Here is a 45,540-nt window from a genome sequence, read left to right as displayed (position 1 = left end):
ATTCAACCAGCGTTGGGGGCTGAAGCTATGGCGCGCCGCGTTCCTGTCCCCTCCGCGGACTGAGCCGATTGAAGGCAATGACGCGATCTGGAACCGTGGGCGTGAGCTTGTTGAAGGGGCTACCCATTGCGCGGCTTGTCACACCGGGCGCAACTTCGTCGGTGCCCGCAAGTCGGATACCGAACACTTCAAGGGAAGCTCAGCTCTTCCCGGAGGGGGCAAAGCCCCGGCGATCGACCATGAAACCCTGCAGATGCGCGGTTGGACCGTTAACAGTCTTGCCTACGCCTTGCGCACGGGTGTCAAACCCGACGGCGATGCCTTCGGGGGCTCGATGGGCGAGGTGGTCATGTATGGGACCGGCTTTCTGACCGAAGAAGATCGCCGCGCCATGGCGACCTATTTGATGGATGATCACAGTGGTGGATAACATCACAAGATTGACGCTGGAGAGGGGCTTTGTCCCTCTCCGACAAAAGGATTTGGAATGACACAGACCCGACGAGACGTTCTGCGTATGGGAGCAGCCCTTGGTATAGGAACGCTGACGCCAAACATACTTGGTGCAACGACTAGCACTCCGACTTTGCTAACCGCCAAGCGGACGAATATCCAGCTGGCGCCGAGCGACTATCCGCAGACCGAAATCTGGGGCTATGATGGACAGACACCCGGAACGATGATCCGAGTGCGGCAAGGCGACCGCATCACCCGGAGGTTTGTTAATGAGCTTCCGCAGGCAAGTTCGGTCCACTGGCACGGGTTGCGGATCGACAACGCCATGGATGGAGTGGCCGGGCTGACCCAAGAGGCGGTGCCTCCGGGTGAGACGTTTGACTATGATTTTGTAGCGCAGGATGCGGGCACCTATTGGTATCATGCACATAATAAATCCGTGGAGCAGGTTGCGCGCGGTCTCTACGGCCCCCTCATTGTGGACGAACCAGAACCCGTTGATGTCGATCGGGACGAAGTCTTGATACTCGATGACTGGCTCTTGAATCCTGAAACGGCACAGTTGGATCCCAATTACAGTTCTCGGCATGATCAAAGCCATGCGGGACGGCGGGGGAACTATATCACGACAAATGGCACAGCAAACGCAGAGCTGACTGTCCGAGCAAGCGAACGGCTACGTCTACGTCTGATCAATGCAGCCAATGCGCGGATATTTCCGCTTGCCCTGTCGGGGTTGGACGGGTGGATCATGGCCTATGACGGGATGCCTCTGGAGCGTCCCGAAAAGCTTGATGGCCGCTTTCTCTTAGCTCCGGGGCAACGCATCGATCTGTTTGTAGATATTACGGCGGAAGCCGGAGAAACAGCGAATCTGATCCGGTTTGATGATGGAGAAGGCTATTCGCAGGTTGCCTTTTCTGTCGGCGACTCTGCGGCGTCAAAGTCACGACGAGGAACACCATCCGCATTGCCACCCAATCCAAATATGGATGTTTCAGATGTAGCGACGGCGCGGACCTTCGATCTGCATATGGAAGGTGGGGCAATGGGGGGGCTTCGAAACGCAGAGTTCGACGGAAAGGTGATGAGCTTTCGGCAACTTGCAGCGGCCAACCAGTTTTGGTCTTTCAATGGTGTTGTCGGAATGACGGATACTCCGCTTGCAGAACTGACCTCAGGAGAAACTGCCCGGGTCAGAATGCAGAACGACACGGTCTTTCCTCACGCCATGCACCTGCATGGCATGCACTTCCGAGATGTTTTTGAGGATGGAACGCTGGGACCGTTGAGGGACACGCTGTTGATGTTCGGGGATGAAACGCGAGAAATCGCATTTGTTGCGGGGCGCCCGGGCAAGTGGATTTTCCATTGTCACATGCTGGGTCACACCGCGTCAGGCATGGCGACCTGGATCAATGTGACCTGAGACTGAATGGAATTGGGAGAATGTAATGAAAATCAAACACGCGATTGCGGTCATTGCCAGCGCTGTTGTGTTGCCCTGGGGCGCATTGGCGGATGGTCTCGACGAAAGCAGGGTGAAAGAGCTTGTTCTCGAAGCCATTCGAGAAAACCCGGAAATTGTCATGGAGGCGGTCTCAATTCTGGAGCAAAGACAGGCTGAAGTGGCTGAACTGGCGCGCGCTGATACTCTTTCCAACCAACGTAACCTTCTGGAACAGGATCCGAATGCTCCGGTTTTGGGGAACCCAGATGGCGACGTAACCGTGGTTGAGTTCTTTGATTACAACTGCCCGTATTGCCGCCGCGCGATGGATGAGGTTCAAGGATTGTTGGATGATGATCCGAATGTCCGTCTTGTTTATCGCGAATGGCCAATTCTTGGGGAAGGGTCCGTTTTCGCAGCAAGAGCAGCGTTGGCCTCCCGCAATCAGGGGAAGTACGAGGAATTCCATTGGGCCATGATGGGTATGAAAGGGCGCGCTGGCGAAGCAAGTGTCCTGCGAATTGCCGAAGATATTGGACTGGATGTGGATCAGTTGCAAAAAGACATGCAGGCCCCTGAAATTGATGAACATATTGCCACTTCGATGAATCTATCAAAGTCCCTTGGCTTCAATGGCACACCATCTTTTGTAATTGGCAAAGCGCTTGTGCCGGGTTTCGTAGAGAAAAACAAATTGGTGGAAATCATTGATGCCACCCGAGAAGAACGCGAATGAGTTATCTTGATGGGCATTGTCCTATGTAAACTCTGATCAATGGGAGAAATCAAATGTCCCGAATTCAAACTCTGACAGCGCTCGGCGCGTTTGCCCTGATCGTTGCAGGTGTAATGCTGTTTCTGAATCTGAATGAAGCTCAGGCTGGGCCTCAAAAACAGCCTGAAGGATCTGATCCAGCTTCAGGTGCGGTGTTGTATGCAGAAAACTGCGCGAGCTGCCATGGGGACAACTTGCAGGGTGAACCCAATTGGCGCAGTCAGAAAGAAGACGGCACGCTTCCAGCTCCGCCTCACGATAAAACGGGTCATACATGGCACCACGGCGACGCCCTGTTGTTCTCTTACACAAAACTGGGGGGGCAGGCCGCGCTCGAGGCAAGTGGGGTCAGTGGTTTTAACAGCGGTATGCCGGGGTTCGCAGAGGTTCTGAACGATCAGGAAATCTGGGACATTCTGGCGTACATCAAGTCTACCTGGCCTGATCGTATGCGTGAAACCCAGCAGGTCCGCACACAAGGGGAACAGATGAAAGGGGGCTCCTGACTGAGAGGGGGCCCTGACAAAGCTGATCCTGAAACTCCCACCATGTAGGAGGGCGCCCCTGTAACGGCGAGAAAGCCGCGGCAATTTGCACAAAGAAATTCGATCCGGCAAGTATGTCTTTGTACTGTGCCAAGCAGTCCAGATTGTTGCGCGCATCTCCAGGTTTCGAACCTGCTGGGAATGTACCGCTTTGGGGTAAAACCCCATCTTACCGCGTTTCATGATTGTTAATTTGAGCTCTCGAATTCGATCTCGGAAGCAAAAGAAGCGGTGGTACTAACTGGAATTCAAACCTAAAAATACATTACTTTCCTGTCTCAAATGTATGAGATGGGTTTGTTGTAAACTGAAAGGTATAATGGCGGAGAGACAGGGATTCGAACCCTGGGTGGGCTTGCACCCACAACGGTTTTCGAGACCGCCCCGTTCGACCACTCCGGCACCTCTCCGCGGGGGGTGAGGGGGATTTAGATCGACAAGGCGGGATGTGCAACCCCCATTTCCCACAAAATTGAGCTTCACTCGTAAAAATCTCCAGATTTCTGCCCCTTCCGCTTGTTCGGTCCGTTCCGGCAGTCTAGGCTTTTTGCAATTCGCCTGTAATCTCGGAGTTAAAGGCATGGTATTTCGCGTAATTTTCACTCTGTTTATTGCTGTTGTCTCGTCAGGTATCGTGCATAGCAGTGCGGCAAATGCACAGGGGGCCGATCAAGAGAAGATCCGCGAGTTTTTGACGGTGACCGGATTTGACGTGGCGATTGAATCGATCCAGCAGGGGGCGTTGGCAGGACCAGCATTGACAGGCAGCGCGCCCGACCAATTTGGGCGCCAGTGGACGCGGCTGGCCAAGCAGGTATTTGCGCCAGAAAACATGATCAAAGACGCAATCAACATGATCGAAGCCGTGATGCCCGAAGAGCTTCTTGATCACGGAATTTCTTTTTACGGTAGCGCCCTTGGACAGGAAGTCGTTGCCATCGAAAATGAAAGCCATATGGCGGATGACGCAATCCGTCAGGTTGAAGGGGAGAAGCTGGTAAGGGATCTGATCGATACGCAAAGCCCGCGCCTTGACGTGTTTCGGGCAATGACTAATGCGGTCAGCAGCGTGGATGTTGCGATCCGGTCAATTGTTGAAATTCAGGTGCGTTATCTGATGGCTGCATCGGCGGCAGGCGCAGCTGATCTTGAGTTTGACGAAGAAGACCTGCGTGCGATGTTACTAGAGCAACAGGGGGAAATGCGCAGGAATATTGAAGCCTCCGGCCTGATATCCAATGCTTATACCTACCGAATGCTCAGTGATCAGGCTTTGATTGACTATCTGTCCGCACTTCAGGATCCCGAAATGCAAAAAGTCTACGAAGTTTTGAATGCTATACAGTATGAAATCATGGCAGATCGTTATGAAGCACTGGCCGCACAATTGGCTGGCTTGCAGCCCGAGACCGACCTATGAGGCAATTTGACGGAATGAATATACGTTTGTTTACGGTCTGGAATTGGCTCGGAGCGGTCGCGTTGACCGTCTGGCTGATGGCACCTAACCCACTAAACGCGCAAACGGTGCAGATGGATCGCCTCTGGACCGCGCTGAGGATGGATGAAACCATCGATATCATTCGTGAAGAAGGGATGGACCATGCAATCGGCGCTGCATTGGATCTGACCGGTCGTCCCGCCGATGAAGGTTGGCGAAATCAGGTTGCGTCCATTTATGACCCGCAGCAGATGTCTCGGCAGGTGCGGGAGGGAATGTCTTTGGCACTTGCAGACAGGGATATCTCAAAAGTGCTTGGTTATTATGAAAGCAAAATCGGGCAGAAGGTGATTGATCTCGAAATCTCTGCCCGGCGGTCTTATCTAAGCCCCGGTATTGATGAAATGGCCCGCGAAATCTGGGATTGGGGGGCAAAAGATTCTCCGCATGCAGAATTAATCCGACGATATGTTGAAGATGCTGATCTGATCGAACGAAATGTAGCAGGTGCCCTGAACAGCAACCTTGCCTTCCTGCAGGCCTTTTCTGATGAAACGCCGGAGGAAGAGTTCCGGATGGATGAGCAGATGATTTTGAATGAGGTTTTGAAAGAAGAAGCGCAGTTGCGGCTAGACACGACTGAGTGGCTTTATGGCTATCTTTCGATGGCTTACGCGCCGCTTTCGGTGGCCGAATTGCAGGAGCTTGTCGAGATATCTGTCTCGCCGCAGGGGCAATTGCTCAACTCGGTCCTCTTCAAGGGGTTCGATCCAATGTTTATCGAAGTCGCGCGGGCGTTGGGGCATGCCGCTGGCCGGACCCAGTGGCAATTGGATCTTTGAAGTAAGCGATAATGTGATGAAATTCTGCGGCAAATTGACAATAGATTGGGTTCACACTTTTCTGGGCCTGCCGTTCGTATTATTTGCTTGGGAGTATTGACGCGCTGGGGTAGCGGGCTGGACGGTGACAGCTGACAGCGCTTTTTAGGTATGATCAAGGTGGTGATCACAAGAAATAACCTCGCCACCCTCAAGGAGCTGAGATGTTAGATAATCAGAGCAGAAAAGCCCCTTATTTTCCGCCCCCAAAACCGATCGCACCCAAATCAGGGCTGTTTCAGCGGACACCTCCGGCCGTGTTTCCTCCGATATTCGGTCTGATGGGACTTGGATTGGCCTGGCGGCGCGCCGGAGAAAGCTTCGCGTTGCCGCAGGATATTGGAGAGTTGATGCTTGGTGCGGTCTCGCTGCTGTTTCTCTTTTCTGTCGCAGCCTATCTGATCAAACTGATGCGTCGCCCAGCTGTGTTTGTTGAAGACCTTCGAGTGCTTCCCGGGCGTGCAGGACTGGCTGCGATGGGGCTGACCGGGTATCTGCTTGCTGCGGTTCTGATCATCTATTCTCCAACCTGGGCAATCGTGACTTTGTGCCTGTCTGGTATGTGGCATTTGGCAGTGGTCATTGCGGTGATCCGAATCCTGATTGCCTCAGCTCCAGAAGCACGGGTGGTTACGCCGGTCTGGCATCTGACATTTGTAGGCTTCATCATTGGGCCTATAGCGGCTTTGCCACTGGGTTTTCACCTCTATTCCTACGTGATTTTCTGGATCACCCTTGTCATTGCGGTGGGTATCTATGCGGCGAGTGCACTGGCCTTTGCGAAGAAATCAGTGCCAGCACCATTGCGCCCGCTTTTGGCGATTCACTTAGCTCCTACAAGCCTTCTAGGTACTGTGGCGTACCTTATGGGGGACGTTCAGATGGGGATTGCGTTCGCCTATATTTCGGTGCTGATTTTCGCGATTCTTGTCCTATCTGCACTTTGGCTCACCAAAGATGGATTCAGCCCGCTCTGGGGCGCCTTTACCTTCCCGTTGGTGGCTTTTTCCACTTTGATGCAGATCGCCTATCTGGCAGGCGAAGGAAGCATGTTCCGCATCCTTGGCGGCGGGTCCCTGATCATCGCGACTCTGATCATCCCCCCGATTGCGGTGAAGATCTTCAAGCTTTGGGCAAAGGGCGTGCTTGCAGTGAAAACCAATGCGGCTCAGGCGTAGGGCTGATTATCAGGTCTCGAAAAGCGGGAAAGAGATGGGGGGATAATCCATACGGAGGAGAGGGGTTACTTCCGCTCATATTTGGGTCATTCGGATTACAGTTTTTTTAATCTACGCCCTGCGTTTGATCTCATATGAGGCCAAGATCCTGCGCCGCGGCCCGTCCTCGCCAGTGCCAATTGGATCGCGCACCCAAGACTTGTGGAAGTACGGCACCGGGCTGGTTGTCGTAGATCTCGGTGGCCATGATGCGCAACAGGAGGAACTCCAAACTTGCTCTTGAAACAAAACCTTGCTACCAACCCCATATGAAACGGACGAGCATCATCATTATTTGCTGCATTACCTGCTGACATCGTCAGGCGGGTCGTTTCTTCATTTCCAAATCAGCATGAAGTCGCTAAACCCGCCACAATCGTGGTGTGTCCAGACGTATACAATACTCCGTCCAACAGGTGGCGGGACAAGAGGCCGAAATGACCGAGATTAAAATCTACAACACCAAGGCTCGCGCCAAAGAGGTGTTTGAACCGATTGATCCCAAAAATGTGCGCCTCTATGTCTGCGGTCCCACCGTTTATGACCGCGCCCATCTGGGCAACGCACGCCCCGTTGTGGTGTTTGACGTGCTGCAACGCCTGCTGCGTCATGTCTATGGTGCCGAGCACGTAACCTATGTACGCAATTTCACCGACGTGGATGACAAGATCAACGCCACGGCCTTGGCGCGCAAAGAGGCCGGGGTTGCGGGCACGCTAGAAGAACTGGTGCATGAACGCTCCAACGAAACCATCGACTGGTACCTGCATGACATGGGCGCCTTGGGTGCGGAAGAGCCGGACGAGATGCCCCGCGCCACCGAATATATCGCGCCTATGATCTCTATGATCGAGGAACTGATCGCCAAGGGCCATGCCTATGAGGCGGAAGGCCACGTGCTGTTCGCGGTGGAAAGCTACAAGGAATACGGTGCTCTGTCGGGGAGGTCCGTCGACGACATGATCGCCGGTGCCCGAGTGGAAGTGGCCCCCTATAAGCGCAACCCGTTGGATTTTGTGCTGTGGAAACCCTCCAGTGATGAGTTGCCCGGATGGGATAGCCCATTTGGGAAAGCACCGGGCAGGGGTCGCCCCGGCTGGCATATCGAATGCTCGGCCATGTCGCTGGAGCTTCTGGGTGCGTCATTCGACATCCATGGTGGCGGCAATGATCTGCAATTCCCGCATCATGAAAATGAAATCGCACAGTCTAAATGCGCCCACCCGGAAGGCAGTTTTGCCCGCTATTGGATGCACAACGAGATGTTGCAGGTTGAAGGCAAGAAAATGTCCAAGTCTTTGGGCAATTTCTTCACTGTGCATGATCTTTTGGAACAGGGCGTCCCCGGCGAAGTGATCCGCTTTGTCTTCCTCCGCACCCATTATCGCAAACCGATGAACTGGACTGAGAAGAAGCGGGAGGAAGCTGAAAAGACGCTTCGTAAGTGGAGGCAATTCGCTGGAGGGATCGTGGCCATGGGTGGGCCTGATGCCCAGGTAGTTGCCGCGCTGTCTGACGACCTCAACACCCACGCTGCGATTACTAGGTTGGAGGAGCTGTATAAGAGTGCTGATGCACACGTATTTCGGAAATCAGCTGAGTTGTTGGGGCTTCTTACTCCGGAATTAGGCCAATGGTTCGATGGTAACTCAGCGCCGGAGGCTGATGAACTTGTGGAATATGCAATTTCGCTCAGAACTGAGGCCAAACTGGCGAAAGACTTTGCGAGAGCAGATGCAATGCGTGATCTTTTGTTGTCGGCCGGGGTCATTGTGAAGGATACACCAGAGGGTGTGACTTGGGAAAAAACAAGCAACTTCGACGCATCAAAACTCGAAGGGATCTGAAGAAAGACCTGCGGGCGTGTCCCGCTTCGCGCCCGGCCGGCCCCCAGGGCAGGCGCGAATTCGCACCCACCCTCGGGTCGGGCGCAAGGCTGGGGCGGAACGAAAGATAACTAAGGTAGACCCAGAATGAGCAAGGAACGCCTCTATCTCTATGACACCACTCTGCGTGACGGGCAGCAGACGCAGGGTGTGCAATTCTCGTTCTCGGAAAAGACCCAGATCGCCGAAGCATTGGACGGGCTGGGCATCGACTATATCGAGGGCGGCTGGCCCGGGGCCAACCCGACGGATAGCGAGTTTTTTGACAAAGCGCCCAAGACCCGCGCCACCTTCACCGCCTTTGGCATGACCAAACGGGCAGGGCGATCGGCCGAGAATGATGACGTGCTGGCGGGTGTGATGAATGCGGGCACATCAGCGGTTTGTCTGGTGGGCAAAAGTCATGATTTCCACGTCACCACCGCGCTTGGCATTACGCTTGAGGAAAATGTCGAAAATATCCGCGCCTCGATGGCTTATATGGTCAGCCAGGGGCGTGAGGCGCTTTATGACGCTGAACATTTCTTTGACGGCTACAAGGCCAATCCCGGCTATGCGGTTGAGTGTTTGAAGGCCGCCCGTGACGCAGGCGCGCGATGGATTGTGCTTTGTGACACCAATGGTGGCACGCTGCCCCACGAGGTGCATGAGATCACCAAGGCGGTGATCGAGGCAGGTATTCCGGGCGACCACCTTGGCATCCACACCCATGATGACACAGGCAATGCAGTGGCCTGTACGCTTGCAGCGATTGATGCGGGCGCGCGGCAGGTTCAGGGCACGCTGAACGGTTTGGGCGAACGCTGTGGTAACGCCAACCTGACAACGCTCATTCCGACGCTTCTGCTCAAGGAACCCTATGCCAGCCAGTATGACATCGGGGTCAGACGTGAGGCGCTGGCGGGACTTACACGTCTGTCGCGGCAGCTGGATGACATCCTCAATCGTGTGCCCAACAAGGCCGCGCCTTTCGTGGGGGCTTCGGCTTTCGCGCATAAGGCAGGGCTGCACGCAAGTGCGATCCTGAAAGATCCCACCACCTATGAACACATCCCGCCGGAAACCGTGGGCAACACACGCATCGTGCCGATGTCGAACCAGGCTGGGCAGTCGAACCTGCGCGCGCGCCTTGCAGATGCCGGGATCAACGTGGAAAAAGGCGACCCCCGTCTGGCCGAGATCCTGAACCGCGTGAAAGAGCGCGAGGAACAGGGCTATGCCTATGATAGCGCGCAGGCGTCGTTTGAGCTGGTGGCACGCGACGTGCTGGGACAACTGCCCGATTTCTTCGAGGTGAAGCGCTATAAGGTCACGGTGGAACGTCGTAAGAACAAACGCAACCGGATGGTCAGCCTGTCCGAGGCGATTGTAGTTGTGAAAATCGGTGGCGAGAAAAAGCTGTCGGTCTCGGAAAGCATGGATGAACGCGGCACGGATCGCGGCCCGGTGAACGCGCTGGCAAAGGCTCTTGGCAAGGATCTGGGACCGTATCAGTCGATCATTGACGATCTGAGGTTGGTTGATTTCAAGGTGCGTATCACGCAAGGCGGGACCGAAGCGCAAACCCGCGTGATTATCGACAGCGAAGACGGGGCCGGGCATCGCTGGTCCACTGTCGGTGTCAGCCCAAACATCGTGGATGCTTCGTTTGAAGCGCTGCTGGATGCGATCACCTGGAAGCTTCTGCGTGACGGAGCCAAGCCCGTATGAGCGCAGCTGAGATGAGCCATGATGCTTTGAACGCCTGTGCCGAGCTGGTTGCGAAGGGCGACCCGGATCGGTTTCTGGCCGCCATGACCGGCACGCCGGAGGAGCGAAAGTTGCTGTTTCCGCTATACGCGTTCAACTTGGAAATCGCCCGTGCGCCTTTCATGTCCAATGAGCCGATGGTGGGATTGGTGCGGCTGCAATTTTGGCGCGATGTGATTGAAGGTAAGACCGTGGCCACGCATGAGGTTGCTGGCCCGTTGCGGGAACTTCTTGCCTCCGGGGAGCTGGATGCCATGCTGCTTGCACGCATGATTGATATGCGTGAACGAGACGTGGACGGGATTGGACGCGTGTCGGCCAGCTCGATCATCGAATATGCCGAAGGAACGTCTGGTGCCTTGATCGCCGCAAGTGTTCATGGGGACCCAAAAGCGCTGAACGATCTTGGAACCGCGTCAGGGATCGCCAATTGGCTTTTGTCGCTGCCCGAGCTTTCACGCGCAGGGCGTGGCCATGTACAACCAACTGAAGATCTGGTGACGGAGTTGGCCGCGGAAGGATTGCGGCGCTTGGCCATCGCACGCCGGACATTGCCGCGACAAGGGTCGGCGGCCCTGCGGAGCGCTTGGCGGGCAGGGGGAGTTCTGACCCGCGCCAAATCTGCCCCACATCTTGCCAATGAAGGTGCTTTGGGCGGGTCGGAGTTTGCTCGGCGAGGGCGTCTGTTGTGGCTCTCCACGACAGGCCGATGGTAGGATCAAATGCCCGTTTGAAATCCTTGGGGCCAAACTCTTGATTGCAGTTTGGTCTTCAGGCGAGCTGTGACGCTTCTCGTGCAAGTGCTGTAATTCCGTCCCAATCTCCGGCGTCGACCAAGTCTTGTGGCGCCACCCAAGAGCCCCCGACACAGAGAGTGTTGGGCAACGACAGGTAGTCTCTTGCATTTGACAGGCTCACGCCGCCTGTAGGGCAAAATCGGATTTGCGGCAGAGGAGAACTCAGGGATTTCAAGAACTTGGCCCCACCTGCGGCTTCGGCAGGAAAGAACTTCTGAACCGTATATCCTCGCTCGAGCAGGCGCATGGCTTCCGAAGCTGAGCTGACACCCGGCAAGAGCGGCAGTTCGACCGCTTCGCAGCTGTCCAGCAACAGATCTGTTGCTCCGGGAGATACAGCAAATTTTGCCCCGGCTGTTTTTGCGTCGGCTGCGTCTGTCGGTGTCAGGATCGTGCCAGCACCCACCACGCCTCCTTCAACTTTGCTCATTTCTTCGATGACTTCAATCGCAGCAGGGGTGCGAAGGGTGACTTCCAGTGCAGGCAATCCCCCGGCGACCAACGCGCGTGCCAGTGGTTCGGCATGGGCTGGGTCATGCACCACAAGCACAGGAACGACGGGGGCAAGGGTGCAGATTTTTTCCGCAGCGGCAGAGGCAGTGGCACCTGGGGTCATTCATTATCTCCTGTCAGAAGTGGGGAGGCCCCTGCAGTTGCAGGTCCCACATGGCGGCGGAAAGCTGAAAAAAGTTCACGCCCGATCCCGAATTCGTTCGCAGAAAGATCTGCTTCGACAGGATCGCGGTCGGCAAAGCCATTTGTCAGCACTTGAAGTTGCCCGGTTGTGGCATCAAGACGGATCAGATCTCCGTCCTGTACGCGTGCTATCGGACCTCCGGCAGCCGCTTCTGGCGACATGTGGATGGCAGCGGGCACTTTGCCAGACGCACCGGACATACGCCCATCAGTGATGAGCGCCACGTTGAGCCCCCGATCCTGCAACACGGAGAGCACCGGGGTCAAGCCGTGCAATTCGGGCATCCCATTGGCTTGTGGCCCTTGAAAGCGGACAACGACAATGGTGTCTTGGGTGAATTCACCTGCCCTGAAGGCCGCCTTTACGCTCTCCTGATCATGGAAAACGCGAGCCGGAGCTTCTATGACGTGACGCTCGGGGGCGACCGCCGAAACCTTGATGACACCCTGTCCTAGGTTCCCTTCAAGCTTGGCCAGCCCGCCTGTGGGTTGGAAGGCATCAGACGGCGGGCGTACGATTTTGTCGTTCTGGCTTTCACGTGGGGCCGGTTCCCATTTCACCCGATCCCCATCAAGCTTGGCTTCAGCGGCATAAGCACCCATTGAACCTACGATGGTTGTCACGTCTTCATGCATCAGCCCGGATTCGATCAGATGTCCGATCATATAACCCAGCCCCCCAGCGGCGTGGAAATGGTTCACATCCGCCAACCCATTTGGATAAACGCGTGCCATCAATGGCACCGAAGCCGAAAGATCCGAGAAATCCTCCAGCGTCAGGATGACCCCGGCAGCGCGTGCCATGGCTGGCAGGTGAAGTACCAGATTTGTCGATCCTCCGGTGGCCATCAGACCAACAATTCCGTTCACGAAGGCCCGCGCATCAAGCACATGAGCGGCGGGGGTGAACCCGTCACCCGGAGTGATCGCCAGCGCTTGTCGCACCCCTTCGGCGGTAAGGGCGTCGCGCAGGGGAGTATGCGGGTTTACAAAACTGGAACCCGGCAGATGAAGCCCCATGAATTCCATTAGCATCTGGTTGGAATTTGCGGTTCCATAAAACGTGCAGGTTCCCGGCCCGTGATAGGCGGCCATCTCTGCCGCCATCAAAGCCTTGCGATCCACTTCGCCGGTCGCGAATTTCTTGCGCACTGCGGCTTTTTCGTCATTGGGTAAACCCGAGGTCATTGGACCCGCCGGAAGAAAAACCGCCGGGATATGGCCAAACGTAGCAGCGGCCATCACCAGCCCCGGCACAATCTTGTCGCACACTCCCAGATAAAGGGCGGCGTCATAGGTGTTGTGACTGAGCGCTACAGCCGCAGCCATGGCAATCACATCCCGGGAAAACAGGCTGAGTTCCATACCTGTTTCGCCCTGTGTGACACCATCGCACATGGCAGGCACCCCGCCGGCAACCTGAGCGGTGGCCCCTTGTTCGCGGGCTATGCGTTTGATCAGGTCAGGATAGGCCGCATACGGAGCATGCGCCGACAGCATGTCGTTGTAGGAGGTAACAATACCCAGATTCGGGGCATGTCCCTCTGCCAGCGCATTTTGGTCTTCACCAGCGCCCGCATAAGCATGAGCTTGACCGGAACACCCCAGATGCCCTCGTGCAGGTCCTTTTGAGATGGCTGCATCGGTTTTGGCAATATACGCCGAGCGGGCCTTGTGAGACCGTTCAAGAATGCGCTCGGTGACACGGTCGATCTGGGTGTTCAGCATGGGGACCTCTGTTCGCGTTTCGGCAAGTTTAGCCAATCTGGGGCGGTCTTAACAGGAAATGATAGCGCTAACAAGAGTATTGGGGGATCTGAAGCCAATGAGTTCTTTTCGCGCTGATGACCCTGTGACATAAGAATTCAAAATGCGTCCTCACTCTTGCCAAATTGTTGAGCAATTTGCGATCCATAAAGCAGGACAGGTTTGCTACAAGGAGGGCAGCATGAAATTTGGTAAGATCGTAATCGCCATCATGGCGATAGTATCCCTCACGGCTTGTATCAAACCAAGTGACGTGTTGCCGTTATTATCACCAAGCGCAATGACGTCGGGCGGCTCGAAGTTATCGGGCAACACAAATTTCATGGCCACTTCGAGCAAGTTCAGTGTAACGGAAGTCGTGGTGGATGTGCCGAGCTCATTGACGGTATCCGAGGCCAACTCTTTCAAACCAAATGCAGATATTGTGTGGCGCGAAGATCCGATTGGCGACCGCCGCAGCCAGGTAAAGACGATCTTGCAAGCCGCATTTGATCGCGGCGTGTCGACCCTTCAGGACGGGCACCCGGTCATTCTGAATATCAAGCTGCTCGAATTTCATGCCCTCACACATCGCACCCGGTATACGGTGGGGGGAACCCATGCGATCAGTTTCGAGCTGACCGTACTGGATGCCTCGACATTGGCGGTGGTGGAACCAACCCGTACCATCGTTGCGGACTTCCGTGCGTATGGCGGTAGGGAAGCAATTGCGGCCGAAGCGCGTGGGGAAACGCAGAAAGTGCGTATCACCGAGCATCTGGCAAATGTTATCCTGTATGAGATGTCCCGCCCGCGGGATTTCCTGCCAGAAGGTTTTGTTGCTGAAAATCTGGCTCAATATCCTGCAGACCCCTCTCAGTAAGCCTTTGGAACATGCAAGGACAATAGGGCAACCTCGGCTGCCCTTTTTCGTTGGCGTGCTCGGGAAAAACCCGCTAACAGGCAGGCATGACAGATAGCCGCCCAATCATCCGCCTTAAGCCCAAAGCCAACGCCCGTGCCATTCGTCATGGCGCTCCGTGGGTCTATGACAACGAAGCCGTGACCGATCGGCGGACCAAAAAAATACCGGTCGGGACAATCGCAACGCTGGAGGACAGCGAGCGAACCCCCCTTGCAACCGTGGCAGTGAACCCGAATTCGCGCATTATCGCGCGTGTGCTTGATCGCAATCCAAAGGCCGCAATCACCCGTGATTGGCTCCACAGCAAACTGGCAGCGGCGCTGCGCCATCGAGAAACGATGTTTGATGCCCCGTTCTACCGTCTGGTCCATGCTGAGGCAGATGGGCTGCCGGGCGTGATCATCGATCGGTTTGATGACGTGGTTGTCATTCAACCCAATGCAGCTTGGGCAGAAACTCTTCTGGACGATCTGGCTGCGGTTCTTGCAGAGGTTACTGGGGTTAAAACCATCGTTAAGAACGCAGCTGGTCGGGCGAGGGCGCTCGAAGGGTTGGATGACGAGAATACGATATTGCTAGGGACAACCCCCAGTGCTCCTATCGCGGTGCCAATGAATGGGGCAACCTATATGGCGGATCTCGTTGGCGGGCAAAAAACCGGCCTGTTTTATGATCAACGACCGAACCACGCGTTTGCCGCCCGTTTGGGGAAAGACGCACGCGTACTCGATGTGTTTTCCCATGTCGGTGGATTTGCGCTGGCTTCATTGGCTGGGGGCGCAACATCGGCCTTGTCCGTGGATGGGTCTGCCGCCGCACTGGCGCTTGCAACCGAGGGCGCGGCCCGGATGGGGGCAGAAGATCGCTTTTCCACACGTCAGGGGGATGCGTTTGATGTGTTGGCAGCTCTTGGTGAAGAAGGCGCGCAATTTGACGTGGTGATCTGCGATCCTCCGGCATTTGCACCCTCTAAAAGGGTGTTGGAGCAAGGTCTTCGCGCGTATGAACGTATCGCCCGTCTGGCAGCACCGCTTGTGGCCCCCGGCGGGTACCTCGGTCTTTGCTCTTGTTCGCACGCCGCCAATGTGGACAAGTTCCGCAATGCCTCAAACCGTGGCATTGGGCGGGCGGGTCGCAACGCTCAACTGATCCACACGGGGTATGCCGGGGCGGATCATCCACAACACCCGCAACTGGCTGAGAGCGGCTATCTCAAGGCGCTGTTCTATCGTCTGCTGCCCTAGGAACCTGTCTAATGAAAGTCCTGATCGACGCCTGTGTTCTTTATCCAACCGTGATGCGCGAGATGGTGATCGGGGCCGCTGAGGCCGGGCTGTTCACGCCCTATTGGTCACCGCGCATTCTGGAAGAATGGGCCCGTGCAGCAGCGCGATTAGGTGACGGGCAAGAGGTGGTTGCACGCGGTGAAATCGCGGCACTTTCAGCAAAATGGCCGAAATCCACAGTGTTGCCAAAAGACGGGGATCTGCGCCGCCTTTATCTGCCGGACGAAAATGACATTCACGTATTGGCTGCTGCCGTATCTGCAGGCGCAGATGTGCTCCTGACCCTCAACAATGCTGATTTTCCACGTCACACGCTTGCCGAAGAGGGGATCCGTCGCGAAAGCCCAGATCTTTTCTTGCGGAGTTTTGTCGACAGCCATCCGGATGAGATGGCTGTGCTTGGTAACCGTGTGCTTTCCGAGGCCCGTCGATTGTCGGGGGATGACGGCTGGACCATGCGTAAGCTCATGAAAAAAGCGCGTTTGCCGCGTTTGGGCAAAGCGCTAGAGGCTCTGGAGTAGCGTCGGTTTGTTGGTCGGAAGTTTCCCGGGCTGAGGTTGCCAAGCTGGTGGTCAGGTCCCTTTATTTCGCCCAGTTTACTTCGTTCTTTTCAATCGCCGCAATGCGTTCCACCGTTATTGGATGGCTCATCAACCAAGCAGGCATGACGCCCCCTCGACCCTTGGTGAGAGCGTCAAGTTTTCCAAACAGCGATTTCTGAGGGTCGGTGCCGATCCCGGATTTCATCAATAATGCCGTGGCGTATTCATCTGCTTCATATTCGTCGGAACGCGATAGCCCCGCTGCCACCAAACGGGTTAACATCCGCGCGATATAGACACCAGCGCCTGGCAGGATACGCGACAGCATCATGGTCAGCACCGTGCGCAAGGCGTTTTGGCCGGCAAAATCAATCATCCTTTTGCGCGCATGGCCCAGCGCCACATGGCCAAGCTCATGAGCAATCACGCTGGCCAACTCTTCGGCGCTAACCCGACCTTGCGCATATTCGTCCATAAACCCGCGCGTGATGAATATCCGCCCGTCCGGGGCTGCCAATCCGTTGACGGGCGCGATTTCATAGACATGCACCCGTATGCGCGGCAGGTCGAGTGCCGCTGCCATTTGGTCGGTCAAACGTTTCAGGACTGGATCCGCAAGTTCGGTCGAGTTTTCGTCAAGCTGGCGATGGGTGCGCCAGACGGAAAACCGATAGAGAATAAATCCGTAAATAACGGGCAGCAGGATCGGAAGAAGCTTCAACATAATGTCTATATGGGGGGATTTATCTGCAGGGAAAAGGGGTCAGATTGTGCTCTTTGACTTTTCTTCCTTTTGCGCCCGTATCATTGCTCGGATCCAGAAGATGAGTCCGAATGCGATGACAAGAGCGGCGAGAAGGCCCGCCAGATTGCTCATTAGGCCAGCCAGCAGCTCGATCTGGCTGGCAAAGCCATACCCCAACCCGACGTAAAGTGTGACCCAGATGATCTCGCCCAGGAAATCCCAGATCGCGAAGCGGGGCCAGCGAAGCCCGGTGGCACCAGCGGCGAAATTCACCCACGGCCCGAGAGGAGCGACGGCCCAAGTGGACAGAAATACGCCGATACCGCCATGTCGATCGATTAAATGTTGAGCGCGCGCAAGGACTGCCTTGCGGGCAGGGTTTCGTGTCAGACGCGCCAAAGCCGGGGCACCGCCCCATCGGCCAATGGCGAACCCGGTCTGATCTCCGATCACAGCCCCAAGAAAGGCCGCTGCCGCAACTTGTACCAGATCCAGATCCCCCACGGCGGCAAAGGCGCCACCGGCGAGCATCATCAGGGAGGTTGGGATGGGTAACGCGAGACAGGAAAGGAAGGCGGAAGCAAAGACCACCCAAGGTCCGTAGTTGGTGAGCAGCGCAAATACCGTTTCCGTTGTGCTCATTGATCCACTTCCAGTTTGGGAAGGGTTTGACGATAAGTGGCGATCCCGGTCTCGATCTCGACAACCAGATGATCAAGCGACAGGCCCCGCTGATCAGCAATGGTCCCGAGCGTACCCGGTCTGGTTTCAAGGTTGTCCCATTTCAGGATCTTGAACATCTCTTCGCGTGGTATGTCCCAGGAATGGGAGATGTAACGGGGTGTCATCCATCCGGCGAGGGGCTGATCAATATGGGCCGGGTTATTCCAGTAAATCGCCTGAGTTACCGTGCGCACACCGAAGAACATCGCGGCGGCCAGAGTGACTGCCAACAGCACGGTGGCCAGCGGTGCCGCCTTCCACATTGTTTTCAGATGTCTGACCGAACTCATAATCATGGTGCCCATCCTGCTTCCATCTTTCTATACGCACAGGGCAGGGTCATCCGTCGCTCAACGCCCAAGTTCGCGCATTCCCCGGTCGATGCCTTCCAGTGTCATTGGCACCATTCGGCCCTCGAAGATCTCGTTGATCATCTGGATTGACTGAGTATAGCGCCAGTGGTGTTCGGGTGTAGGATTGATCCACATATGATTGGGCCATTGTTCACGGGCGCGCTGCAACCAGACCTGACCGGCTTCATCGTTCCAATGTTCATTGGCCCCACCACGATAGGCCACTTCGTAGGGGGACATCGAAGCATCGCCCACGAAGATACATTTATAGTCCGAACCGTAGGTGCGCAGCACATCCCAGGTGGGAGTCTGATCGTTCCAGCGCCGCGCATTGTCGCGCCAGACCCCTTCATAAAGGCAGTTGTGGAAGTAGTAATATTCAAGGTGCTTGAACTCGGCGCGTGCCGCCGAAAAAAGTTCTTCCACCACTTTGATATGCGGGTCCATGGATCCGCCAACATCAAGAAACAGCAGAACTTTCACGGCATTATGGCGTTCCGGCCGTGTCTTTACGTCAAGATAGCCATGTTCGGCCGTGGCCCGGATTGTGCCATCCAGATCCAGCTCATCATGTGCCCCGTCTCGGGCCCAGTTGCGCAGACGTTTTAACGCGACTTTGATGTTGCGGGTGCCGAGTTCAACATCGCCATCCATGTTCTTGAATTCGCGCTTGTCCCAAACTTTGACAGCGCGTTGATGGCGGGAACGGTCCTGACCGATCCGCACCCCTTCCGGGTTGTAACCATAGGCGCCAAAGGGTGAAGTGCCCGCTGTTCCGATCCATTTGTTGCCGCCCTGATGGCGACCTTCCTGTTCTTTCAGGCGCTCCTTGAGCGTCTCCATCAGTTTGTCGAAGCCACCCAGCGCTTCGATCTCGGCTTTCTCTTCCGCGCTCAGGAACTTCTCAGCCATTTTTTCCAGCCATTCCTGCGGGATGTCGACAGCTTCGAGCATGTCATCCATGCTGATCGCCTCAAGCCCCTCAAAGCTCATTGCAAAGGCGCGGTCAAACTTGTCGATATTGCGCTCATCCTTCACCATCGATGTACGCGCAAGATAGTAGAAACCCTCAATGTCATAGGTGACGAGCCCCGATTTCATCCCTTCGAGAAACGTGAGATATTCACGCAGGGAAACGGGGATACGGCAGGCGCGGAGGTTTTCGAAGAATGGTAGAAACATCAGCGGATTACCTGGTTATAATCACAGTTACAAATACAGCGATGAGTGCAAAGATCAGCCCGTAAATTGCGGCGTATTGAGCAACGTCAAAGCCGCGACCGCCTTTGGATTTTGCGCGCCAAGCCCCAAAGATGGCCCCGGCCAACAGGGCTGCGATCACGATCATGGCTATTCCTCCGGTTTCATATAAGACCCCCGCCCAAGCGGGACGTTCGTCACCCCGGTGAGATCGCTGCGATTTCACGCAATCTTGCGCTCACCTGAGCCGTTGAGCCAAAGCCATATCGTGCCCAGCCCAGACTGTCGAGCCTGACCAGCTGTGCATCCGCGTGGCGCCCCACATCTTCCAGTGCTTCGGCCTTGATCATCAGTAGTGTGGACAGAAGGGCGGCATTCTCGGCTTCCATGACCGGTACGATATGGCTGTTCACAATGTCGATGGTTTCTCCCGCGTGACCGGCGGACAATGCGAATGCTGCAAGCTGAACCCCTAAATGTGCGGATTGAATAGAAGCCTCGGTGGTAGAGCCATAAATCCGATCTGCTTCCAGAAATGCCTCTAATGCATCCTGGCCATTGGCGGCAAGAGCCAACCTCCCTTTGGCAAAAAGCGCGTAGGCAAGGCGTGTGTCGCGCCACCCCTGCGCCCGCGCTATGGCCACGGCCCGATTTGCGGCGGCGCGACGGCGATGTAGCGGAACACCTTTGCCAAGGGCAGTTTCAATCGCCCTCTTCCAGCCACGCGGAGCAGGGGGGTGTTTCCGGGGAAGCCCGGTACCTCCTGAGGGGTTGATCCGGGCGAGCAGAGCCGGCAGCCGCGATGTCACTTCGTCACGGGTCATGCCCGAGCGCAGTTCCGGCGCATAATAGGCCCGAAGGATCAGCATATCGAACCCCGTGAGAACGGTATGGAAATTGTCATCGTTGAAGACGGAATTTGTCAGGCGATAAAGATCGTTGACCGGCCCGAGGGCTTGGGCGATTTCTTCGTGCATACAGTCGCGCATCTCTTGCGGGGCAACGTCTCCTGGCAAAAAGATCGCCATCTTTGTGCGTATCTTGAGGCGGGTCCAATCTGTTTTTTCAGTCCTGCGAGCACGTTTGTATTCCGCCCAGCTGGTGACATTAGGTGCAACAAAGCAGGCGGCATTGGGCACAATGCGCTGTAACTCGCGCTTGGATACAACTTGCAGCGTGATTGACGCAGGTGATTGCTGTTTAACCTGTCGAATATTGATGCCAGCCTCGGTGCGTATACGTTGCAAAAGGCGATCAAGGTCGCGTTGCATGTGAGGCGCAGCATTGCCCATCACACGCAATGTGACAGGGCTTTCAAAGCGACTGAAATAGGGCAGGGCTCGACCGCTCTCTAGCTGGAAGCTCAGATCGAGGAAATCACCTGCAATAACCGAGTTTGCGTGTTTTGGGCGAGGCTTGGCAGGACGGGAAAATGCCTTCATCGGTGGCAGAGTATCTGGAAGTCTCGCCATTTGGCGCGCTGTGACATCATTATTGCCCTGCACGCGAGGTCTATTGCCTGGATCTGCGGTCATGCAAGCGGTCAGCGCAAACCCTGACAAAGCCAGCATAGTTCCCTGCAGTATTCTCCGCATTATCTGCTCCTTCCGGGCCCGGATGCGGAGAGGAATGCCCGCAGACCCGGATGTAGGTCATTTTTATAATATAGTTGACGGCTTGGGGGAGCGACAGTGCCGGGCTGGTTTTCCTTCCCTGATCGGGCAGAAAAGAACCAAACACCTGCACAATGGTAGTGAGACCAGATCCTGAACCTGAAGAGCAGAGTAAAGTCGCAACCATTCGGGCGCTCACATATGTCACTTTGCATCAAAGGGGATGCAGTGTGATGGCTCGGTGCAGACACTGCCCCGATCCTTTTGGGTAAGGTGACAATAGACCCTATGAGTAAGTTGTTTCCAACCCTCCTCTGTTTCATGGTTGATCTGGGGAGGAGAAATTATGACCAGAGCCTACTCTTATGCATGTCGGGACTGCGAGGGAATGGAGGCATGTCCGGCCAGCATGACAACGCAGACCAAAGATGAGTTATGGCAACTCATGGCGCTACACGCCAAGCTTGCACATGACGAAAACGCCGCAGATTGGGATCAGGATACGCGCGATTATCTGGAGACCCTGATCAAACCTGTGTCTGTCTGAGATAAGGTTGATGGCCGTCGTATCGGGGATGTCAGCGCTTTCCTCGCGCCATAAAGGCCAGACGTTCGAACAGGTGTACATCCTGCTCGTTCTTCAACAGAGCACCATGCAAAGTGGGCAGGGCATTTGCTCCGTCACGCTTCAGGTCATCGGGGGCGATGTCTTCGGCCAACAGAAGTTTCAGCCAATCCAGCACTTCCGAAGTCGACGGCTTCTTTTTCAAGCCAGTCTGTTCGCGGATCTCGTAAAACTGTGTCAACGCCACAGTCAGGAGCTGCGGTTTGATCCCCGGATGATGGACTTCGACAATTTTGGCCATGGTCTCCACGTCCGGGAAACGGATGTAGTGGAAGAAACAGCGGCGCAGAAACGCGTCTGGCAGTTCTTTTTCATTGTTCGAAGTGATGATGATGATCGGACGGTGTTTGGCGCGGATCGTCTCGCCGGTCTCGTAGACATGGAACTCCATCTTGTCGAGTTCCTGCAAGAGGTCGTTTGGAAACTCGATGTCCGCCTTGTCGATCTCATCGATCAGCAAGACGATGCGCTCACCGGCCTCAAATGCTTCCCAAAGCTTGCCGCGCTTGATGTAGTTCGAGATATCATGCACCCGCTCGTCGCCCAGCTGGCTGTCGCGCAGACGGGAAACGGCGTCGTACTCATAAAGACCCTGTTGAGCCTTGGTGGTTGATTTGATGTTCCACTCGATCATGCGGGCCCCAAGGGCGTTGGAAACCTGACGGGCCAATTCGGTCTTGCCGGTACCCGGCTCCCCCTTGACCAAAAGCGGTCGTTCCAGCGTCACAGCGGCATTCACGGCCACTTTCAGGTCGTCTGTGGCCACGTATTCGGAAGTGCCTTCAAATCGTGCGGTCATGTCTAGCCCAGTCCTTGATCCTGTTGCGCGAGGGTTTTCGTATTGCGCATCGAGGTAATGATCCGGGTCGGGTTTGGCAAGGTGGTCGTTACGTTGCAAGTCTTTTGATTTTGCGGCGCATCAGGAAGAGAGTCGTACTGTTGGCTGGCGTAAAACGCCCAGGCTGCGTTCAGACGGGGCAGGTGCAATTTACAAATTCTCTGCAAACGGTCACGAAACGATCACTTTATTGCCGGAATCCCGGGCTAATTTGCTAAAATCACGTCATTTTCTATCGCTGAGTTCCAAATTGAACTGGAGGGAAGGAATAGGACGTTTTCCCCTAGTGACATTGCATCAAAGCAGGTGTAAACGAACGCAAGGAGGATACCGGGCAGTTGGAGAAGGTGAAAACATCAGCGATGGCAGTCCGGGAGCAAGAGGATAAAGAAATGAAAGCGGAAGTTTTCCTGCCAGAAGATTATCGGCCAGCGGAAGATGAACCTTTCATGAATGAGCGCCAGATGGAATATTTCCGCCGCAAATTAGAAGCGTGGAAAGCTGAGCTCCTTGATGAAAGCCGTCACACCATTGAAGGCCTGCAAGACAATACCCGCAACATTCCGGATATTGCAGATCGGGCGTCAGAAGAAACCGATCGTGCGCTTGAGCTGCGCACTCGGGATCGTCAGCGTAAGCTTGTAGCGAAGATTGAACAGGCGATTCGTCGCATCGAAGAAGGTGAATATGGGTATTGCGAAGAAACCGGTGATCCGATTTCTCTCAAGCGCCTCGACGCGCGTCCGATTGCAACTCTGAGCCTTGAAGCTCAGGAGCGTCACGAGCGCCGCGAAAAAGTACACCGCGACGACTGATCAATTGATCATAACGAAAATAAAACAGCCCGGTTTACGCCGGGCTATTTTTTTTGTGGGGGTGTGACCATTCATCGACTTGCCCAATCTGCTGGTGTGCTGAAAATGGGGCAAAGGAAATAACGCGATCCCAAAAGGCAGTGAGAGGCTTTGGTCGCTTTTGGACGTGTACGTCGAATTGATCGGTGGACAGATATGATAACAGATCAGGATATCACCGTATTGGGTGGCGGCATCGGCGGCTTGGCCGCCGCCGTCGCACTGGCACAGAAAGGTGCGCAGGTGACGGTGCTGGAACAGGCGCCTGAGATCACAGAAGTCGGGGCAGGGTTGCAGATCAGCCCCAACGGATTTCGTGTCTTGCAAGCACTTGGACTTGAACAGCAGGCCTATGCCAAAGCCATGCGATCGACCGGGGTCTGGCTGCGTGACGGTGTGTCGGGCCGAGAGGTGGTCGACCTGAATTTTGAAGCGATGGTCCCCGATGACACGTTTCTTCTGTTTCATCGGGCTGATTTGATTGATCTTCTGGCCAACGCGGCGCGGGCTGCGGGTGTCACCATACTTTTGGATCAGAAAGTGAAGGATGTGGAAGAGGTTCCCGACGGGGTGGTTGTTCATCTTGTCGATGGCTCAACCCGCTCTTGCCATTTTCTTGTCGGGGCGGACGGCTTGCATTCGGTGGTGCGTGGCAAGCTCAACGGCATTCAGAAACCGTTTTTTACCGGTCAGGTGGCGTGGCGGGCCGTGGTGCCCGCATCGGGGCGTGAACAAGCTGAAGCGACTGTGTTCATGGGGCCGGGACGACACATGGTCACCTATCCCCTGCGTGGTGGATCTCTGGTTAATATTGTCGCCGTCGAAGAGCGTGACGCGTGGGTGGATGAAGGCTGGAACATACCAGATGACCCGGCCAACCTGCGTGCTGCATTTTCGGACTTCTGCGATGATGCGATGGCGCTTCTGGAGCGCGTCGAAGATGTGAAGGTCTGGGGGTTGCATCGACATGAGGTGGCTCTGGTCTGGCACAAAGGCCATATGGTGCTTCTGGGGGACGCTGCGCATCCCACGCTGCCCTTCATGGCTCAAGGGGCCGTGATGGCGCTTGAGGATGCCTGGGTGCTTGCTGATTGCCTGTCGCGTGCCGGGACAGGGCCGGGTGGGGCGCTGTATCAGGCCCGCCGCCAACCTCGCGCGCGGCAAATCGTCGAGGCAGCCAACAAGAATGCCCGGAACTATCATTACAGCAACCCGTTGGCGCGTTTTTTCGGGTACAATGCGTTACGTGTGGCAGGGCGTGTCGCGCCCTCAGCCATCTATGGGCGGTTTCGTTGGATCTATGACGCGGATGTGACCCAACTCTAGAAGGCACCCTCAGCGCGTCAGCAGTTGGTCGACCTCATCGCCAGAGATCCCGTGTGCCAATGGAGAGAAATCCCCGTTTCCGAACATGGCCAAGGCTGCGTCATGGATCACGCGGTGCGTCACCCGGGCAAGAGCTGATCCCAGCGAGATGCGCGCGACACCAGCTTTGGCAAATTCCTCTCGTGTCACACCGGTGAATGGCCCTGCTGCCAAAGCGTTTACGGGCAATTTCGTTGAAGCACAGATCCTTGCCTGATCAGCCATTGTTCCGGGCAGCGGGACATAAAGCGCATCAGCCCCCGCAGCCTCGTACCCCCGCAAACGCGCCATGGCTTCGTTCAGATCATACTGGCCGTTCATGACACCATCTGCGCGCGCGAGCAGTACAAAATCCTTGGACAACGCTCGGGCGGCAGAACTCGCGGCCCGGATACGTTCAATCGCCAGATCACGATCGTAAGGAGTGGCCGAGGGCAGGGCCGTGTCTTCGATTGAGATTCCCGCAAGCCCGACTTCCGCCGCCAGTCGAACCGTTTCGGCGCAAGTGTCCGGATCATCTCCAAAACCGTTTTCGAAATCCCCTGACACAGGCACGTTAACAGCGGTCACCAGATCTTGCGCATGGGTGAGCGCTTCGTCACGGCTCACATGGCCCATGTCAGGGCGTCCCAGCGTAAAAGCGTGAGCCGCCGAAGAGGTGGCAATCGCCTCTGCCCCCAGTGCCACGAGCATCTTGGCGCTGCCGATATCCCAGGCATTGGCGAGAATGAACGGGTTGCCCCGCTGGTGAAGTGCGCGGAAGTCCGCACCTATGTCTCGTCCCATGATCTCTCCTCACGAATTTTCTTCGGTCTTAGTCCAGACAGGTTTGAGGATTTCATCCTGTACTGCAAGATATGTGTCATCGGTATCGTCATTTGACTCAAACTGCCTGCTGATTGATAAAATCACTCGCCAGACATTTTGCCAGCAGATTGGAATGCATCATCTTACCTCCTGCGCCCGCCCTGATCAGGCCGCGCAGTTGTGCATGGGACCCAAATGCAATCCGGATGGTGCTAAACGACAGGGACTTCAAAATTCGGGCCTGCCCCTTCCTTTTGCCAAAAATATCCCCGCCGGAGGCAATAAATTCAAATCAACCCTTTTCAAAACCCCAAACGCATGAGATAGGGACGTGCCAAACGAAAACTCCCAAGGAGAACGCTCATGGAGATTCGCGAGGCCCTTACCTTTGATGATGTTTTGCTGGTGCCAGCTGCCAGCAACGTGCTGCCCTCAACAGCGGATACGGCCACCCAGGTGACCAAATCGATCTCTCTGAATATTCCACTTCTGTCCTCTGCGATGGACACCGTTACCGAAGCGCGTATGGCAATTGCCATGGCTCAGGCGGGCGGCATGGGGGTCATCCATAAGAATTTGGATGTGGAAGAACAGGCCCGTCAGGTGCGCCGCGTGAAGCGGTTCGAAAGCGGTATTGTCTACAACCCTATCACCCTGACCCCGAACCAGACGCTCGCAGATGCCAAGGCGCTGCAAGAACGCTACCGCGTGACCGGGTTCCCTGTGGTTGATGGCGAAGGGCGTGTGGTTGGCATCGTGACCAACCGAGATATGCGGTTCGCCTCAGATGACAAGACGCCTGTCAGCGTGATGATGACCTCTGAAGATCTCGCCATGTTGCAGGAACCGGCTGAACTTGAAGAAGCCAAGTCGATGATGAAATCCCGCCGGATTGAAAAACTGCTGGTTGTGGATGGTGACGGTAAGTTGACTGGCCTCCTGACGTTGAAAGACACAGAACAGGCCGTCCTGAACCCGACCGCCTGCAAGGATGAGCTCGGCCGCCTGCGTGTGGCCGCCGCCAGTTCGGTGGGTGATAGCGGTTTTGAACGCTCCAAGGAGTTGATTGACGCTGGCGCTGACATCGTTGTGGTGGACACGGCACACGGGCACTCTGAAGGGGTTATCGAGGCTGTAAAGCGTATTAAGGCCTATAAACCGGACCAACAGGTTGTGGCAGGCAATGTGGCCACGGCAGAGGCCACCAAAGCGCTGATCGAAGCGGGCGCCGACGCGGTCAAAGTAGGGATTGGCCCAGGCTCGATCTGCACCACCCGCATGGTGGCGGGTGTCGGTGTGCCGCAGCTGACAGCGATTTCCGATTGCGCCAAGGCCGCAGGTGACGTGCCGGTGATTGCTGACGGTGGCATCAAGTTCTCAGGTGATTTTGCTAAGGCCATCGCCGCTGGCGCGTCCTGCGCGATGGTGGGCAGCATGATTGCAGGCACCGATGAAAGCCCGGGCGAGGTGATCCTCTATCAGGGCCGTTCTTTCAAAGCCTATCGCGGCATGGGCTCGCTTGGTGCCATGGCCCGCGGCTCTGCGGATCGCTATTTCCAAAAAGATGCGGCAAGCGATAAACTGGTGCCGGAAGGGATCGAAGGTCAGGTGCCTTACAAGGGGCCGGCAGGTACTGTGATTCACCAACTCGTTGGCGGTCTGCGTGCAGCCATGGGCTATACCGGCAATGGAACAGTTGTCGAGATGCGTAATAACTGCAATTTCGTAAAAATCACCGGGGCCGGCCTGAAAGAAAGCCACGTGCATGACGTGCAGATCACGCGCGAAAGCCCGAACTACCGTATTGGATGATATAACAAGATGTTGTGCAGCGAAATTAATGTGTATTGGGGGGCGGGATGACCCCCGGTGCGCGCGTCGCCGCCGCCATCGAAGTGCTGGATACCATCCTATCCGGTCAGCCTGCTGAAAAAGCACTGACGGGTTGGGCCCGCAGCCATCGCTTTGCCGGATCAAAAGACCGCGCTGCGATCCGAGATCATGTATTTGACGCACTTCGCCGATTGCGCTCGTCGCAGGCCTTGGGTGGGGGTGCCGACGGTCGGGCAACCATGATTGGTTTGTTGCGCGGGCAAGGGATTGATCCCGAGACGTTGTTCAATGGCATTGGCCACGCTCCGAAAGAGCTTTCTGCTTTCGAGCAGCAACCTGCTACTAAGCCAACAACCGCGGAAACGCTGGATTGCCCGGATTGGTGTTACCCGTTGTTTCAAAACAGTTTGGGTGATGAATGTGATGCGGTCCTGAAGCTCCTTCGGGATCGCGCTCCGGTGTTTCTGCGGGTAAATCTTGCGAAAGTGAACCGTGAGGAAGCTCAGTCGCAATTGGCCAAGGATGGGGTGATAAGCCGTTCGCATGACCTTGCCAGTTCTGCTTTGGAAGTGGTTGAAAATCCTCGTAAAGTTTCTGCTTCCAGTGCTTATAGTAATGGCCTGGTTGAATTGCAGGACGCTGCTTCTCAGGCATTAGTGGAGCAACTGGGAATTCGCCCAGGAATGCGCGTTCTGGATTACTGTGCAGGCGGTGGAGGGAAGTCGCTGGCGATGGCGGCTCTTGGGGCCGAAGTTGTGGCACACGACATTTCAACGCGTCGTATGAAAGACATTCCGACCCGTGCCAGACGAGCTGGTGTGGAGATCGAGATTTGCTCGCCGGAGAACCTGTCCAAGCAGGCGCCATTTGATCTGGTGCTTGCGGATGCCCCGTGTTCCGGGAGTGGTTCGTGGCGCAGGGATCCGCAGGGAAAGTGGAGCCTTTCCCGCGAAAGATTAGATGAAATAAGATCTATACAGTCTGATATTTTAAAGAAAATCCAATCTTACACGGCTGATGGTGGCGCCATAGCATATGCAACTTGCTCGCTGTTCAGATCGGAAAATCAGGATCAGGTGGCTACTTTGTCGGGGCAATGGGCTGTTAAGCAAGAACGGCAGTTCACCCCTTTGGATGGTGGGGATGGATTTTACATTGCTCTATTGACGCGAGAGTTTTCTGTTGGTTAAATCAACCAGAGGGGGATTGATGGCGCTTTTCTAAGGGCGATTTGGTATCGTTAAGGCTGCGTTAACGATACGCGCTCAAAAAGGAGAGCAATCGAATCCTTATGAAAGGGAGCCTCGTGGCGCGTTCTGCCTTGTCTCCGCATCCAATGATAAAAACCGCGCAGGATCTGTCGCCGCGCTCCCTATATGTGTTCGCATTTGCTGTAGGCATCCTTGCCACCGCGATGTTGGCACCGGAACTACCCTTCTCGATATTTGTTTCCCTGTTGGTTTGTGGCGGAACTCTGCTCTGTCTTGCACTGCTAGTGAAAGGGCTGAGCACGTGGCATCTAATCCGGCTTTCACGGCTTCGGGCGACACTTTCTTCCTATGCAGAACACGACGCCTCGGCCATTTTTGCAACTGACCCTGACGGAGAAGTCATATATGTGAACCAAATCGGTTCCGTACAATATTCGGCGGAAGTAGGGCGCACATTATCACTGGCGTTTCGAAATCTGTATGCCTCCCCATCTGCAATGCTGTCCCGTCTTCAAAGCCGTGCTGAGGTGTCACATTCTGCGAGCGAAGATGTTGTTCTCAGGCGCGGGCATGTGCGGGTATCGGTCCATGCGATGGAAGCCACCGGTTTTTTGTGGCGAATTGACGCTCTTGGAGAAGTCGCAGGCGCAGGTCGAACAGGAGAAAATATAGCACTTCCGATGCTAACCGCATCAAAGAACGGGACCATCTTGTTCATGAATGAAGCCGCGCGGTTCTTACTTGGCGGGCGAGAAACAACCTTAGACCGCGTTTTTTTAGAAACCCCCGTGCGCGCGGGTGTTGTTACGAATGTGTCCGGAAAATCCGGACCGGTCCCTGTGGTGGTTCACGAAGTAAATTGTTCTGCCGAACGGAAAGAGTTGTATTTACTTCCGGCAGATAACCTCCCTTCGATGACCAAAAGTGAGTGGGCCGGGCTTGAGTTGTTGCCAGTTCCACTGTTGAAACTGGATGCCAACGGAGCAATTACCATCGCCAATAAAAGAGCACGTGACCTGCTTTCCGATGAAACAGCAGTTGGATCCATGTTGTCTGATCAGGTTGAAGGGCTGGGGCGTCCTGTTTCAGATTGGTTGGCAGAGGCGCATGCAGGAAGGCATCTTGGTCGTACTGAGGTGGTCCGAGCCAGTAAGCCGGAAGATGAGGTGTTCCTGCAAATTTCCCTCAGCCAGATGAGTGATGATCAGGGGCCAACTCTTGTTGCGGTGCTTCAAGACGCAACAGAACTCAAGACACTCGAGGCACAGTTTGTCCAAAGCCAGAAAATGCAGGCTATTGGTCAACTGGCAGGAGGGGTCGCACATGATTTCAACAATCTCCTCACGGCCATTTCGGGTCATTGTGACCTGTTGCTGACCGGTAGAGACGAGGCGGATCCGGAGTTTTCGGATCTTGCACAAATTCATCAAAACGCAAACCGCGCGGCCTCGCTCGTGGGACAGTTGCTCGCATTTTCGCGCAAGCAAACTCTGCGCCCGGAAGTGATTGACTTGTCTGACACGTTGTCCGACTTGACACATCTCCTAAATCGTTTGGTGGGCGAGAAGGTATGCCTTGAGCTGGACCACGATGAAAAATTGCTTGAGATACGTGCTGATCGGCGCCAGCTAGACCAGGTCATCATGAATCTTGTTGTAAATGCGCGGGATGCAATGCCGGACGGAGGAGTTGTTCGGGTTGAGACGCGAAATGTAATTTTAGATGGGGCTCTTGAGAGAGATCGAGCGACAGTTCCTGCAGGTGAATATGTCACCGTCCGGGTGATCGATCATGGAACTGGGATCGGTGCGGATAAGATAAACAAAATTTTTGAACCGTTTTTTACAACCAAAAATGCAGGGCAGGGCACTGGTCTTGGGCTTTCCATGGCCTATGGCATTGTTAAACAGACGGGTGGTTTCATATTCGTGGATACTGTTCCGGGGTCAGGTACCACTTTCACTTTGTATTTCCCGGTCTGGAAACAGGAGAAAGAAGGTTCAAATTCTAATTTGGACAGCCACCCAGAAGGGGGCTTTGCGGAGATGGGAGCTCCTGAAACCATCGAACAAGATCAAATCGCCCCCCTGATACTTGCCGAAGAAAACGCCATCTCCTCACCGATAAGACCGTCCCCCAAAAATCAAACCGTTAATTCAATCATTTCCAAAGTGACCAGCATGACAAGTACTGCATCTGATCGAGAAACCGGGCGTGGCTTGCCGTCTTCGACACATGAACTCGCAAGCCCGGCGTCTATCGGTGGGGTTGTCTTGTTGGTTGAGGACGAGGCATCGGTCCGAGCGTTTGCGTCAAGAGCACTGCGAATGCGAGGTTATACAGTGCTCGAAGCTGAAGATGCTGAAAGTGCTTTGTGTCTGCTTGAGGATCCAACCCTGGAAGTGGATGTGTTTGTGACGGATGTTGTCATGCCAGGAATGGATGGTCCTACATGGGTCATGAAAGCGTTGGAAAATCGCCCTCATGTAAAGGTGGTGTTTGTATCCGGATACGCCGAGGATTCGGTTGCAGAACATCAAGCGCGTGTGCCGAATTCAGTGTTCCTTCCAAAACCATTTTCGCTGACAGAATTGACTTCGACTGTTCAACGGCAAATTCATTAACCACATAATTACAATGAGATACAGCAGACTTGGGGCTGTTAATGAATTGGAAACCAACTTGGATATACGGTGGAGTTGGTAAATAACAAGTTGATATGTTCTCTTTTTGTCCTATAAGAGAATATAAGAACATCAAGTGAACAAAGGCCAGGTTGCCGTATGTTCGTTGGTGTGGAATAAGGGAAGAAACAATGGCGACAGCGGATATTTTTGATATGAAACGCGAAGGCGACAAGAAAAAGGCGCTGGACAGCGCATTGGCCCAGATCGAGCGTCAATTCGGCAAAGGCTCTATTATGAAGCTTGGGGGCGATAACCCGGTCGCCGAAATTGAAAGCACGTCCACCGGATCCCTTGGGTTGGATATTGCTCTTGGAATTGGTGGTCTGCCGAAGGGGCGGGTTGTAGAAATCTACGGCCCCGAAAGCTCTGGCAAGACAACGCTGACATTGCATTGTGTGGCGGAAGAGCAGAAAAAAGGCGGAGTTTGTGCATTTGTCGACGCCGAGCACGCGTTGGATCCGATGTATGCAAAGAAACTCGGCGTGGATCTCGATGAACTTCTCATCAGTCAGCCGGACACCGGAGAGCAGGCGCTTGAAATCGTCGATACGCTGGTGCGTTCCGGGGCAGTGAACATGGTTGTGGTCGACTCGGTCGCAGCGCTGACGCCAAAATCCGAGCTGGAAGGCGATATGGGCGACAGCAGTGTTGGTGTTCAGGCCCGGTTGATGAGCCAAGCGATGCGTAAACTGACCAGCTCGATTGCGCGTTCCAATTGCATGGTGATTTTCATCAACCAGATCCGCATGAAAATTGGCGTAATGTTTGGAAGCCCTGAAACCACGACCGGCGGCAATGCACTGAAGTTCTATAGCTCGGTACGTCTTGATATTCGCCGTATCGGTGCGATCAAGGACCGAGATGAAGTGGTAGGCAATGCGACCCGCGTAAAAGTGGTGAAAAACAAAGTGGCGCCGCCGTTCAAGCAAGTTGAATTCGACATCATGTACGGTGAAGGGATCTCAAAAATGGGTGAACTTCTGGATCTTGGCGTCAAGGCCGGTGTCGTCGAGAAATCAGGCTCCTGGTTTAGCTACGGAGATGAGCGCATCGGTCAGGGGCGTGAGAATGCCAAGAACTATTTGCGTGAAAACACCCGTACCGCGCTTGAGATTGAAGACAAGATACGGGCGGCACACGGGCTGGATTTTGAAATGCCACCCGCTGAACGAGATGAAGATGATGGCTTGTTAGAGGCCTGATCAAACGCATCAATGTCAACGCATTGACGACAAGGGTCGGGATCAATCCCGGCCTTTTGTTTTTTTGGGCTGGTTGGAAGTTACTTGGCCTGTGGACAGGGGGAGCAGGGGCGGGTAAACCACTGCGAAAGCTGACAAGAGGCATTGACACATGGCCAGTCTGAACGACATTCGCTCGACCTTCCTGGATTATTTCGAAAAGCAGGGACATGAGGTGGTGGACAGCTCCCCACTCGTGCCGCGCAACGACCCGACACTCATGTTCGTGAACTCGGGTATGGTGCAGTTCAAAAACCTTTTCACAGGGGTGGAGAAGCGTGATTACGTGCGGGCTACGACGGCACAAAAATGTGTGCGCGCCGGCGGTAAACACAACGACCTCGACAATGTGGGTTACACGGCGCGCCACCACACTTTCTTTGAAATGCTCGGCAATTTCAGCTTTGGCGACTATTTCAAGAATGAAGCGATCCCCTTTGCCTGGGAGTTGATCACCGGCGAATTCGATATTCCGAAGGATAAACTCTACACCACGGTCTATCACACCGATGACGAGGCGTTCGAGATCTGGAAAAAGGTTGGGGTGCCAGAAGATCGGATTATCCGCATCGCCACCAACGACAATTTCTGGCAGATGGGGCCGACCGGCCCCTGTGGTCCCTGCACCGAAATTTTCTATGATCACGGCGATCACATCTGGGGTGGCCCTCCGGGCAGCCCGGAAGAGGATGGCGACCGGTTCATTGAAATCTGGAACATCGTTTTCATGCAGAACGAGCAGTTTGCGGATGGCTCGATGGTTCCTCTGGACATGCAGTCGATCGACACCGGTATGGGGCTGGAGCGGATTGGCGCTTTGTTGCAGGGCAGCCATGACAACTATGACACCGATTTGTTCAAGGCGCTGATCGAGGCTTCTGCCCATGCCACAAATGTGGACCCCTATGGTGAACAGAACGTGCATCACCGCGTAATTGCTGACCACTTGCGCTCGACTTCGTTCCTGATGGCCGATGGCGTGCTTCCGTCGAATGAGGGCCGTGGTTACGTGCTGCGCCGCATCATGCGCCGTGCCATGCGTCATGCGCATTTGCTGGGCGCCAGGGATCCGGTTATGCACCGCCTGGTGCCAGAATTGGTCGCGCAGATGGGGCAGGCCTATCCTGAGCTGGGCCGTGCCCAAACCATGATCGAGGAAACCCTTCTGAATGAGGAAACTCGATTTAAGAAGACGCTTGATCGCGGGTTGAAGCTTCTGGATGACGAGCTGACTGGCTTGGGAGAGGGCGCAGATCTGCCGGGCGAAACTGCATTTAAGCTGTATGACACCTACGGCTTCCCGCTCGACCTCACGCAGGATGCTCTGCGTGAAAAGGGACGTGGCGTGGATCAGGCCGGATTTGATGCTGCGATGGAAGAGCAAAAAGAACGGGCGCGTGCGGCTTGGTCCGGATCAGGAGAGGCTGCTGACGCAACAATCTGGTTTGATCTGGCCGAAGAACATGGCGTGACCGAATTCCTTGGTTATGACACTGAACATGCCGAAGGGCAGGTGCTGGCGCTCATTTCTGGGAGTGAAAAGCAGGATGCAGCCAAGGCGGGCAGTGAAGTTCAGATTGTCGCAAATCAAACGCCGTTTTATGCCGAGAGCGGTGGTCAGGTTGGGGACAGTGGCCTTATTCGAACCGAAACAGGCGCTGCTCGCATTTCCGATACCAAGAAAGTGGCCGATGTCTTCATCCATTTTGCATTGGTGGAAGAGGGTGAGATCAAAGTGGGCCAGGGGGCGGAATTGTCCGTAGATCACCTGCGCCGTTCGGCCATTCGAGCCAATCACTCGGCTACGCATTTGCTGCATGAAGCCCTGCGCAACGAACTGGGTGAACATGTGGCGCAGCGCGGTTCTTTGAATGCCGATGATCGTCTACGGTTTGACTTCAGCCACAATAAAGGTGTGACACCACAGCAGCTGTCGAACGTGGCGCGTGAGGTGAACACCTACATTCGCCAAAACACCAAGGTTGAAACCCGGATCATGACGCCGGATGATGCGCGCGATATGGGCGCACAGGCGCTCTTTGGAGAAAAATACGGCGACGAGGTGCGTGTTGTATCGATGGGCCATGCACCCACCGGCAAAGGCACCGAAGGCGCGACCTATTCCATTGAATTGTGCGGTGGCACCCATGTGTCGCGTACGGGTGAAATCGGCGTTTGTGTCATTCTGTCAGAAGGCGCCAGCGCTGCCGGAATTCGCCGCATTGAGGCGCTGACGGGTAAGGCGGCGTTTGCCTATATCGAGGAAGAGGCCGCCCGGGCAGCAGCGCTTCAAGGCATGTTGAAAGCAAAGCCGGGTGAAGTTGTTGACCGGATCAAGGCGCTCATGGATGAGCGAAGATCCCTGAACGCCGAAATCTCGACCCTGAAACGCGAGCTTGCGAAAGCGGCGGGTGCCGGGGCCGAAGTGAAAGAGATCAACGGTGTGAAATTCCTCGCAACCGTGGTTCAGGGTGTCGGTGGCAAGGACCTTCAGGCGCTGGTCAATGAGCACAAGGCTGGGCTGGAGAGCGGTGCAGTTTTGATCATTGCTGATAATGACGGCAAAGTGGCTGTGGCTGCTGGTGTGACCAAAGATCTGATCGCCAATCTGTCGGCAGTGGATCTGGTCAAAGCAGCAGTACCGGAACTTGGTGGCAAAGGCGGCGGTGGTCGTCCTGAGTTGGCTCAGGGTGGTGGAGCTTCGGCAGAGAATGCGGAGGGGGCCATCAAAGCGGCTGAGGCTGTCTTGGCTGGTTGACGAACATAGTTGATCGGGTGGTCAAAAATCACTCGCAAGATTGAACGGGTCGTGCCATGCTGGCGCGACCTTTTCTATTACAGGAGATGAAAATGCCCGCACTCTGGATTGCCCATGTGACCGTGACCGATGAAGAGGCCTATGGAAAATACGCAAAACTGGCGGGACCTGCGATCGAGAAGCACGGTGGGTATTTCATCGCTCGTGCCGGAAGGTATGTGCAATTGGAAGGCAATGAGCGCCCGCGCAATGTCGTGGCGAAGTTTCCCAGCGTTGAAGATGCTGAAAAATGTTACCATTCCCCAGAGTATCAGGAAGCACTAGGCCATGCTCGAAATGCGTCCGAACGTGAACTTCTGATTGTCGAGACTAGCGAATAGACTTCAGTAGGGCGATTTCGGCCCTCTGTCATCGGACAGGGAACCCTGACGCTGTTTGACCAATTCTTCAATTGCGTCCGTCAAATGCTCTTCTGCGATATTGTAGTCCCCACGGGTGAAACGCAGTTGGTGCGCGCGGATCAGAACATCTGCATGGGTGCATCCTGATGGGGGCGAAAATTTGTAGCTGGCCAGCTCGATCAGCAGGCCAAGCGGATCCCTAAAGTAAATGGAATCCATGAAACCCCGATCTTTAGGGCCGGAATGAACAATTTCTCGTTCGTCGAGGCGTTTAATGGCTTGAAGGAATGTTGCGCGATCAACAGCAAAAGCCAAATGATGGACAGAACCTGACCGGTTTGGAGTGGGGGTTGCGTCAGGGCTGCGGTCCTCATTTGTGAAAATGGTGATCAACCGACCATCACCAGGATCAAAATAAAGGTGCCCTTCATTTGGGTTGTCGAGATTAGGTTGATCAAAAATAAACGGCATCCCCAGCACGCCCTCCCAGAAATCAATCGAAGTCTGACGATCTGCTCCGTTAATCGTGATGTGATGCACGCCCTGCACTTGAATTTTTTTCATCTCGTCCCCCTCGAGCTTTGTCTAATAGAATAGCGCAATATGACCAAATCCCAAAATTGGAACGATGCCTCCAGAAGATAAAAACTACCCATGCCGGTTTAGGGTAAATGGATAAACAATCGCTAAGGCCTAGCATCTGGCATTGACGGGTTTAACCCGTGTTCGTGCAATCGGCCGAGAAACGAAAATTCAAAATGTTGGATTGCTTCAATAACTACGTATACAGATGGCTGTACGAATAAATAAATAGAGCAGAATAAATGGTACTTCCAAAAATCGGATCTTTTTGGGCAGGATTGGAACTGTCTTTTTTGGAGCAGCTTTGCCTGCAGTCTTTTGTCGATTGCGGACATGAGGTGACGCTGTATTCATACGACAAAATTCGCAATGCCCCGAAGGGCGTCAAATTGGTCGATGCAAGCAAGATTGTTCCCGATCCCCACCGATGCGCCCATATGAAGGTCGGCAATCTGGCGGCGTTTTCTGATCGATTTCGAATGTTGATGATACAGAAAACAGGGGAAGTGTGGGTGGACTGCGATGTGGTTTGTCTTAAACCTCTTCCAGACGATCCTTACCTGATTGCACCTGCCAGCCCTCGACAGCTTTGCAATGCGGTGTTTCGTCTGCCTCCAGAATCGCCCGCATTGCAGGGGCTTCTGAAAATGCTAAACCGACCGGATCCCTTTTTTGAAGCTGATTGGCGTAATGAACGACCAATTCGTCGTGTGGTTCGTGAAAAGGGAGTAGAGTTGTTGCCGGCAGAGGAGGGTGGTTTTACGGTTTCCTTGGATGATTTGCCCAAAATGCACTACACGTTGTTTGGACCAATTGCGGTAAACTACTTCCTGAAAAAAACAGGTGAGAGTGCCCATGCGCTTGGTGCCAAAGCATTCAATCCGTTTGATCCGTTTTCGATCAGAAAAAACTATTTCCGTCCACAAAGAAACCCTCTCGAGTTGACGGATGAAAGTTACACGGTGCACCACATTGGCGGCAAACCGATGCGAAAGAAGTTTGCCCGGCAGGAAGAATTCGTTCCTCCGCATCCTGCGAGTTTGATCGGGAAGTTGTGCAAGAAGCATGAGATTGACCCGATGGGCGCACCTCCGCGGGTTAATTACTGAACTTTCTAAATGAAAAAGGGGCCCTGAGGCCCCTTTTTGAATTCTCGAATCCAGTGTGGATTTACTGGCTGGCTTTTGCCATCCGCTTGCGTTCATGCGGATCCAGATAGCGCTTGCGCAGACGGATGTTGTTGGGGGTCACTTCCACCAACTCGTCGTCATTGATATAAGCGATGGCTTCTTCCAGCGACAGGGTCATCGGCGTGGTCAGGCGCACCGCATCATCCGTACCTGAGGCACGTACGTTGGTGAGTTTCTTACCCTTGAGCGGGTTCACCTCAAGGTCGTTGTCACGGGAATGTTCGCCGATGATCATGCCCTGATACACATCTTCCTGAGCGCCAATCATCATCTTGCCGCGCTCTTCAAGGTTCCAAAGGGCGTAGGCAACTGAAGTTCCGTTTTCCATCGAGATCAGAACACCGGCGCGACGGCCCGGAATGGCGCCTTTGAAAGGTGCCCACCCATGGAACACGCGGTTCAGAACGCCGGTGCCGCGGGTGTCCGTGAGGAACTCGCCGTGATAACCGATCAGGCCGCGTGACGGTACATGGGCGATAATGCGGGTTTTGCCAGCCCCTGCGGGACGCATTTCCACCAATTCACCTTTGCGCGAACCGGTGAGTTTTTCGATCACTGCGCCGGAGTACTCGTCATCCACATCAATGGTGGCTTCTTCGATTGGTTCGACCTTCTGGCCGTTTTCTTCGCGCATGATCACCTGTGGGCGCGAGATCGACAGCTCAAACCCTTCACGGCGCATGTTTTCGATCAGAACACCCATCTGGAGCTCGCCACGACCTGATACCTCAAAGGCTTCGCCTCCGGGCGTGTCCTCGATCTTGATGGCCACGTTGCTTTCGGCTTCTTTGTGCAGACGGTCGCGGATCACGCGCGACTGAACTTTTTTGCCGTCACGACCTGCAAGCGGGCTGTCATTGATGCCGAAGGTTACCGTGATGGTGGGGGGGTCGATCGGTTGTGCTTCAAGAGGTTCTTCCACCGCCAGCGCACAGATCGTATCTGCCACGGTTGATTTTGCCATACCTGCAATCGACACGATGTCACCGGCTATGGCTTCTTCGATGTCCTGCTGGGCCAGGCCACGGAACGCCTGAATCTTGGTCACACGGAACTGTTCGATTTTTTGGCCAATGCGCGAGATGGCCTGCACGGTGGCCCCTACCTTGAGGCGGCCGGTTTCCACGCGACCGGTGAGAACACGGCCCACAAACGGGTCGGAACCCAGAGTGGTTGCCAGCATCGAGAAATCTTCATCTTTATGGGCGATCTGCTTGGGTTTAGGCACGTGGTTTACGATCAGGTTGAAGAGCGCGTGCAGGTCTTGGCGTGGTCCATCCAACTCAGCATCAGCCCAGCCGTTGCGGCCAGAAGCATACATATGCGGGAAATCGAGCTGGTCTTCGGTTGCATCCAGAGAGGCAAAGAGATCAAAACACTCGTCCAGCGCACGGTCCGGTTCAGCATCTGGCTTGTCGACCTTGTTCAGAACAACAATCGGGCGCAGGCCCAGGGCCAATGCCTTTGAGGTCACAAACTTGGTTTGCGGCATCGGGCCTTCAGCGGCGTCCACCAGCAAAACAACCCCGTCCACCATCGACAGGATCCGCTCAACCTCACCGCCGAAGTCGGCGTGACCCGGGGTGTCGACGATATTGATCCGCGTGTCTTTCCACTCAACCGAGGTTGGTTTGGCAAAAATGGTAATGCCGCGCTCGCGTTCCAGATCATTGCTGTCCATGGCCCGTTCAGCCACAGCCTGATTTTCGCGAAACGCGCCGGATTGTTTCAGAAGTTCGTCAACCAGCGTGGTTTTGCCGTGGTCAACGTGAGCGATAATCGCGATATTGCGAAGGTCCATGTTGCGCGCCTTTTCAAAGGAAGTTGGGGCGCGAATAGCGTGAGTTGGGGCGAATTGCCAGCCTTAATGTCCACTAATGCGTCGATGTGGCCGAAAAGAGGTTGATCACCGCTATACCAGCCACGATCAGGGTCAATCCGATGACAGCCGGAACATCGAGTTTCTGGCCAAATACGGTGAACCCGATGATCGCAATGAAAACGATCCCAAGCCCGGACCAGAGCGCATATGCAATCCCGACCGGCATGAATTTCAAAACCCAAGCCAAGAGCGCAAAACTAATCCCATAGGCAACCACCACGGTCACCGAAGGCCAGAGACGTGTGAACTGATGACTGGCCTGCAGGGCAGAGGTGCCTATGGTTTCGGCGATCACGGCGAAGATCAATACGAGATAGGGCATGTTGAACCTTTGGGCTGTGATGATGATACAATCTGGCCTTCGGGCCGCGAGGGATCATGTCTGGTTGCGACATGTTGTGTCGCCATCCGTTCTCACAACGGCAGTTCAGTTGTGTCTTTCAGCTCTTCCATCACGAAACTTGCAGAAACGTCACTGAGTTCGACGCGTGAGATCAGGGCTTGGTATAACCGATCATAATCCGCCATGTCGGCCACACGCGCACGGATCAGATAGTCTAGATCCCCTGTCATGCGATAGGCCCCAAGAACTTCAGGCAGGTCTTGTGTCGCACGGGCGAATTTGTCCAGCCAGCCGGGGGCATGGTTGGCGGTTCGGATCTGGATAAAAACAGACAGGCCGAGCCCCAGTTTGTCGCCATCCAGAAGGGCTACACGTTTGCGAATGACACCTGCCTCTTGCAACTGACGGATGCGCCGCCAGCAGGCATTGCGAGACAAGTTTACACGCGCACCAAGGTCTTCCAGACTCAGATCTGCGTTGCGTTGCAACTCGCCTAGTATTTTTCGGTCTAATGCATCAATTTCCACCATTTGGGAAGAATAGCGGGAGAAGCTCACAATATCTACTGATTTTGTAGTGAGATTGGGATAAATTCTTTGTTGAATTTCGATTTATTGAAGGAACACAGAACACGGAGCGCGACATGATTAAACGTATCTTCCTGGACCACCCCGCGTCGGTCGAAGAAAGCTATTTCGAGCATGCAAGATTTGCGGCAGGATTTGCCTTCTGGCTTTTCCTAGCGGCTGGGGCGGCACTTATACATGCCCTAATTCCTGCGGCATTTGACAAGACAGCAAGCCGGATCACGGCAGATCTTTATGCCCGGACCCATAACCGAGGGCAATGAGGGGCGATATGTGTCGATGGGTTGCCTGGTAAGATCCTAATCTGCCGACCAAATTCGATCACTTCGCGCCGTCAGTCTGGTGCCGCTGGTCTTCAAGTCAGCAGGCGTGTGGCTCGGTCTGAAGGAGGTGGTGTTGAAATTATCCCGTTTCAGCTCTGATCCCAATTCGGGGCACGCTTTTCGATAAAGGCGTTGATCCCTTCTTCGGTGTCCTGAAACATCATGTTTTCCGCCATGACGTCGCCGGTAAACGCATATGCGTCTTGAAGATCCATCGAGAACTGGTCGTAAAAAGCGGATTTTCCGATTTTCACTGCATTACCAAGTTTAGAGGCCACAGTATTGGCAAGGGTGAGGGTCTCTGTTTCAAGATCCTCATGTGGCACAACGCGGTTGATTAATCCAAGTTCGGCGGCCCGGTCGGCGGAAATGAATGCCCCAGTTGTGAGCATTTCAAAGGCTTGTTTGCGTGGGATGTTGCGGCTGAGGGCCACCATAGGGGTGGAGCAGAACAGACCGATATTCACTCCGTTTACACCAAAGCGGGTACCGCTCGCAGCCACAGCCATGTCACAGCTTGCCACCAGTTGGCATCCTGCCGCAGTGGCGATCCCATGGACTTGGGCAATCACTGGCTGCGGCATTTGAGTGATCAGCGTCATCATCCGGGCGCAGCGGGCGAAGAGATCCTGAAAATAAGATTTCCCACCATCCTCAGATTGCCGTGCTGCGGTCATCTGTTTCAGATCGTGGCCAGCACAAAAAACCTTGCCTGCACCTGAGATGATGACGGCTCGAATGGTGCCATCTTCTGAAATCCGTTCCAGTTCTGCCGTCAGTTCCGTTATCATCTCTTCTGACAACGCATTCAGCGCACCGGGGTTGTTCAGTGTCAAATGTGCCACTGACGCAGCGTCCTTACGGATCAGAATCGGGTCTGCCATCTTGTCCTCCCTTGGCTTCGCCGGTCACGATAGGGGCAATTGGGGCATTTCCGTAGCGGAATGAAAAAGAACGTCGCGTGACGGGCGAATAATGGGAGAAAACGATGCAGTTGAAGATGAGCAGGGATGATCTGACAAAGTTTCTGCACGAGCAATTCCTGCAGGTGGCAGATGAATTCGAAGTGGCCGATGTGGCGCCCATGCAGATCACGATGCGAAAGCGGGTAGGGGACAAGCACCTGCGACCCGGTGGTACCGTTTCTGGTCCAACCATGTTTGCCTTGGCGGATGTATCGATGTATCTCGCGATCCTTGCGATGATTGGCCCCAAGGCGCTCGCGGTGACCACCAATTGCGCGATCGATTTTATGCGCAAGCCACGACCGGATGCGGATTTGATTGCCCATTGCAAATTGCACAAGCTGGGTCGGGTACTGGCAGTGGGGGATGTGTTGATCCATTCCGAAGGCGATGACGCACCGGTTGCCCGCGCCAGTTTGACCTACTCCATCCCGCCCGAGAAGGCTTGAGGGGACTAGGTTTTGAACGCCGATGGGCACGGGTTGAGAACCGTGACATCGAGAGAGTACAGTTGGGCGGATAAAAAAATGGCCGGGGAAAGCCCCGGCCCAGGAAGAGGTTTCGTGTTGGTGTTTGGTTTTTCCGTTAGCCTTTCCAGAACGGTTTATCCGCTTCCAGATCTGCTTCGCTCTTAGTGACACCAATATCCTTCAGCCGAAACTCCGGCAGGTCGCGCAAGTTCTTTCGCATTTGCCGCCGCTCGGCCCATTTGGTCCAGGTCACGGCAACGAACAAAGCGACTTCCGCCATGGCGGGCAAAGAGGCATGTGTGTTGAGATAGGCAAGACGATCTTGCCGAGAGCTGTATCCGTGATCCATGTTAATCTCCAGTATTGTATTGATACAATATGGCAAGTGTGCCAATATTGTGTTGATACAAAATGACGTAATTCAAAACAATCGGAACATTGTAATGGGTACAATATTTGCTGAAACGCTTTTATCGGGTGACGGGCCGAAATATCGACGGCTGGTCACCGGGGTGCAGCAGGCGATTGAAACCGGCGAGCTTCCGGTCGGGGAAAAGCTACCACCGGTGCGGGACCTTGCCTGGAAGATTGGCATCACCCCCGGAACCGTGGCCCGTGCTTATTCGATCCTCTCGGATGAGGGATGGGTTAAGACTGAGGTGGGACGGGGCACGTTTGTCATTGGTAAACCCGAAGTGCAAACCCCAGCGCGGCACCCGCAGCAAAGTTCGTCGCAACGCCCAGCATCTCAGAAGGCCACCTTTCAGGAATTGGCGCTGCACAAAGAGCCGGAAAATGATTTCCTCTTTGCGCCGCGTTTGCCGGATGTGGGGCAGGTTCAGGTAATCCGCGAGGCGATATCGGCGGCGGCGCAGCTGCCGGATGCAATGCTGCTACGCTATCCGTTTTTCGAGGCCCAGCGGCATTTACGTAAAACCATACATATGGATTTACCAGAAGATATGCGGATCTCGGCTGATCCGGATGATGTGGTTGTGACCAATGGCGGTCAGAACGGGATTATGCTGTCCATGCAGACCTTGCTGGCTGAAGGAAGCCGTGTTGTGATGGTCGAGGAGCATTCCTATCCCGGCTTGCGCCGGGCGGTGGAACTGTTGGGGGCCGAGGTCGTGGCCGTTCCTATGGATGCGGAGGGTGTTGACCCCAAAGCGTTGGATCGGATCGCGCGTGACACCGACGCCCGGCTTCTGTTCACCATGCCTGAAGCGCATAATCCCACCTGTACTGTAACCAGCGGCGCGCGGCGTCATCTGGTGGCTGAGATCGCACGTCGACGCGGATTTCATGTTGTTCAGGATGATTGTTACAGATTGGGCGCGCCGGTCGGACCGAACTATCGCAGCCTGCTTCCAGAACAGGGCTGGTTCATAACCTCATTTTCAAAAACAATCTCACCGGCTTTGCGCGCAGGGTATGTTGTTGCGCCGAACAATTGGGCGGGCAAGCTGCGCAGAGTGGTGGATGTGAACTATTTCGGGATTTCAGCCCCGGCTTTTGAGACGCTTTATCAGGTGTTGACCCATCCGGGATTGCCGAAAATCCTGACGCGGATGCAAGAGAAGAACCGGGAATATATCGAAGTTGCCTTGAACGTTCTGGGACGGTTTGACCTTGGTTGGAGCCACGACGTTCCGTTTTTCTGGTTGAGGTTGCCAGATGGGTGGCGGGTTTCAAATTTCAGCCAGTTGGCCGAAGCCAAAGGGATTCGTGTGCGTCCGGGGGATGATTTTTCCCTTCGGGATGGGCCCGCGGTTCATGCCGTGCGCATTTCCGTAAATGGGCAGATGCCTCTGGACCGGTTCCGTGCGGTGCTGGAGGAGATTGCCCGCATGCTGGATCACCCGCCGGAAAGCCTCAGCGCTTGATCCCAAAAAATGCAAAACGCCCCGGCGGGGCGGAGCGTTTTGAAGGTTGTATTTTCAATCCGGACAGGGCCCAGTCAAATCAGGGAATAAGTCGAGAGACGTATGGGGGCAGGGCAAATGCGCCCTTATGCACCGCGGGGGTGTAGTAGTTCGTCTCGATACCAGCCTCGGCAAAGCGCGCTTCAAGCACCTCAAGCGGCACTTGACGCGCGTCGCTGTCGGTGCCCCAGCCTAAAGCCATCGGCCCGCCTGCGTAGGTCGGAATGGTGGCCAGATAGCAGGTCGCATCAGCAAAAAGCGATTGGAAAGCGCGCATGGTGCCGGTCAGTTCGTCGCCCTGCATGAAGGGTACGCCGTTTTGCGTGACCAGAATGCCGCCCGGTGCCAACGCCTTTTTCGCGTGACCATAGAAATGATCTGTGAAGAGAACTTCACCCGGACCGATTGGGTCGGTCGAGTCGATGATTATTACGTCAAACCCACCATCGGTGTCACGCATGAAGTCAGCGCCATCCGCAATGACCAGGTTCAGGCGCGGATCATCGAAGGCACCGCGACTGAGCATCGGCAGATATTCTTTCGAGAACTCCACCACACCAGCGTCAATCTCGACCATGGTCACATGCTCAACAGTTTTGTGGTCAAGTGCAGCGCGGGCCATCCCGCCATCTCCACCACCCACAATCAGCACACGCTTTGTGGCGCCATGGGCAAGGATCGGCACATGGGTCAGCATCTCGTGATAGATGAAATTGTCGCCCTCGGTGGTCTGCACCACGTCATCCAGCGTCAGGATCCGGCCAAAGGTGCCGTTTTGAAACACTTTCAGGCGCTGATGCTTGGTCTTGCTGTCATACAGCATCTCGTCCGTGCGCAGTGACTGCGCATAGTGATCATGCAGCTTTTCAGTGAGCCAGTTTTCCTGATCGCTCATGCCGCGGCCTCCTCGGACCCGACAATCCCGTCGCCACGCAAAAGCTCTTTCACGCGCACGTTTTCGGTGCCAAAGGCCGCTTTCAAGACATCAACCGCTTTCCAGGGCTGCGCATCACCGCACATGAAGACATCGAAAGCGCCATAGCCGATCTCGGGCCATGTATGTACCGAGATATGGCTTTCCGACAGCACAGCCACGCCGCTCACCCCTTGTGGGCTGAATTTGTGGGTGTGGATGTGCAGAAGCGTGGCACCGCATTCTTCGACGCAATCGCGAAACGCTTTTTGAATACGCGCTTCGTCATCAAGCCCATGCCCGTCCATCACTTCGATGATCAGGTGGGTGCCTGCAAAAACCTTGCCGTCGCGACGAATGAAATGGTCGTGACGGTCTTCGTCCAGCAATTCGCATGCAATATTTGAATTGGCCGCAATCGGGCCGTGTGAGCCTTCCTCGTGGGCGCCTGTCTCCAGACCGATCCCCAGTTGGAAGAGGTCTGCATCCTTCATAATGCTCCCCTTCGTTACCAGCAGTTCGTTCCAGTCGGTCCCTTAGCGCCCCCCCAGAAAGCTCCTGAAGTTGGGATCGGTCCCGAAAGTGATGCGCGTTTAGGGGGAGCGTGTGAGTCGATCAAGGAAAAGTTTTCGTGTTGGTGAAATTTTTGTGAAACGCGCTCAAAATACCCAAGATACAGACAAATCAGCGGGTTGATTTGCATCATTGTCCGTG

General features: G+C 54.9%; 45 protein-coding genes and 1 tRNA gene. 26 read left to right on the top strand and 20 right to left on the bottom strand.

The window, feature by feature from the left end:
* The 4 genes from O2N63_RS16675 to O2N63_RS16660 form a co-directional block, all read left to right on the top strand.
* A partial coding sequence (locus O2N63_RS16675; protein WP_271055437.1) for a c-type cytochrome occupies nt 1-430 on the top strand: 430 nt, incomplete at its 5' end.
* Nucleotides 431-487: 57 nt separating this feature from the next.
* Nucleotides 488-1,885 carry a multicopper oxidase family protein gene (locus O2N63_RS16670; protein ID WP_271055436.1) on the top strand — a complete coding sequence of 466 codons (1,398 nt, stop codon included), beginning with the start codon at nt 488-490 and terminating at the stop codon, nt 1,883-1,885.
* A 25-nt stretch (nt 1,886-1,910) separates the two neighbouring features.
* Complete coding sequence (locus O2N63_RS16665) at nt 1,911-2,642, top strand: DsbA family protein (RefSeq protein WP_271055435.1); 732 nt, start codon at nt 1,911-1,913, stop codon at nt 2,640-2,642.
* Nucleotides 2,643-2,755: 113 nt separating this feature from the next.
* Nucleotides 2,756-3,187: a c-type cytochrome gene (locus O2N63_RS16660; protein WP_456298402.1), complete on the top strand. Its 432-nt coding sequence runs from the start codon at nt 2,756-2,758 to the stop codon at nt 3,185-3,187.
* A gap of 359 nt (nt 3,188-3,546) precedes the next feature.
* Here O2N63_RS16660 and O2N63_RS16655 read toward each other — a convergent pair.
* Nucleotides 3,547-3,636: transfer RNA gene (locus tag O2N63_RS16655), tRNA-Ser, on the bottom strand.
* Between the two features lie 170 nt (nt 3,637-3,806).
* On the opposite strand from O2N63_RS16655, the gene O2N63_RS16650 reads away from it, so the two are divergent.
* From O2N63_RS16650 to O2N63_RS16640, 3 genes are all read left to right on the top strand, one after another.
* The gene (locus O2N63_RS16650; RefSeq protein WP_271055433.1) at nt 3,807-4,646 is read left to right on the top strand and encodes a hypothetical protein; all 840 of its coding nucleotides are present in this window, start codon (nt 3,807-3,809) and stop codon (nt 4,644-4,646) included.
* Nucleotides 4,647-4,660: 14 nt separating this feature from the next.
* Nucleotides 4,661-5,509, top strand: a complete 849-nt coding sequence (locus O2N63_RS16645) for a hypothetical protein (protein ID WP_271055432.1) — start codon at nt 4,661-4,663, stop codon at nt 5,507-5,509.
* A gap of 203 nt (nt 5,510-5,712) precedes the next feature.
* Nucleotides 5,713-6,726 carry a TDT family transporter gene (locus tag O2N63_RS16640; protein WP_271055431.1) on the top strand — a complete coding sequence of 338 codons (1,014 nt, stop codon included), beginning with the start codon at nt 5,713-5,715 and terminating at the stop codon, nt 6,724-6,726.
* A 130-nt stretch (nt 6,727-6,856) separates the two neighbouring features.
* Here the strand turns inward: O2N63_RS16640 and O2N63_RS16635 are convergent, their stop codons facing one another.
* The gene (locus O2N63_RS16635) at nt 6,857-6,997 is read right to left on the bottom strand and encodes a hypothetical protein (RefSeq protein WP_271055430.1); all 141 of its coding nucleotides are present in this window, start codon (nt 6,995-6,997) and stop codon (nt 6,857-6,859) included.
* A 205-nt stretch (nt 6,998-7,202) separates the two neighbouring features.
* Here O2N63_RS16635 and cysS point away from each other — a divergent pair, with 205 nt between their 5' ends.
* The 3 genes from cysS to O2N63_RS16620 all read left to right on the top strand — a co-directional run bounded on the left by cysS (nt 7,203) and on the right by O2N63_RS16620 (nt 11,116).
* A complete protein-coding gene (cysS, locus tag O2N63_RS16630) occupies nt 7,203-8,612 on the top strand; it encodes a cysteine--tRNA ligase (protein ID WP_271055429.1) in 1,410 nt (469 codons plus the stop codon).
* A 126-nt stretch (nt 8,613-8,738) separates the two neighbouring features.
* On the top strand, nt 8,739-10,361 hold the full coding sequence (gene cimA, locus O2N63_RS16625) for a citramalate synthase (protein ID WP_271055428.1): 1,623 nt from the start codon (nt 8,739-8,741) through the stop codon (nt 10,359-10,361).
* A complete protein-coding gene (locus O2N63_RS16620) occupies nt 10,358-11,116 on the top strand; it encodes a squalene/phytoene synthase family protein (protein WP_271055427.1) in 759 nt (252 codons plus the stop codon). Before cimA ends, O2N63_RS16620 begins: the two co-directional genes overlap by 4 nt.
* 55 nt (nt 11,117-11,171) lie before the next feature.
* Here the strand turns inward: O2N63_RS16620 and eda are convergent, their stop codons facing one another.
* Both eda and edd read right to left on the bottom strand, forming a co-directional pair.
* Nucleotides 11,172-11,813 carry a bifunctional 4-hydroxy-2-oxoglutarate aldolase/2-dehydro-3-deoxy-phosphogluconate aldolase gene (eda, locus tag O2N63_RS16615; protein WP_271055426.1) on the bottom strand — a complete coding sequence of 214 codons (642 nt, stop codon included), beginning with the start codon at nt 11,811-11,813 and terminating at the stop codon, nt 11,172-11,174.
* The gene (edd, locus tag O2N63_RS16610) at nt 11,810-13,621 is read right to left on the bottom strand and encodes a phosphogluconate dehydratase (protein ID WP_271055425.1); all 1,812 of its coding nucleotides are present in this window, start codon (nt 13,619-13,621) and stop codon (nt 11,810-11,812) included. The genes eda and edd overlap by 4 nt, the downstream gene beginning before the upstream one ends.
* 220 nt (nt 13,622-13,841) lie before the next feature.
* Between edd and O2N63_RS16605 the strand changes: the two genes are divergently transcribed.
* The 3 genes from O2N63_RS16605 to O2N63_RS16595 all read left to right on the top strand — a co-directional run bounded on the left by O2N63_RS16605 (nt 13,842) and on the right by O2N63_RS16595 (nt 16,371).
* On the top strand, nt 13,842-14,522 hold the full coding sequence (locus tag O2N63_RS16605; RefSeq protein ID WP_271055424.1) for a DUF6778 family protein: 681 nt from the start codon (nt 13,842-13,844) through the stop codon (nt 14,520-14,522).
* A gap of 86 nt (nt 14,523-14,608) precedes the next feature.
* The gene (locus tag O2N63_RS16600) at nt 14,609-15,808 is read left to right on the top strand and encodes an RSP_2647 family RNA methyltransferase (RefSeq protein WP_271055423.1); all 1,200 of its coding nucleotides are present in this window, start codon (nt 14,609-14,611) and stop codon (nt 15,806-15,808) included.
* Nucleotides 15,809-15,819: 11 nt separating this feature from the next.
* Entirely contained in the window at nt 15,820-16,371 is a 552-nt protein-coding gene (locus O2N63_RS16595; protein ID WP_271055422.1) for an RSP_2648 family PIN domain-containing protein, read from the top strand.
* A gap of 61 nt (nt 16,372-16,432) precedes the next feature.
* On the opposite strand, the gene O2N63_RS16590 is transcribed toward O2N63_RS16595, so the two are convergent.
* Genes O2N63_RS16590 through O2N63_RS16565 form a run of 6 tightly spaced genes read right to left on the bottom strand, consistent with a single transcriptional unit; the run spans nt 16,433 to nt 21,008 of the window.
* Nucleotides 16,433-17,116 (bottom strand): M48 family metallopeptidase, encoded by a 684-nt coding sequence (locus tag O2N63_RS16590; RefSeq protein ID WP_271055421.1) that lies wholly within the window; start codon nt 17,114-17,116, stop codon nt 16,433-16,435.
* A 39-nt stretch (nt 17,117-17,155) separates the two neighbouring features.
* Nucleotides 17,156-17,779, bottom strand: a complete 624-nt coding sequence (locus tag O2N63_RS16585; protein ID WP_271055420.1) for a DedA family protein — start codon at nt 17,777-17,779, stop codon at nt 17,156-17,158.
* Complete coding sequence (locus O2N63_RS16580) at nt 17,776-18,165, bottom strand: hypothetical protein (RefSeq protein WP_271055419.1); 390 nt, start codon at nt 18,163-18,165, stop codon at nt 17,776-17,778. Before O2N63_RS16580 ends, O2N63_RS16585 begins: the two co-directional genes overlap by 4 nt.
* A gap of 45 nt (nt 18,166-18,210) precedes the next feature.
* Complete coding sequence (locus tag O2N63_RS16575) at nt 18,211-19,395, bottom strand: vWA domain-containing protein (RefSeq protein WP_271055418.1); 1,185 nt, start codon at nt 19,393-19,395, stop codon at nt 18,211-18,213.
* Nucleotides 19,396-19,402: 7 nt separating this feature from the next.
* Nucleotides 19,403-19,561, bottom strand: a complete 159-nt coding sequence (locus O2N63_RS16570) for a hypothetical protein (RefSeq protein ID WP_271055417.1) — start codon at nt 19,559-19,561, stop codon at nt 19,403-19,405.
* 49 nt (nt 19,562-19,610) lie between these two features.
* Nucleotides 19,611-21,008, bottom strand: a complete 1,398-nt coding sequence (locus tag O2N63_RS16565) for a DUF2927 domain-containing protein (RefSeq protein ID WP_271055416.1) — start codon at nt 21,006-21,008, stop codon at nt 19,611-19,613.
* A 364-nt stretch (nt 21,009-21,372) separates the two neighbouring features.
* Between O2N63_RS16565 and O2N63_RS16560 the strand changes: the two genes are divergently transcribed.
* Complete coding sequence (locus O2N63_RS16560; RefSeq protein ID WP_271055415.1) at nt 21,373-21,573, top strand: DUF1059 domain-containing protein; 201 nt, start codon at nt 21,373-21,375, stop codon at nt 21,571-21,573.
* Between the two features lie 31 nt (nt 21,574-21,604).
* Here the strand turns inward: O2N63_RS16560 and O2N63_RS16555 are convergent, their stop codons facing one another.
* A complete protein-coding gene (locus O2N63_RS16555; protein WP_271055439.1) occupies nt 21,605-22,450 on the bottom strand; it encodes an AAA family ATPase in 846 nt (281 codons plus the stop codon).
* A gap of 431 nt (nt 22,451-22,881) precedes the next feature.
* Here O2N63_RS16555 and dksA point away from each other — a divergent pair, with 431 nt between their 5' ends.
* The gene (gene dksA, locus O2N63_RS16550; RefSeq protein ID WP_271055414.1) at nt 22,882-23,304 is read left to right on the top strand and encodes an RNA polymerase-binding protein DksA; all 423 of its coding nucleotides are present in this window, start codon (nt 22,882-22,884) and stop codon (nt 23,302-23,304) included.
* Nucleotides 23,305-23,499: 195 nt separating this feature from the next.
* Nucleotides 23,500-24,669: an FAD-dependent monooxygenase gene (locus O2N63_RS16545; RefSeq protein WP_271055413.1), complete on the top strand. Its 1,170-nt coding sequence runs from the start codon at nt 23,500-23,502 to the stop codon at nt 24,667-24,669.
* A 9-nt stretch (nt 24,670-24,678) separates the two neighbouring features.
* Here the strand turns inward: O2N63_RS16545 and O2N63_RS16540 are convergent, their stop codons facing one another.
* Complete coding sequence (locus O2N63_RS16540) at nt 24,679-25,494, bottom strand: isocitrate lyase/PEP mutase family protein (RefSeq protein ID WP_271055412.1); 816 nt, start codon at nt 25,492-25,494, stop codon at nt 24,679-24,681.
* 384 nt (nt 25,495-25,878) lie between these two features.
* Here O2N63_RS16540 and guaB point away from each other — a divergent pair, with 384 nt between their 5' ends.
* The 6 genes from guaB (at nt 25,879) to O2N63_RS16510 (ending at nt 35,625) form a co-directional block, all read left to right on the top strand.
* Nucleotides 25,879-27,327 carry an IMP dehydrogenase gene (gene guaB, locus O2N63_RS16535; protein ID WP_271055411.1) on the top strand — a complete coding sequence of 483 codons (1,449 nt, stop codon included), beginning with the start codon at nt 25,879-25,881 and terminating at the stop codon, nt 27,325-27,327.
* Between the two features lie 47 nt (nt 27,328-27,374).
* Complete coding sequence (locus O2N63_RS16530) at nt 27,375-28,538, top strand: RsmB/NOP family class I SAM-dependent RNA methyltransferase (RefSeq protein WP_271055410.1); 1,164 nt, start codon at nt 27,375-27,377, stop codon at nt 28,536-28,538.
* Between the two features lie 116 nt (nt 28,539-28,654).
* Nucleotides 28,655-31,183 carry an ATP-binding protein gene (locus O2N63_RS16525; protein WP_408629825.1) on the top strand — a complete coding sequence of 843 codons (2,529 nt, stop codon included), beginning with the start codon at nt 28,655-28,657 and terminating at the stop codon, nt 31,181-31,183.
* Between the two features lie 191 nt (nt 31,184-31,374).
* Nucleotides 31,375-32,448, top strand: a complete 1,074-nt coding sequence (recA, locus tag O2N63_RS16520; protein WP_271055409.1) for a recombinase RecA — start codon at nt 31,375-31,377, stop codon at nt 32,446-32,448.
* A gap of 151 nt (nt 32,449-32,599) precedes the next feature.
* Nucleotides 32,600-35,245, top strand: coding sequence for an alanine--tRNA ligase (gene alaS / locus O2N63_RS16515; RefSeq protein ID WP_271055408.1), 2,646 nt, complete (start codon nt 32,600-32,602; stop codon nt 35,243-35,245).
* A gap of 92 nt (nt 35,246-35,337) precedes the next feature.
* Nucleotides 35,338-35,625 (top strand): DUF1330 domain-containing protein, encoded by a 288-nt coding sequence (locus O2N63_RS16510; protein ID WP_271055407.1) that lies wholly within the window; start codon nt 35,338-35,340, stop codon nt 35,623-35,625.
* A gap of 3 nt (nt 35,626-35,628) precedes the next feature.
* Here O2N63_RS16510 and O2N63_RS16505 read toward each other — a convergent pair whose 3' ends face one another.
* Entirely contained in the window at nt 35,629-36,210 is a 582-nt protein-coding gene (locus O2N63_RS16505; protein ID WP_271055406.1) for a VOC family protein, read from the bottom strand.
* Between the two features lie 260 nt (nt 36,211-36,470).
* Between O2N63_RS16505 and O2N63_RS16500 the strand changes: the two genes are divergently transcribed.
* A complete protein-coding gene (locus O2N63_RS16500) occupies nt 36,471-37,337 on the top strand; it encodes a hypothetical protein (protein WP_271055405.1) in 867 nt (288 codons plus the stop codon).
* A 61-nt stretch (nt 37,338-37,398) separates the two neighbouring features.
* Here O2N63_RS16500 and typA read toward each other — a convergent pair whose 3' ends face one another.
* The 3 genes from typA to O2N63_RS16485 all read right to left on the bottom strand — a co-directional run bounded on the left by typA (nt 37,399) and on the right by O2N63_RS16485 (nt 40,173).
* Nucleotides 37,399-39,219: a translational GTPase TypA gene (typA, locus tag O2N63_RS16495; RefSeq protein ID WP_271055404.1), complete on the bottom strand. Its 1,821-nt coding sequence runs from the start codon at nt 39,217-39,219 to the stop codon at nt 37,399-37,401.
* 73 nt (nt 39,220-39,292) lie between these two features.
* The gene (locus tag O2N63_RS16490; protein WP_271055403.1) at nt 39,293-39,622 is read right to left on the bottom strand and encodes an SMR family transporter; all 330 of its coding nucleotides are present in this window, start codon (nt 39,620-39,622) and stop codon (nt 39,293-39,295) included.
* A 92-nt stretch (nt 39,623-39,714) separates the two neighbouring features.
* Nucleotides 39,715-40,173 carry an Lrp/AsnC family transcriptional regulator gene (locus tag O2N63_RS16485; RefSeq protein WP_271055402.1) on the bottom strand — a complete coding sequence of 153 codons (459 nt, stop codon included), beginning with the start codon at nt 40,171-40,173 and terminating at the stop codon, nt 39,715-39,717.
* Nucleotides 40,174-40,286: 113 nt separating this feature from the next.
* Here O2N63_RS16485 and O2N63_RS16480 point away from each other — a divergent pair, with 113 nt between their 5' ends.
* A complete protein-coding gene (locus O2N63_RS16480) occupies nt 40,287-40,493 on the top strand; it encodes a DUF6356 family protein (RefSeq protein ID WP_271055401.1) in 207 nt (68 codons plus the stop codon).
* A 149-nt stretch (nt 40,494-40,642) separates the two neighbouring features.
* Here O2N63_RS16480 and O2N63_RS16475 read toward each other — a convergent pair whose 3' ends face one another.
* Nucleotides 40,643-41,437, bottom strand: coding sequence for an enoyl-CoA hydratase (locus O2N63_RS16475; RefSeq protein WP_271055400.1), 795 nt, complete (start codon nt 41,435-41,437; stop codon nt 40,643-40,645).
* Between the two features lie 104 nt (nt 41,438-41,541).
* Here O2N63_RS16475 and O2N63_RS16470 point away from each other — a divergent pair, with 104 nt between their 5' ends.
* The gene (locus O2N63_RS16470) at nt 41,542-41,967 is read left to right on the top strand and encodes a PaaI family thioesterase (protein ID WP_271055399.1); all 426 of its coding nucleotides are present in this window, start codon (nt 41,542-41,544) and stop codon (nt 41,965-41,967) included.
* 136 nt (nt 41,968-42,103) lie between these two features.
* Here the strand turns inward: O2N63_RS16470 and O2N63_RS16465 are convergent, their stop codons facing one another.
* Nucleotides 42,104-42,337 carry a DUF1127 domain-containing protein gene (locus O2N63_RS16465; RefSeq protein WP_271055398.1) on the bottom strand — a complete coding sequence of 78 codons (234 nt, stop codon included), beginning with the start codon at nt 42,335-42,337 and terminating at the stop codon, nt 42,104-42,106.
* 94 nt (nt 42,338-42,431) lie between these two features.
* Here O2N63_RS16465 and O2N63_RS16460 point away from each other — a divergent pair, with 94 nt between their 5' ends.
* Nucleotides 42,432-43,874 (top strand): aminotransferase-like domain-containing protein, encoded by a 1,443-nt coding sequence (locus O2N63_RS16460; RefSeq protein ID WP_271055397.1) that lies wholly within the window; start codon nt 42,432-42,434, stop codon nt 43,872-43,874.
* Between the two features lie 79 nt (nt 43,875-43,953).
* On the opposite strand, the gene speE is transcribed toward O2N63_RS16460, so the two are convergent.
* Both speE and speD read right to left on the bottom strand, forming a co-directional pair.
* Nucleotides 43,954-44,808, bottom strand: a complete 855-nt coding sequence (gene speE, locus O2N63_RS16455; RefSeq protein WP_271055396.1) for a polyamine aminopropyltransferase — start codon at nt 44,806-44,808, stop codon at nt 43,954-43,956.
* Nucleotides 44,805-45,320 (bottom strand): adenosylmethionine decarboxylase, encoded by a 516-nt coding sequence (gene speD / locus O2N63_RS16450; RefSeq protein WP_271055395.1) that lies wholly within the window; start codon nt 45,318-45,320, stop codon nt 44,805-44,807. Before speD ends, speE begins: the two co-directional genes overlap by 4 nt.
* Between the last annotated feature and the right edge of the window lie 220 nt (nt 45,321-45,540).

The organism is Aliiroseovarius salicola, assembly GCF_027891095.1.
GTDB classification, from domain to species: domain Bacteria; phylum Pseudomonadota; class Alphaproteobacteria; order Rhodobacterales; family Rhodobacteraceae; genus Aliiroseovarius; species Aliiroseovarius salicola.
The sequence above is the reverse complement of the archived record's forward strand: the minus strand, read 5'-3'. Positions and strand labels throughout refer to the sequence as shown.

Coding starts and splice junctions, on each gene's coding strand:
- O2N63_RS16670 (WP_271055436.1), top strand. CDS start 488: ATGACACAGACCCGACGAGACGTTCTGCGTATGGGAGCAGCCCTTGGT.
- O2N63_RS16665 (WP_271055435.1), top strand. CDS start 1,911: ATGAAAATCAAACACGCGATTGCGGTCATTGCCAGCGCTGTTGTGTTG.
- O2N63_RS16660 (WP_456298402.1), top strand. CDS start 2,756: ATGCTGTTTCTGAATCTGAATGAAGCTCAGGCTGGGCCTCAAAAACAG.
- O2N63_RS16650 (WP_271055433.1), top strand. CDS start 3,807: ATGGTATTTCGCGTAATTTTCACTCTGTTTATTGCTGTTGTCTCGTCA.
- O2N63_RS16645 (WP_271055432.1), top strand. CDS start 4,661: ATGAATATACGTTTGTTTACGGTCTGGAATTGGCTCGGAGCGGTCGCG.
- O2N63_RS16640 (WP_271055431.1), top strand. CDS start 5,713: ATGTTAGATAATCAGAGCAGAAAAGCCCCTTATTTTCCGCCCCCAAAA.
- cysS (WP_271055429.1), top strand. CDS start 7,203: ATGACCGAGATTAAAATCTACAACACCAAGGCTCGCGCCAAAGAGGTG.
- cimA (WP_271055428.1), top strand. CDS start 8,739: ATGAGCAAGGAACGCCTCTATCTCTATGACACCACTCTGCGTGACGGG.
- O2N63_RS16620 (WP_271055427.1), top strand. CDS start 10,358: ATGAGCGCAGCTGAGATGAGCCATGATGCTTTGAACGCCTGTGCCGAG.
- eda (WP_271055426.1), bottom strand. CDS start 11,813: ATGACCCCAGGTGCCACTGCCTCTGCCGCTGCGGAAAAAATCTGCACC.
- edd (WP_271055425.1), bottom strand. CDS start 13,621: ATGCTGAACACCCAGATCGACCGTGTCACCGAGCGCATTCTTGAACGG.
- O2N63_RS16605 (WP_271055424.1), top strand. CDS start 13,842: ATGAAATTTGGTAAGATCGTAATCGCCATCATGGCGATAGTATCCCTC.
- O2N63_RS16600 (WP_271055423.1), top strand. CDS start 14,609: ATGACAGATAGCCGCCCAATCATCCGCCTTAAGCCCAAAGCCAACGCC.
- O2N63_RS16595 (WP_271055422.1), top strand. CDS start 15,820: ATGAAAGTCCTGATCGACGCCTGTGTTCTTTATCCAACCGTGATGCGC.
- O2N63_RS16590 (WP_271055421.1), bottom strand. CDS start 17,116: ATGTTGAAGCTTCTTCCGATCCTGCTGCCCGTTATTTACGGATTTATT.
- O2N63_RS16585 (WP_271055420.1), bottom strand. CDS start 17,779: ATGAGCACAACGGAAACGGTATTTGCGCTGCTCACCAACTACGGACCT.
- O2N63_RS16580 (WP_271055419.1), bottom strand. CDS start 18,165: ATGGGCACCATGATTATGAGTTCGGTCAGACATCTGAAAACAATGTGG.
- O2N63_RS16575 (WP_271055418.1), bottom strand. CDS start 19,395: ATGTTTCTACCATTCTTCGAAAACCTCCGCGCCTGCCGTATCCCCGTT.
- O2N63_RS16570 (WP_271055417.1), bottom strand. CDS start 19,561: ATGATCGTGATCGCAGCCCTGTTGGCCGGGGCCATCTTTGGGGCTTGG.
- O2N63_RS16565 (WP_271055416.1), bottom strand. CDS start 21,008: ATGCGGAGAATACTGCAGGGAACTATGCTGGCTTTGTCAGGGTTTGCG.
- O2N63_RS16560 (WP_271055415.1), top strand. CDS start 21,373: ATGACCAGAGCCTACTCTTATGCATGTCGGGACTGCGAGGGAATGGAG.
- O2N63_RS16555 (WP_271055439.1), bottom strand. CDS start 22,450: ATGACCGCACGATTTGAAGGCACTTCCGAATACGTGGCCACAGACGAC.
- dksA (WP_271055414.1), top strand. CDS start 22,882: ATGAAAGCGGAAGTTTTCCTGCCAGAAGATTATCGGCCAGCGGAAGAT.
- O2N63_RS16545 (WP_271055413.1), top strand. CDS start 23,500: ATGATAACAGATCAGGATATCACCGTATTGGGTGGCGGCATCGGCGGC.
- O2N63_RS16540 (WP_271055412.1), bottom strand. CDS start 25,494: ATGGGACGAGACATAGGTGCGGACTTCCGCGCACTTCACCAGCGGGGC.
- guaB (WP_271055411.1), top strand. CDS start 25,879: ATGGAGATTCGCGAGGCCCTTACCTTTGATGATGTTTTGCTGGTGCCA.
- O2N63_RS16530 (WP_271055410.1), top strand. CDS start 27,375: ATGACCCCCGGTGCGCGCGTCGCCGCCGCCATCGAAGTGCTGGATACC.
- recA (WP_271055409.1), top strand. CDS start 31,375: ATGGCGACAGCGGATATTTTTGATATGAAACGCGAAGGCGACAAGAAA.
- alaS (WP_271055408.1), top strand. CDS start 32,600: ATGGCCAGTCTGAACGACATTCGCTCGACCTTCCTGGATTATTTCGAA.
- O2N63_RS16510 (WP_271055407.1), top strand. CDS start 35,338: ATGCCCGCACTCTGGATTGCCCATGTGACCGTGACCGATGAAGAGGCC.
- O2N63_RS16505 (WP_271055406.1), bottom strand. CDS start 36,210: ATGAAAAAAATTCAAGTGCAGGGCGTGCATCACATCACGATTAACGGA.
- O2N63_RS16500 (WP_271055405.1), top strand. CDS start 36,471: ATGGTACTTCCAAAAATCGGATCTTTTTGGGCAGGATTGGAACTGTCT.
- typA (WP_271055404.1), bottom strand. CDS start 39,219: ATGGACCTTCGCAATATCGCGATTATCGCTCACGTTGACCACGGCAAA.
- O2N63_RS16490 (WP_271055403.1), bottom strand. CDS start 39,622: ATGCCCTATCTCGTATTGATCTTCGCCGTGATCGCCGAAACCATAGGC.
- O2N63_RS16485 (WP_271055402.1), bottom strand. CDS start 40,173: ATGGTGGAAATTGATGCATTAGACCGAAAAATACTAGGCGAGTTGCAA.
- O2N63_RS16480 (WP_271055401.1), top strand. CDS start 40,287: ATGATTAAACGTATCTTCCTGGACCACCCCGCGTCGGTCGAAGAAAGC.
- O2N63_RS16475 (WP_271055400.1), bottom strand. CDS start 41,437: ATGGCAGACCCGATTCTGATCCGTAAGGACGCTGCGTCAGTGGCACAT.
- O2N63_RS16470 (WP_271055399.1), top strand. CDS start 41,542: ATGCAGTTGAAGATGAGCAGGGATGATCTGACAAAGTTTCTGCACGAG.
- O2N63_RS16465 (WP_271055398.1), bottom strand. CDS start 42,337: ATGGATCACGGATACAGCTCTCGGCAAGATCGTCTTGCCTATCTCAAC.
- O2N63_RS16460 (WP_271055397.1), top strand. CDS start 42,432: ATGGGTACAATATTTGCTGAAACGCTTTTATCGGGTGACGGGCCGAAA.
- speE (WP_271055396.1), bottom strand. CDS start 44,808: ATGAGCGATCAGGAAAACTGGCTCACTGAAAAGCTGCATGATCACTAT.
- speD (WP_271055395.1), bottom strand. CDS start 45,320: ATGAAGGATGCAGACCTCTTCCAACTGGGGATCGGTCTGGAGACAGGC.